Below are 40,677 nucleotides of genomic sequence, written 5' to 3' on the forward strand. Positions count from 1 at the left end.
AGATTTTTTCAATATTCAGAATTTCCAGCTTTAAAAATCTTTTTAGTTTTTTTCTCCGACTCTCAAACAGGATTGGTATTGGTAAGGCTTCAGCTAATATCTCTAACTTAGCTTGCTTTAGTATTTGCCAGGTTCCAACTACCATTAACAACAGTAGATATCTGGCTCGCCCCAGTTCATTTTCTAACACTTTCTGGTATAATTCACTTATCATTTTCGTTATTTAGGTCATATATGGTAAATATGACTTATCTTTTTTTGGAGTCTGTGTCTGTATTTTATGCTACATAAGCTTTTCAGCTTGCTTGTCCCCCTGTCAGTCTCAATTGGAAACAGTCCATACTCGCTTTGGTTGGCAAACCTCTAATCTCAGAAAATATTTGCGACTAGAAAAGTCCAAAAATAAAGCAGAACAATCACCAGAAAGTCATGCTAACGATGGAATTGATCTTGCCTGTTTTCAGTTTTTAGATTATTTGCCATTTCACGCTTCTAATGGACATAGATATGATTGGAAGGGTTCTGTCAAAGTAACGAACGCTCCCTTTGCTGTCATCAAACGTCCTCCTATTAGTCGTCGTCAACTTCACCTGATGGTTTTTTCTAAGGGTGGTAAACTACGTAAATATGGTGGCTCTACCACAAGACATGGGTTCCGTAAAGGAGATTTAGTTTCTTCTCCCAAAGGAATTGGTTATATTAGTGGAGATACCGAAAAACAGTTATCTATAAGCGATACCAGTTGGAAACGATTGGGACAGATAACTGTTAGCAAGATTCAGTTAATCCGTCGTTCTAACGGTTTAATTGTTTCTCACTAACTTGTATAAAGCCGCCCTCCGTTATCGCTAAAGGGCGGGTTTCAGACCCAGTTTTTCGATGAAATATTTATTAACAAAATCACTAATCGCCACGGCGGGAATTACCTTCTTCACTCTCCTTTCTCCTTTCAAGACCCTAGGGGCAACCTTCGATAGTTTTCAGGTATTCGGCGATAGCCTATCGGATCCGGGAAATTTATATAAACTAACGGGCAATCTTTCCCCTTACCCTTACCCACCTAGTCCCCCCTACGCGAACGGGCGCTTTTCTAACGGTCCGCTCTGGATCGAGTATTTACAGCAGGATTTCGGACTGCCAGATAGCGCGGTGCTGAATCTTGCCTACGGCGGGGCCACCAGCAGTCGCCAGAACGTGGCCGAACTCTTGTTCACGGGGGATTTTCCCGGATTACTCGACGAGATCGACTCGTTCGTCTCGAACCCGTTCCTATCAACTTTCGACGCTCGCGATCTCTTCGTCGTCTGGGCCGGGGCTAACGACTATCTTTTCGGTTTCAGTAACAACCCCGATGCCGTAGTCGGTAACATTATCGCGGCGGTTCAAACCCTGATCTCCCCTGGGGTCGGGGCGAAAACGGTGATCGTTCCGAATCTACCAGATCTCGGGAAATTACCCAGTCAGGCGGGAATACCGGGGATGACGGATCTAGCCCTAAAGCATAATCAGAAATTAGCCACGGCGCTTGAAACCCTCCAAAACGCTCCCTCGACTGCGGCCACTCTGATCCCGCTGGATATCTACTCTCTCTTCGAGAACACCTACAACGATCCGTCTCGCTACGGTTTAACCAATGTCACGGACGCTTGTTTAAATACCACTACCGGCCAAATCTGCGCGAAACCCTCCGAGTATCTTTTCTGGGACGGTTTCCATCCCACGACCGTAACCCATCAAGCGATCGCCAGTCTCGCCTCGACAACCCTCGCCAGCGTTCCCGAACCGGACGCGACAGGCGCGATCGTTATCGTCGCTTTTGTCGGTTTAGGCGTTAAAGTGGCGCAGGTAACGATGAAAAGAAAACCTAACCGGGCCAGCGATCCCGCTTTCCGGGTAAAAGCGGTTGAAGGAAGGAGTAAATCTTTACTTCGGTAGGTAGAAAAATCGTTATACCATTTTTCAAAAGTAATGGCAGAGATGGTTAATTGCCCTCACCCCCAACTCCTCTGCCAGAAAAGAAGAAAAGTGTAATATACTTGCCACGAATAAAGAAAAATGGTATGATCCTCCCGATTCCGAAAAATAGATCGTTAATGGCGACGATCAGGAAAAATCAGAGAATCGGGTAAATCCCGAAAAATTAAAGGATCTTGCGACTCGCTATGGTGGTTTTATCCGGTATTTTCAAGTTATTTACCCTCGAATATTTCTAGAGTGAGTTTATCCAAACAATTAGCCTATAGCTTCATTTTTGAATGTTCACTTTTAGCGGCTGACCGAGGGATAACTATTTCAGTAAATCTTTTAATGCTCTTAAATTTTTGCTCATTTTTGATTGTTTTTGAGAAACTTTATTAAGATTGAGCGGGTTTGAATTGTCCCATGCTATTGATTGTTCATAAAATCTCAAGCCTATATAGCAGATAGTATAAAATCTTGTAAGATATAAATCTTTGAACGCATTTTTAATTATCTGTGTGGCGATCAAATTATTATCTAATAATAGATATAAATTTTCCCAAAAATTGCAGATAACTACTAAAGAAAATTTTTTATCATCATCAAAATTACGAATTTTTTCCAAAACCTCCTTCTGATGATCTCGGCTGCAACTTATTAAAGTATTACCTATATCCAGGAAGTTATCTTTTGGTTCAGGCATTTGAGTATTGTTTATGTTGTCGATAAAAGATTCAAGATTTTTTCTATGGGTTTGTAAATCTGAGGAGTCCCAATGCCTGATATAATCTAGAGCCTTGTCTAGTTTTGAAGTTCTGAGAGATTCTAATGAGCCGTAGAAACCTCCTAAAGTGCCGAGAATAATTGGTATGATAAAAGTGGCGTAAGCGGCTAAATTATTGGAAAAAACCCGAGAAAGCAGTAAGGCTGATATAATTAAGCTTATGCTAAGAAGAATAGTCCAGCATCCTCGATTATTTATCAGCCAATCTTTCGACTGAATCCAGAATATATAAATTAGAAGAGAAAGTCCATAGCCTAGTAAATGTAGAAAAAAATACAATGGGAAACTTGAAGCTAAATATAAATCAAAATTATTAAGCAAATCGCTGAATGGATTTTTATTTTGCCCCTGAAACTCGACCATAGCTAATTTCAGAGTCTCATCAAATTTATTATCATTTAATATTGTTTGCTCGCCAGTTTTTTGATTATCATCCATCAAATAAGTGGGCTTTTCCCAGTCATAGCTATTATCATCTTTGGCAACCGCTATGCGTTCATCTTTCTTAAGGGTAATCAAAAGATAGGGAATCTCTATATCTAGTCGAGATTTTTGTCCGTCTTGGGTGGTAGAGACTAAGTAATTAGTATTAAACGAATTGTAGATGGAATTATCCTCAGCAATTCTTTCTAATCTTCTACTGATAATCTCCGCACGTTTCCGATCTAAGACACAAAATACAGGTCGATTACCCAATTTAACAGGCTTTAGATTATCGGGACAGCGATTATTGTTAGAATAAGTGGCGGACTGAAATTGTAGGACAAATAATAAGATGAGCAGTCCTAAAAGAATTGACAGATAAAGCCGCTTTTTCATAAAAATCTATTAAATCTAACGTGATAGCATCATGTTTTAAAGTTGTTTTAACCCACTATCTATAGCAATTCCCATAGTTGTGAGGCACAGAGTCTTAGGTTTTGAGGAGTCAGGATTCGGGATTCAGGAGTCAGGATTCGGGATTCAGTAGTTAAGATTTTGATGTACCTCATGAGATTGGGAAACGCTATATCTTTAATTTGGCATTCTACCCGATAATCTCAACGAATTGGGCTGTTTTCATAAAATTTAATAATTAGCTGATAGTGAATAGCCGACAATGAATCGCAGAAATATCCAGCGATCGCTAAAGTGCTTAACAAAAGAAATTGTAATCTTATCGATTTTGACCGTGCCACTATCCAAAGGAATAGATTAGATTTCTTGAAAAGACCAATGCGGGGAAATTACCGAGTAATCACCCGAACTTTTTCCTTATCCGTAAAGATCGGGAGATGTGCATATTCTTGCTATTCCTAATACATCTGAGAGCGCCCGTCCTGTCGAATTTATCTTTAAACCCTAACTATCCCCGTACAATTATCAGTATATCGATCATAAACCTTGAGATAGGTTGCACGCCATGAGCGAATACCAATATTACGAATTCCAAGCTATCGATCGCCACCTCACCCAAGAGGAAAGGGCTGCCATCTGCGAGCTATCGAGCCGCGTCAAACCGACGGCAACGAGTGCCAGTTTCACCTATAGTTACGGCAATTTTCGAGGCGATCCCAAACAGGTGCTGGCTCGGTATTTCGATATCATGTACTACATCGCCAACTGGGGAACACAGCAATTAATGTTTCGTTTTCCCACATCCCTGATCAACCGAGAAGCAATTGAACTTTACTGTATCGATAATTATATCAGCTTATCTTTTGCGGGAGATTGGGCAATTTTAGATTGGGAATTTAGTCAAGAAGAAGGTTTTAATGACTGGATAGAAGGAGAAGGGATTCTATCGGAATTGATAGGATTACGCCAAGAAATTCTCCAGCAAGACTATCGAGGATTATATTTAGCCTGGCTGAAAGCTATTGACTTATCGGAGGGATATATAGACATCGATAAGACGCAACTAGAACCTCCTCTACCCCCCGGACTGGGGCAACTTTCTGCATCTCAAAAGGCTTTTACGGAAATCTTTGAATTGGACGAACACTTATTAAATGTTGCTTGTGCATCCAGTGGTAAACTAACAACTATCTCCGAGCAAACTTGGCAACAAGCTATTACTCAATTATCCGCTTCTGAACGCCAAGATTTCCTATTAAGATTGGCTAAAGGAGAACCTAATTTATCTGCTAAATTCAAACAAAAGCTGTCTCAATTAATCCCTACTTCTCCCCCCTCTAACCAGCCTCGACGCACGGTTCAAGAACTTTTTGAGGCTGCTGCTGAGGAAGGAAAAAAGGCAGAAAAACGGCGACAACAAGAAGCGGAAGCCAAGCGAATTGAGGAACTACAAACTTTAGCTAAACGGGAGGCGCAAGTTTGGCAGCAAGTCGAGTCCCTAATTCAGAAAGCCCAGTCTAAATCCTACGATGAGGCTGTTAAATTGTTGGTCAAATTAAGAGATTTAGCCGAATATCAAAACGGGTTGCCCGTTTTCCAAGAGCGCCTGAACCAGATTTACGAACAGTACAGTAACCGGTCTGGGTTGAAGAGGAGGTTACAGGAAATAGGACTTACTGACAGTAAGTGAATCGCTCTTAAATTTTCTATTTCTTTGTGTTTTCATGCAGCACCAATTAGGGCTTGCTGAATAAATCTAAAAACATTGTTGGATAAGGCTTTTAGACTTTTTTCTCCTCAAAAAGTGCCAACCATTGGAGTGATCGGGGGTAAAATTCAGGTACTTTTTCCCTGAAAATTAGGTAACTGACTGCCTCAAAATCGGTAAAACCCCACACCCCACACCCTGCCCCTAGGAAAAGCTTTTTCAGCAAACCCTATATATTTTTCAGCTTACTAGCCCCCGCCTTTTCTTTCCACCCTTATCCCGAACTGACGTTAGCCTATACTCAACGGATTTAGTGTGATACCAAATCTGTTTTTAACAATCTGATTAACTCTCAAGTTATGGATTGTTTCTCCCTGCTCCCCGCTCCCCACTATCCTATACTTTTTAAACAGGATTTGGTATCAGACCTCTGCCTAATATTATCTCAGGACTAAAAAGTTTTCTGGTGGAGAAATCGACCTAATTGACACTCCCATCGTTAAATCTTCCTTGTCTTGTTACTGAGGTGGTGTTTTAGCGATTTCTGCTTGCTGTTTTGGCTTTTCTTTCTCCTGTACAACCTTGCTGAAATACCCTTCCACATCGCGCTGGATAATGTTTTCTACCCGTTGAGCAAAATCAGGATAGACTTCGGCGTAACTTTGGGCATGGCGATAAGAACCACTCAACTGGAGAAATTGCCAGCCCTCAATTTTCATCGCCTCGGCCGTGTTGCGATAGTGGCGATAGCGTTCGCCATAATGAAAGAACTCTTCAACGGCAGCACTGATAGCAACCACCTGACTTAAGCCAAAGGCGAGCCAACTGACTACTACTTTAACATCATTGGCGTTGATATTAAGACTGACCAAGGCTGGAACGATCACCCCCCCAATAATTGTGAGCAGTCGGAGAAAATAGTATTGGTTGCGAGTTGTCTGGGCCCGGCCTTCTAGCCACAGTAATTGATCGAGCCAGCGGGCTTTCATGAACTGCTTCTGTAAATCTGGCAAGTCAATCTGCTCGATCAAAGCACAGATTTCTTGCTTGAACTGCTCACGATAAAGTTTGGACTTTTTTGGCATAATATTTGTACTTTTAATCAGTTAGTAGAAAAAAATTTCGGCTCTGGTTTCTCAAGTTTCCCGATTTCCGATTCCCGCTCCTTGAGCTTTCCAATAATCAAACTTAGTTGTATCTAGATGCTCGACGATCCCCCCCAATTGACGTACTTGCTTGACCATATCACCAGTCCCGCCACGTCCATCACCGCCTTTGCCATCCCAGAGGACAATCAACCGCACCCGATCGATTCCGTAGATCAAACTGGAATAGAGCGCCCAACGATTGTTGCGCTCAAAGGAATTGCTTCCTTGCGGGACCGATCCGATTCGTTCCGGTTGTAGGTTGAGCGCGACCTGGGGATGATTCTTAATCCTATAGAAACGCTCTACCCAATCATCGCCGGCAAAGCTGACCGACTCTTCAATAAATTGAGCCGATTCAAAGGGCAGATAGACCTCGACTTTCATCTGGCGCTCTAAACAGGCTTCTAGAAACAGGATATCGCCCCCACAAGCGAGTCCCGCCACGATCGCCAGATCCTTGGCATCAGCTTGCAGCTTATCGAGTACTTCCTTAATTTTTTGTTGCGCCTCGGTTGCCATGGCCGAGGGAAACCGAGGCCGCGGCCGGTCTAGCTTGTCAATCATGTGGCCGGAGAAGAGAAAAACTTGCGGAGGTTTCTTCACTGTCTGGGCTGCGATCGCGGCTTCTTGATGTTCTATTCTCTGCAATTCTGCCTCGAGAACATCGAGGCCCGACTTGACGTATTCAAGGCGGAAATTCAGAGATTCTAAAAGTTTCAATTGTTCTAGGGTGGAGATTAGCGCAAATTGATTGTTCCAGAGCCGGTTCAGCGCCCTTTTATAGGCTCTGGCCGCCTGTTGCGGGTTGCTGGCGGTACAGATGGCCAGATCGCCGAGGGAGAGGAAGACCCAAACATCGTTGTTATCCTTGATAGCGGCACTTTCCAGACTAAATTTAACCGCTCCAGACAGCGCCGGCAATTGCTCTTTGATCGCTTTCTCTTCTGGATCGCCGTCCCTACCATGCCTGGCTAAATACTTGAAGACGGCAGATAGAGTCAGGGCGTTGATGCCAGAATAGTAATGATTCTGATCGAGGCGGTAGGCTTGCAGGTAAGTCTCAATCGCTTTTTGTAGTAAGTGGGCCGATTCGTCAGCTGTTTGGAGGCGCTCCGCTTCATTGCAGATGCCGACCCATCGCTCCTTCCACATTTCCTTGTAAATGCGAGCTAAGTAGGAAATGGCATCTATATTGGCCGGTTCATCCCGCAGCAATGACTCCAATTGCACCACTGCCTCATCATATCGCTTCAGTCGGCTCAGGTGAAAGGCTTCCTCGCGCCGGAATTCGGCGTTTTTCGGCTGCAGTGTCAGTCCGTTGCGATATTGCTGCAGCGCAAGTTGATAATTTCCTAGATTTCTTAAGGCTTTCCCCGCTTCAGCGATCGCCTCGCATTTTATTAGGGGGTTGCTCACTTCTTCGATCAACAGCAACACGTCACCAATGCGATCTTGGCGTTGGGCGATCACTACCCGTTTCCGCCAATTGTTGTACTCATCCCAGTAGCCAATGGCTAGGGGGGTTTGCAGGGACCGGCGATCGGGTTCTTCCAAGCCGTCGAGTAAATTGAAAATGGGGCTGTGAATGCGATGAGGGTCTGATTCCCAGGTAGCGCGAGCCATTTTAGCGATCGCCTGTTTGTCTCTTTCCAGGTATTGGCGATCGGGTCGGCCATTCTCGTCACAATGGTAGGGGAGAGTGCGGACGTTAAAAATATCGAAGGGCAGATAACCTCGGCCCGACTGGATATGAATTAGTCCCCGCTTGCGTAGGGCGTGGCGCACTCCTAACTCATAAAAAACGTTGGCATTATCAATGCTGAGGTCAGCAATTACCAGATCCGCCAGCAATAGTTCCTGAAACATATCGGTGAGGATATCGCCGCTGACGCTTTCTTCATCGGCTCGAAACGGCTCAAATCCAGCTTCGATTAAGGCTGGTTTAATTAAGTCTTGATAGATGCTATTAAAATCTATCCAGCGGTCGTCTGGCCCTTTTTTCTTACCAAAGGGCATGACGACGAAGGCATGGGGCAACCCCTGGGGGCTGGCAGCGGTATCATGCTCTTGTTTCGGTTGGGGAACTAGCTCTAGGTTGGACTCAGAAACTTGTTCGGCGTTGGCGGCAGAATTTTTCTGGTCAATAATTTCTTGACTGGGCATATTAATCTTTCTGACTCAAGCAAGATTGATCATAACTTATTTTAGTGAGATTGAATCCCTAGCCATTTTTTGTTAAAAAAGGGTTCTTCTCAACCTAGTATGTAAAAAGGTAAGAGCCTAAAAAACTAACATAGTTACCAACAGTAACAGTGCCAGATTAGTTGGCCAATAAAGTAGCTTTGGGATTAAGTTGTTTTTATAATGAATCCAATCAAGTTTGATGTTAGAAGCAAAAAGGATGGCATTAATTGCCACTAAAATGATCATTATATATAGTATGAAATAGAAATAATCTAAATAAATAATACCTGCTGTGACAATTTTTTGTCTGAGATTAATCTGATCGATAATGATAATAAAAAGAAAAGCCCCACAAGCGGAAACGATCTCTAAAGCGGTAAAATCTTGATTTTCACCGCTCTCTTTATGTTTGATGATCAGTATTTGAATACAAAAAAGCAATAATAATACAACAATAATTATCATCATATTGCTGATCAGTATATTGATAAAATTTCGTTGGAGAATAACCGTAAAATAGAGTTCGGGAAAATTGTCCTGGCCGATATAGCTATTAATGCCAAAATTGGTATTATAGTTATTGAGTTTGTACTGGAAAAAACTACTCTCTAGATTCCAACCTGGCAAAACAAAATCTTCTTCTAAACCGGGTAGAGAAGTAGGAATCATCAAATCGTAGGCATCAAAATCTGGGGTGAGGATGATATTTTTGTAGAAGTCTTTGGGCCAGATGCGAATCCAGACATCCTTAACATCAAAGGGATATTTAGAATAATCAAAATTTTCCCGGAGTTTAGCTTCAAAATACCAGACAATCACTTCAAAATTTTGGTCTTGATGACGATGAATCTCGGTTACATTGGGATCAACTGCTTCGGGAAGGATAAAACCCCGACTGACGGTTTGAGGGATGTTCTTATCATATTTTTGCCAAATATAGCCCGTGACAAACACATCATTAGCATCTTGAAATTCTAGAGACTGCACAAAAACTCCTGTGGGAATATAAAGAGGGGAGTCTTGAGGATTTTCGGATTTACGAGATTGCAAAAATTTATTTAAACCCGCTTTTTTCAGAAGCACTATATTGTTTTTCTGTTCGATTTTATGTTCAGAGATTTGCAGATACCAGATAAATCCGATTCCCGCCAGCAAGACAACAGAAGTGGAAGACGAGACAGACCAAAGACTGCGAACACTGCCTTTGTAAGCGCGAAAGATTAGGATAAATAGAAAAAAGAAAAAGCTAATTATTTGTAAGTTAATCAGCAGCAGTTTGTGATGTAAGCTCTTGGTGTTTAATAAAATTTCATCTTGAATGAAGACAGCACTTAATGTCCAACCCGTAGTAGGAATAGGTTCAAAAAATATCCAGCTAGATTGTCCCGTTAAGGGATCGTTAAAATCCATTTCAATCTTAGAGCCTTTGAGAGCTTTTTGGGCTGGAACTCGCAATTTTTCTGGTTTATACGCTTGAGAAATTATTTGAAAGATGGTTTTTTGCTCTTTAACCCAATCTTCTCTATGACTATAGATAAAAGTTCCTTTTTTAGATAGGATAAATCCGTAGCCAGTCTTACCTAGTTTGAGGGAGTTCATTAAGTTTTTTAACCCATCTAGAGAATAGTTGGCGAAGACTACCCCAGAAGGAATATTTTTTTTGGTTTTTGGATTAAGGCGATAAAAAGGAGTGCTAAATGCTGCGAGTAAAGTGTTAGTTGCCGCTCCAAAATGAGGTTCTAACCAAACTGAACCGGAGGCTAAGGACTGGATATACCAATCACCCTTTCTGGGTTGAGTATAATCGTAAAAAGATTCCAGTTGCAGTAATTGCAGTTTACCCTGTTTTCTGATGTAGTAGGGAGCATACAGACGCATCTGGGGTTTGTAAGTATAGGGAGCATAAGCTACACCTAATCCGAACCAATTGGGATTTTGTTCTATCGTGCTTTTTAATCGCTCAAGCAACTGTTGATCTTTAAGTTTACCCTGACTGATATCGTGGGCGATAGAATTGGCACTATCCTGGAGTTTACGAAGCTGGTTATCGATTTCTTTAGCGGCGCGGATAGCTTCTTGTCGAGCATTATTTTTCGCTGTTTCCCTGGTTTGATTTTTCTCCCGCCAGTAAGCATAAATGGTGAAGGTGGCCGACAAGAAACTGATAACGCAGAGAGTCAGGGACAGTCTAAAGATTCGTTTTTGCCAAGGATTGGTTTGAGTTTGCATTTTGACTTAACCTTATTTTATTTCAATAATCTTTGTCGAGAATCCGATCACAAAGACGGCGATCGCTCTCTGTCACCTCAGAGTTATGCTGTAAATAATCCTTTAACCACTTGCAAGCGTATCTTTGGATATCTTTAGGTGTTACATGGCGAGCCAAATCCCAAATAATTATTGTTTTGTTGCTGCTCCCGGAGATAAGAGTTTCACCATCTCGGCTAAAATGAATGGCGTTAACATCAGCCCCAAACCCCGGCAGCATATTCACTAAAGTACCGTCAAGTTGCCAAATTCTAATGGTATCATCAGCACTAGCCGCAGCAATTTGTTGTCCGTCGGGGCTAAATTTAACGTCCAACACTGAATTAGAATGCCCTTCGATGGTTTTAACAGAGGAAGGAAGCCATTGTCCCTTTTCATCAGTCTTCCAGAGTTTGATAGTATTGTCGCCACTTCCAGAAACGAGCATTCGACCGTCTGGGCTGAAATCAATCGCTAAAACGGGACTTTGATGTTCTTTGAGAGTCAGAATACTTAGCACAGTGCCATGGTCATCTAGCCGCCAGATTTTGATCCTATTATCGGCACTTCCAGAAGCAATAAACTTACCATCTGGGCTAATCGCCACTGTCTCGACAGCATCAATGTGTCCTCTGAGGGTATTGAGCAACTTACCATCTAGCCCCCAGATTTTGAGTGTTTTGTGATGACTTCCTGAGACAATTAACTTACCGTTGGGACTAATTGCTAGGTCGTTAACATCACCAGTGCCTCCTTTCAGGGTATTGAGTAATTCACCATCTAGCCCCCAGATTTTTACCTTTCCGTCTGGACTTCCTGAAACAATAAATTGACCATTAGGACTAATCTTGACAGTGCTAACTGAATCTTTATGTCCTGCCAGTGTACTCAATAATGTCCCGTCTGGCTTCCAGAGTTTAAGCGTTTTATCCCCACTTCCTGAGACAATTAGATCACCACTCAAATCGACAGCCGACACCACATCACTATGGCCAAAAAGGGTGGTCACTAATTTACTGTAAGGTCTCCAGAGTCTCACCTCGTTGTCGTCACTCCCCGAGGCAATTTCGAGATTTTTACCGTAGTTACGGACATCAACCGTATTAACTGCATCGCTATGTCCCCGGAGAGTCATCAATAAAGTGCCGTCAAGTTTCCAGAGTCTGACTGTTCTGTCATAACTTCCTGAAACGATTTGCTGACCATCTGGGGTAAAAGTCAGCCCGTAAACAGAGGCTTCATGGCCGCTAAAAGTGATAGTCGGCGAGGTACCGTCTAGCTTCCAGAGTTTGAGCGTGTTGTCATAACTTCCTGAAGCAATCCACTGACCGTCAGGGCTGAAAGCCACTGCCCTAACTATATCCTGATGTCCTGCCAATGTCCTCAATAGAGTCCCGTCTCGTTTCCAGAGCTTGATGGTTTTATCGTTACTACCTGAAACAATCCACTGACCGTCAGGGCTGAAAGCGACTGCTTTAACTGTATCCTGATGTCCTGCCAATGTCCTCAATAGAGTCCCGTCTCGTTTCCAGAGTTTAACGGTTGTATCGTTACCACCTGAAGCAATCCACTGACCGTCAGGGCTGAAAACCACTGAATTTACGCCATGTTTATCCCCTTGAATAGTTTTCTCTAAGGTTCCATCGCGCTGCCAGAGTTTAATCGTGTTATCCACACTGGCGGAGGCGAGCAGTTGCCCGTCGGGGCTGAAAGCCACTGCATTTACTGCCCCTTTGTGTCCACCACGCTTTTCACCAAGAGTCGCTAATAAACTCCCGTTTCTTTTCCAGAGTTTGATCCTGTTATCTGCACTGGCGGAGGCAATGATTGCACCATCGGGACTAAATTTGACTCCGAAAACACTACCATCATGTCCTGAGAAGATATTGGTTTGTTTGATGCCATAGAGAGCTATCTTGAGCATCTCTTTCAGATTATTTTTCAGCTTGGGCGGTAGATTAACGAAAGGTCTTTGCTCTAGATCTGTTCCTAGCCGCTGGGCCTTCATAGCTGCTGTCAACGCTTCCAATTGTTTGTTTAAGGCAAAGGAAGCTTGACTGGTTCGATTGACGGCGACAATCTCGCTAATGGCTGCTTGGCGATACTCTGAGGCGGCAAAAAAACCCAAGCAAGTCGCCACCGCCCCGAATAAACTGACGACGACTAACCACTGCTTTTGCCGTCTGGCATTTTTTTTCTCTTGTTCTAGGCGTTTTTCTACCTCTTGGGTTCGTTCTTGCTGAAGCTTGAGTAAATGTTGTTGTCGTTCTTTTTCTGCTGTTTCCGCCGCTTCAATGGCTGTCTGACTAGCTTGAATAAATTCCTTATGTAACTCGGTTGCTGGTGGTTGTTTATTTTGTTCCTCAATTTTCTTTAACCAAGTTTGAGCGAGGACAAATTCACTGCCTCGGAGTAGTAAGTCAGCACTTTTTTGGCTATTTTCCCATGCTTTTGCTCTCTGTAACCATTTGCTATGATTATGAACGTGATCTCTGTCTGTATGTATGGTTCTAACTAACTGAGTAAAATTGGTCAGGAAGTCGCCGCCATGCTGACTAAAATCAAGCCACTGAACACTAGCTAAGGCAGCGGGCAAATCTTTGGCTGCAACTTTTTGGTGTAAGATCGTGATAATTCGCTTATTTAATTTTTTGGCATATTCCACCTCATCAGAACAATAAGGTGAATTGATTGATTTGGGAGAAATGATAAATACAAAGTTGTCGGAAATTTCAATGCCTTGATAAATTTCTCGCCGAAAGTCTTCTCCCGAAGCGATATTTTCTTGATCGAACCAAGTGAGCTTACCGAGTGAAGTCAGAGCCTCATTTAATCTTCTTGCTAAATCTGAATCGGCACGAGAATAAGAGATAAAAACTTCTAAAGAAGATGGTTTATGTTGATTGAGACTAGCGATAATAAATTCTTCCTGTAGCGGTAGGGGAGGGGATTCTTTTCGCTGTTTAGCTACCTTCAGCCAAGCTTCAAAATGTTGAAGATTATAACCCCGCAATAGGACACTAGGGTTGTGGGTTTGCTGCTGCCATTTCAAGGCTTTGACTAACAGCACTTTATGACTTTCATAATAAGCAACATCACTGTTTAATTCCTTCAATAATTTATCGATATTACTGCGATATTTGTCCTGATCTTGATATTCAGTTAAGTCAATAAATTGTAATTTCTGTAACTGGGAGGGGATTAACTCAATATCGGTCTTTTCAATCAGCAGAGGAATAATGCGTTTGTTGGTAGCAAAAGCGTGAGCAATTTCTAGATAACAGTAATGTGATTTTAGGGCTTCTGGAGATATTAAATAAACAAAGTTATCCGCCCCTTCAATACCTTTATTAATTTGCTCCTGAAAGGCAGTTCCCGTTTTAATATCTGTCTGATTAGTCCAGACGGTAAAGCCTTCGCGCATCAGAGTCTTGCGAATTTTCTCCTTGATGGGATTATCTTTTTCTGACGATGACAGGAAAACCTGTGTCATCAAATTATTAGCATTTTTACTACTTTCGCTAATAAATTCGCAGTGTAAGTCCGTGGGCAAGCAAGGCGGCTGTTCCTCAGTAAATCTATGTTTTAACCACTTTTCTGCTGCCTGTCTCTCTTCGCCAACTAACAGATAATTAGTTTGCTTCTGATTCCTTAACCAATTTAAGGCTTTAACTAAAAAAATACTGTGCTTCTCGACATAGTGTTGCTGCTGATCAATCGCGCCGATCAAACCAGTAAAAGAGCTTTCAAAATCATCAATTTCTTCTCGGAAATAGATCCAGTTAATTTTGCTGATCGCTGGGTGCATATTCGGAAAACTAGAATGCCTTCCCTCGGCTTGATATCCTTGCCAGTCAGCTTCAGTTTCATCCAGATTTCTTTGCCGCCAAGTTTCTTGGCTAATTTGTTCAACATGAAGCAGAGGAATAATCCGCTTGTTGTACTTAATCGCTAGATTAATTTCTTTCAGGCAATATTGCGAATTAACCGAATGAGGGGCGATAATAAAAATAAAGTTATGTGTCCTCTCGATGCCATCATTAATCTGTTCTTGATAGTCCACAGCCAAGGGAATATCTTCTTCGTCGAACCAGACGTTTAAGCCTTGTGCAGTCAACCTTTGATTAAGCTTAATAGCAAAAGCTTTACTATCAGCCCGTCCATAGGATATAAAGACATCAAAGAAATCTTTCATTTTACTCCCCCTGTGAACTTTAGAGAAAAAGAAAAGTTATTTGCCTACGCAGAGTAAATGGAGTTTGGCGTTGTCAGATCAGAATAGGAAAGATGCAGTGCAATCCTTGCTATCAAAGTAATTTCAGTTCCCAGCTGATTCGGATCATCTTTCGATTTGACAACGCCGTAGGACTTGCATTAGGGGACGCACCCTACAGCGATAGCGACTGCACTTATCGACCTCGCCCTAGCTTACAGTCGGCAAAACTTAATGCTTCTGTGTCTAAAAAACTGGCGATCGCCATCTCAAGAATCGCTTCAACGGGATAATCAATTTCAGTAGCGCGAGCAATCAAAGCATCCTGAATCCAGTCTGGTAAGCGTCTTAAAATAATTTCTGCATCAGTGGACGAGATTTGCTCTGAAAGTTTCGCTTGCATGGGTTAGGACTCCATAGGAATTTGAACATTATACGGTGGCTCAGTCGCTCTCAAAATGATCGCCTCTAGTTCTAATAGTAGCGCAGGGTTTTTCCAGTAAGCTATTGTCTGCACTGCAATTCGTATAGTTATTTCAATTAAGATTGAGAATATCAATGCCAGAGTCCATAAGAGTTTAACTGGTCTAGAATCTATCAGACTTATCTGAAATGATTATAGATTGTCGGTTGTCGAACTGATCATGCCACAGAAAAAGATGCTTTACATTTTATTAACGCACCCCACCGGCGTACTGCTATGCAGTGCCTTCGGCATCGCACTGTCAGGAATTTAGAAATTTGGTATAAATAGTCTAATCATAGAGTCGGGTGCAGTGATTTGTTAGACATTTTTCTAACTAGGGACTATGACAAAGGTTTAATTGTCACTAATCCCCCAGCAAAACCCTGAATATTCAACTCATAGCCATCAAGTAAACCCATACCAACTAATGGATCTGTCTCTGACTCATTGATTTCAATAGATTTGATCTGACCATCCCAGATCACAGTTGTCTCAAATACGTTAAACATACAGAGGCTTCCATCGTCCAAGATTCCCTCTTCTTGCATATACCACGTTAATCCTAGTGTTGTAATGATAGCGGAAGGCAACGTGAGAAATCCACTGTAACCAGTGTCAATAAGTGCTTTAATCGCTTGCCTCTAGTGATTTTCGCCTAGAACTACGAATTGAATAATTGCTTCTCGGCGCGAATTGACGCTCCCCATCATCATGGCGACACACTGGGGGAAGGAAAGCCAAAACGATGGACGGCACGATGTCCAATGCGAATACCAAATATTTGTGCATCAGGAAAACGTATTAACAGTTGTTTAGCAGCTGTTAGGCTGTCGTCAGCCACTTCAAAAGCCCCTGTTTCGATGTCTATTGCTACAATCTTCCCATGATTCCCTTCCTCGATTTGGGAGCGTACCTGAGACTCATAGACTTCGTGTCCACGTCGGGCAAATTCTTCTTTGCTGTAGCGGGGTTGTCGAACTGTCATTGAACCGACCCTGTGGCAACTTTTGCCCCTCTATTTTAACCTAAACATTGGCAATCTTCCCTAACATTCCTCAACTGGGCCCACAAGAGCGGCACCGCACCTAACCTCACAGCTTCAATCAATGTGCATGGTGCGTTCTCAAAAATCCCGCATTAGGGAACGCACCCTACAAGATTGGCGATCGCTACAATCGGAACGATCGCACTTGACTCGCTGGTCGGCATAACGGCTAAGTTGAGCCGCCACGATTAGATTTGAGATTCTTGTGGTTCATCCTGTTTTGGTCGGCTCCAACGACTTGTTAGACCTTGCTTTGGTGGTAAGCTGACTACCTGCCTGCCACTTTCTGCTTGTCTTTTTTGCCAATCTACAAACATTGCATCCAAATCGTAGTTAAAGGATTTAGCGTGTTCTTCTCGAAATTTATGAATTTCATCTAAAATGTCATCTTGCCACATCGTTATAATCTCCTAAAAGTTCGTAAGGAGTACAAATTATGGGTAACTCGTATCCCAAATCAAGACTGAGCTCTGCCAACTTCCTCTGAATTTGAGCGTTGGCAATATGTTTACAGTTCCATGTTAACAAGTAATCTAGCCCGTGGACAGTCGCCGCAGCAATGTGAACCGCATCATCAGAAGCTTTGGCAGGAAGGTTGCTTCGTATAAGAAACTGGGCTGCCAAGTTGCGTACAGCTTGATTGAGTTCAACCAAAGGCATTTCATTGACAATTTCTAACCTTTTCAAAGCAATCTCTGTATCTCCCTTAGCGACTTCATCTAAAACAACCTGTGAAATATAGAGAACAAAATCATTACGGCGATTTTGCCACCAGTCCCTTGTCGTTTCGATATTCCCAGCAATAACCAAGTTTTTGGTCGATCTGGCTGTCATATAACCAATAACGCTGGTTTCAATATAGACGGTTTCCCTCACAGCACTTTCTGAATTTTATTTGTCCCTCACTCTATCGCATTTGAGCTTTATTTTGAGGGTTTGCGAGGGAATTAGTGCGTTACATTTCATTAACGCACCCTACCAGATCAGCGATCGCACCAACGCACCCTACGATCGGAACGATCGCACTTGACTCGCTGGTCGGCATAACGGCCAAGTTATACGGCTTTTTTTGTGCAATGTGATCTAAAATAAAGGCATCTTACGACTAGGTGACAACAATGTATAAAATTTCTGTTAACCCTCAAATTCATTTTGGGAAGCCCTGCATAGAAGGGACGCGCATCACTGTGCAGAGTGTTCTTGAGTTGCTAAATGAGGGACTCTCTTTCAGTATAATTATTCAGGATTATTACCCTGATTTACAAATTGAAGACATTCGTGCTTGTCTGCAATATGCTATCGCTTTAGTAGCGGCTGAAGACATTAAACTCGTGTCGGCTTAATAATGAAATTTCTTCTCGATCAAGACGTTTACGCAATCACTGCGAGATTTCTGATTGATGCCGGACATGATGTGGTTCTTGTTGCTCAGCTTGGTCTATCACAAGCTAGTGATGAAGAAATACTTAGGACATCTCAGCAAGAAAATCGTATCCTCGTCACACGAGATAGGGATTACGGGAATCTTGTTTTTGTCAGAGCAGTTGGAACTGGAGTTATTTACCTTCGGGTATTACCCACGACAGTTAATGCAGTTCATGGGGAATTAGCGCAAATCATCAAAAATTACTCCGAAGTGGAACTAGCAGGAGCATTTATAGTCGTAGAACCGGATGGTCATAGGTTTAGAAAGCCGTTGCTTTATTAAGTCAGGTGCAACGTTGTGTTATACCCGATCGCTTTGGCAATCACTTAATCTTGACGATCGATATGATGTATGGGGTTTTAGCGTCAGCCTAACGCAGGAATTTTGAACATTAGATAAGGTGCGTTACATTTCATTAACACACCATACTGGACTGTTTCAGCTAATTTGGTGCAATAGATTCTCCCGATTCCTCCTCCTCAAACACAGGATAAAGATGTTTCAGCTTGACCCTAGCATCGCTGGTCGTAAACGTCCATATTACTGTAGATGCAGTCTGATTACGTTCTTTTTGCCATGTTTCTATCTCCCTTTTCAGTTCTTCCTTGCTAGAAATCCTTCTATCTAAACATTGCCTCGATAAGACGCTTAGTTCAGTTTCGGCTACATTTAACCAGCTACCATTACGAGGTGTGTAATAAATTTCCAGTCTTCTAGCTAAACGATGAGCGACGGGTGCTGGAAATGCTTCATAAAGCGAGGCTATGTTATGAGTGTTCAGATTATCACAGACGAGCTTGACTTTTCGAGCCTTTGGATAGTCCACATCCAATAATTGACGAATTTCTTCTGCCCAATCTATTCGGGTTCGACTATCTCGGTTACTCACCCGTCTCCATCCTCGATGGGGGTCAAAAAACATGAACAAGGCTTGAACCCCTTCACGACTATAGTGATAGTCTTCTTTTTTATCTTGTCCAGGTTGCATGGGTATCGGGGGGTAAACTTCTCCAAGTAGTTGCTTTGATGCCTCATCCATCGCGATTAACGGTTCTTCTTCTGATGGCTGAGTGCCATACAGGTCAAGGACAACTTCCATCTGGGCAACAAATCGGGCTAAATCCTGTTCCGGAATACAGTATCTTTGGGTTTTCCAAGGGCGTAATTGGTTTTTTTTAGAGTACGCCACACCGTTGGACTGGAAATCTCGGTGATAATTTGTCTTTGTTTGAGTTCCGAGGTTAATAGTCGGATTGTCCACTCGGCTCGGCCAGATGGTGGCTCCGAACAGCACAGGGCAATGATTTGGGCGGCGGCGGCTCCATCAACTTTTGCCGGAGTGGGGGGAGTTTTTCTCAATTTCCGTTCTAATGCTGGTTTTTCGCCTTTTTGAAGAAATCTTTGACGAATACGTCCCACTGTGTTTCTATGGACCTCTAAAGCTTCGGCTATTTCTTCATCTGTCCATTTTCTTTTCGCCTGTTCTCCCTCGTCACACATCAGCAAAATCCGAGCATGGAGAATTTTTTTAGCCGGTGCATAGCCATTACGACTGATTTGTTCGAGGTTTTCTCTTTGTTCCTCTGTTAGATTGACTTTATCTCGCCGACCTCTTCCCATGATTGATCTCCTCTGCTTGTTCGAGCTATTGCCCTATTTTAGCTGAAACAGTCCACTACAAGAGCGGCGATCATACTCCCCGTTAACGCTCCTTGCGCCTATCTGTTTTGGCTCTGATTGCGTCCTTGTTCCCCGCTTCAGCCTCTAGATTTCCGAGTCCAGTCACTGGGGGCAGGTCGGGAGTCACTGTGTCCCTTACAGGGTAGGTCTTTCACCTACATCCTTTTTGTCAGTTATGCTGTTTTATCAGCACTCTAGTGGACTGTTTCAGCTAATTTGGTGTATTAGAAAAATGCTATAAATTCTATAATCTAAGACTTTAAGCCAAAATCTATTGCCCTATTTTAGCTGAAACAGTCCACTAGGCTATTTATTCCCCTAGAAACGAATCGCACCGTTACACTTCGTTAACGCACCCTACAAGAGCGGCGTGCTGCTACGCAGTGCCTTCGGCATCACACTGGTTCTAGAACATAAAATGTTAATATTTGAATGAAACAACCAAATAGTTATCGAGCAATGATTATGGTTAAACCACAAGCTGAATCCAGCCGTAAAGTACTTCTCTATCCTGGTGAGGATAGTTACTTTGTTGTCGAAGTTCCTAGTTTGCCAGGATGTATTAGCCAGGGAAAAACTCGTGAGGAGGCTCTAGCCAATATTGAAGAGGCAATCGCTCTGTATATCGAAGTTTTACAGGATCGGGGTGAACCTGTTCCCAATGATACGGTTGAGGTCATTCTGGTATGAGTAAATTACCTGTTATCTCAGGCGCAGAATGTGTAAAAGCACTTGAGCAAATAGGCTTTGCCGTAGAGCGTCAGCGTGGAAGTCACATGATTTTAGTACGTGAAGCTCCCAAAACAACAGTCTCGGTACCAGATCATCAAGAACTAGATCGAGGTACTTTACGCGCAATTATTCGGCAAGTCGGCTTGAGCGTTGACGAATTTGTTGAGCTTTTATAAAGCATTTTACTATGGGATTACACTCCCACAGATAATTCAGAATTTTCCGGTTCTAGAGCAACCCATAAAATTGTCGGCATAAACCTGCAAAACATCATCGGTACGTTACACTTCGTTAACGCACCCCACAAGATCGGCGATCGCACTGGAGCGGGATATTAGGGATTTTTCGCCGCTCGCTGAACTTGTTCTTCGATGACTTTCTCGACGATATCTTTGTGCTCTGGGTCAGAAAGCCCATCAAGCAGCGGTACGGCGACACGATTAAGGAAATCGGAAACGTCGGAGTCGGTCACAATCCATCCAAATTGATTGTTATCTGTTACTGCGGACAGTATCTTCTCGACTTCCTTGAGCGAGAAGTACGAATAGGCCTCCAACTTGCCAACAAGGTGGTGAGTAGAAGCAAATGAACTCGATGAAAACAAACTTTCGATCAAGGCTTCTTTGGTTTTGTCGAAAGAAAAGGCCACGCCATCGAAGTGTTCCCTTATGAATCCCGAAAGGGTTCTATACACGCGAAGGGTAGATTTCTTCTTTTCCTTCCATTCCTCTTCTAAGAACGGATGCGCGGCATCTTCGTTGATTGACGAGTAATAGTCTCCATCTTCACTAATGACGTGAAGGTCTTCTTCTTCGGGCACGGACTGAAGAAGAACCGTCCAATTTATTGCGTCGCCAATCGAGCCATTCTTTCCCGGCGGATTACCAATCGCCATTCGCATGCTGGCAACTGAAAAAATATCTGGCGTCGTCTCAATGATTGCCGATTTGGTGAATATGTCTTTGATTAGGCGGTCTGCCTGCAAATTACGCGAGGCAATGTCTGCCTCCGCCTTTTCCATAATTGATTTGGATAGCTGCTGCAACTCTGCACTCAGCCTTATGATTGCGTTGTACTCCTCATACCCCTTCATGAACGAGGGAAGCTGGGCAGAGAATTTGACTTCCTTGAATCTCTTCAACGCGTCCTTGATTTTGTTCTCACGGTTTCGCTTGAACTCCTGGCATACCTGCGCCGTCAGGTGGACACTCGCGGCACCATGCTCATGAGAGGCAAACACGTTATTGAGTGCATCCAACTCATCTTTCGAGAAGTGAAAGAAATTCAACAGAATATTGGTGTCAATAAACACATGCATGATGAACTCCTAACTTTAATCACACCGCTCTCTGCGGTCTAGCACCTTTCTCCATCCTAAACTATCGCGCTGCCATCGGTCTAATACCCCGTAAATAAAACTCAATACCGCACCGTGCGGTTTAATCCTCTCAATTTGGGCATAATTACCATAGAAGGCGGTCTAACATTGCGCTCAAGTGGATTTTACCCCATTTGCCGATGACAGAATCCGGGAAGTCATGCGCCTGTTTACTGACGGATTTGTAGTACAGTTTGCTATTAGTTTTTCCCGCATCATTGATAGCTGCCCCCCTAATAGTATGGATCGGGAAGAGATCGCCAAAATAGTTTAAAAATCGGCCGAGAATTTCTAGGATAGAAGTAAAGACCATCCTTGCCTACTTTTTCCATGATCCTAGCCGCCGAAACTGGACTAAAAACCGCTACTCTAGACGTAAAAGGCATGAAATGCGCCGGCTGTGTGAGTGCCGTAGAAAGACAACTCAGCCAAAATCAAGGGGTAAAATCGGCCCAAGTTAATCTAATCACGGAAATTGCCGTGATTGAATACCAACCGGATGCGATCGCACCAGAGCAGTTAGCCGCAAAATTAACCGCGATTGGATTCCCCACCCAACCGCGCAGCTCATCGACTCCCCTTTCTCAACAAAATCAACGGCTGCAAAACCAACAAAAAGAACGGCAACAACAATTATACCGATTAGCGATCGCTTGTTTTTTACTGGTTTTTTCCCTGATTGGTCACTTACACCACATCGGGGGACCAGAAATCCCCATCTTTCAAAGTATTGCTTTTCACTGGACTTTAGCCACCCTAGCCATTTTATTCCCCGGCCGCGATATTTTCATCGATGGTTGGCGGGGATTACGGCACGGAATGCCAAATATGAACACTCTCGTTAGTTTAGGCACAGGTAGCGCCTATATAGCCAGTTGTTTGGCTCTTATCTTCCCTAATCTCGGTCTAGAGTGCTTTTTCGATGAACCGGTCATGCTGTTAGGGTTTATTCTCCTCGGACGGACTCTAGAAGCGCATTCCCGTCATCGCGCAGCCGCAGACCTAGAAGCGCTTACCTCCCTACAACCGGCAGTGGCTCACCTGATTGGTAGTACAGATGACCGTGTGGGCGTGGCCATTCCCGTGGAACAGCTGCGCGTCGGGGAATGGGTGCGCGTCTTACCCGGAGAAAAAATTCCCGTGGATGGGGAGATTATTCAGGGAAGAACCACGGTAGATGAAGCTTTGTTAACGGGGGAATCGCTGCCGGTGGTCAAGGAAATGGGAGATCTAGTCATTGCCGGCAGTTTCAATCTCTCTGGTGCGATCGCCGTGCAAACTCGTCAGGTGGGGACCGATACCACCCTAGCTAAGATTATCGCAGCCGTGGAATCAGCCCAAACTCGCAAGGCCCCGGTGCAGAAGATAGCGGACCGGGTAGCGGGTTATTTTGCCTACGGAGTCATGATAATTGCCCTAATTGTGCTGCTCTTTTGGTATTTTTGGGGAACTAGGCTCTTTCCAGAGGTGTTAGGGTCAACCACAGGACACCACGAGATGATTCAATCCACTTCTCCCCTACTTTTGTCCCTAAAATTAGCGATTTCTGTGCTTGTGGTCGCTTGTCCCTGCGCTCTCGGTTTAGCCACACCGACGGCCCTACTGGTGGGAACCAGTTTAGCAGCCGAACGGGGCATTTTAATTAAAGGGGGCGATGTTTTGGAAACCGTCTCGCAACTGCAAACGGTGGTTTTTGACAAAACGGGAACCCTCAGCCAAGGTCATCCAGAAATTACCGATTGTTTGAGTTTTTCTGAGCTTAATTCCCTGGAAATTCAACAATTAGCCGCAGTAGTGGAGAGTGGTACTAATCATCCCCTCGCTCGGGCGATTTTAGATGCGGTTACTCCTCCTACTAACCTGACGGGGGAAGATTTTCAAACTGTCGCCGGATTGGGAGTTTCGGCAAGGGTGCAGGGGTCGAAAATTGTTCTAGGAAATCGGCAATGGTTGGCGCAGAACGGCATTAAAATTGATGAAACTATCTGGGGGATTCAAGAGCTTTTACAAGCGGGTAAAACGGTGATTTATCTGGGGATGGAAGAACAATTACTCGGAGCGATCGCTTTTCAGGACCGATTGCGTCCCGATGCTCAAACAACCGTGAATCAGTTACAAAAACTCGGTTTAGAGGTGATTTTACTCAGTGGCGATCGCCAAGAAGTGGTGACAGCGATCGCTAATAGTTTGGGTATTAGCCAATTTTATGCCGAAGTTGCTCCCACCGAAAAATCCGCCTTAATTGCCGACCTACAGACAAAAGAGGGCAAAATCGTGGCTATGGTCGGGGATGGTATCAATGACGCTCCCGCACTAGGACAGGCTAACATCGGTATTGCTCTGGCCGGTGGCACGGAAGTGGCCATGGAAACGGCTGGGATCGTTTTAATTAGCGATCGCCTAGAGGATGTGGTGCAATCTCTGCATTTAAGTCTGGCCACATGGCAAAAAATCCGACAAAATCTTTTTTGGGCTTTGGGTTATAATACCTTTGCTATTCCCATTGCTGGTGGTTTATTACTGCCCCGTTGGGGTCTAGCTTTCAGTCCGGCCCTAGCGGCAGCTTTAATGGCTTTTAGTTCGGTTATGGTAGTGAGTAATTCCTTGCTTTTACGTCGTCAATTTCCTCCGCTCTCATCGACGAAGGAAAGCGAAAATTAAAGCAATTACCAATTTTTTCTCGATAAATCCATCAAGCACCAAAAAGAGCGACTCTCTTATTCTTTGTGTGATAAGTTTCACTGATACAAGAGCGATCAATCTCTGTGTCCTCTGTGTCTTTGTGGTTCGTTACCCAAGAGAGCCAAGATGGTATTTTGTCCCTGTCTTTGTCAGTTGACGGAGACAGGAACAAATCGGGTTAAGCGGTAATTCTGGTCAGGGATTGACCTTGATAATTGTTGGTAATAATCTGGTGAATAGATTCAAAAAATCGCCGACAACGATTATTAGTTCTCAGGGGCAATTCATGATTTTTTACCAATAAATCGATCTGAAGTTCCGAGCTAGTGGGAGGATGAATAAACAATTCCACTTTCACTAACTGGGGAAAGAAAGCATCGTTAGGAACTTCCGATAAAAGCAAGACATCGGTCCGGCGCTTGATGATTTCAAATTCACCCAAACTTAATATATCATCGTATAAAAACCCGGTCTGATGAGGAGAAATCCCGACAAAATAGGAACAGCAATAGCGAGCCATGGCAGGGAAAAGATGATAAATTGGTCAAGGTTAATCGGTCAAAATCAGGCCATTGAACTACTACAAAGAGCGCTTGAAGTCAATTCGATCGCTCCCGCTTACTTATTCGCCGGCGCTAAGGGGATTGGACGCAATCTAGCAGCAAAATGTTTCTGTCAAGACTTGTTAACTAGAGATCGATCTCCGGAAACAAGGGAATTAATCCTGAAACGCTTTTTAGGGGGCAATCATCCCGATTTACTCTGGATTGAACCCACTTATCAACACCAAGGCAAACTGCTCACCGCAAAAGAAGCACAGGAAAGCAATCTCAAGCGTAAAGCTCCCCCGCAAATCCGCATCGAACAAATTCGCGAGATTACTAACTTTTTAAGTCGTCCTCCCCTGGAATCGGCCCGCTCTGTGGTGGTGATCGAGGAAGCAGACACCATGACAGAATCAGCGGCAAATGCGCTCTTAAAAACGCTTGAGGAACCGGGAAAAGCGACTTTAATCCTGATTGCTCCCAGTACCTCCTCTTTACTACCGACTCTCGTTTCTCGCTGTCAACACATCCCTTTTCAGCGTCTTTCGGAAGAAAATCTCGCTCAAGTCCTGCGCTCTAACGGACAAGCTCGCGTTCTCAATTATCCGGCAATTCTCGGTTTAGCTCAAGGTAGCCCCGGAGAAGCGATCGCCGCTTTAGAATTTCTCGACAGTCTCCCCCAAGATTTACCGCGATCTTTCAGCAAATTTCCCCTAAAACTCTCCCAAGCACTGGAATTAGCCAAAATTATTGCTCAAACTCTTGACACGGAAACCCAATTATGGTATGTGAGTTATCTTCAGTATGAGGATTGGCAACGACGACGAGAGCGATCGATTTTAGAAATCTTGGAAAAAACCCGCCGGCAGCTGTTAGCCTACGTTCAACCCCGTTTAGTCTGGGAATGCACTTTCTTGGCATTAGCCAAGCTATCCACCGCCCAAAAGTCTTAAAATTGTTATATTTATCGATCGAGTGGGGAGAAAGACCATGAAAATCAAATCCTTAGTTTTGCTGATTCTGTTAACCTTGACTACGGTTTTAGGTGCTTGTCAGGGAGGAAAAGAAGCCGAAGAACCGAAAAATGTCCCTACCACGGTGGAATCGCCACAAAAAGACGAAGATAGCGATAAAGACGGGGAAAAGCAGCAAAAAGACGGTGATAATGACCAGAATAAAGACGATGACGATGATGATGATAACTAATTGTAAAAATCAAAAATTGTTGTTAGGGTTAGGAGTCAGTAGCCAGTAGTCGGTCGTCAGGAGAATTAAGAATGAATGATAATCAATTAAATTGTCTATTTACAGATTTTAGGCAATTTAATCCTTATTTTTGCCGCTTTTGAACCCTTAACTAGGGTTTGCGGCAAAAAGTACGGGCGAAGCATTCGGTTAGAAAATCTACGGTTTCACCGATAGGCGATTGTCCGAATGCTTCGCCCCTACAGGACGCGGGCCGATGAAGACGCAAGGTTTTGAACGACGATTCTCTCAAAATCTTGCACCTGTTTCGCGAAAAAAGCCACAAAACTCTTACCTTGCCTACATTTCACATTTATTCAGCAAGCCCTAACTAGGATAAAAAAATCGGGTGAGCCTTAACCCACCCGATCGCATATAGATTGAAATCAACCTATAACTGTGGTACAAACTGTTCTTTTTCGGGAACGTAGGCGTATTCAGCCACAATTTGCCGGAATTCTTCCCCATTGATCGTTTCTTTTTCGATCAGCAGGTCCACCACTCGATCGATCACTTCGCGATGATCGCGGACAATTTGCCGAGAAATTTCATGGCAGTGTTCCACGATCGAGCGCACCTGATCATCGATGCGAGTAGCGACCTTCTCAGAATACTCGGAACGAGTCATCAAACCGCCACCGAGGAACACTTCACCCCCTTGACTTTCTAGGGACAAAGGACCCAAATCGCTCATCCCGAAACGAGTCACCATCTGACGCGCCATATCAGAGACTTGCTGTAAATCGCCACCGGCACCGGTAGTCACCTCATCATAGCCGAAGATTTCTTCCTCGGCTGCCCGACCACCTAAAGCACCAGAAATCCGGGCCATTAACTGCGCTTTCGTGGTTAAACCCTGTTCTTCGTTGGGAGTGAACCAAGTTAAACCCTGGGCCTGTCCCCGGGGAATCAGAGTCACTTTCTGGACGGGATCGTGATCTTTTAAGAGCGTACCCACGATCGCATGACCCACTTCATGGTAAGCGATTAGGCGCTTGCTCTTGCTATCGACTAAAGGAGTGCCTTCCATACCGGCGATAACGCGATCTACCGCGTCATCTATCTCTAGGAGGGTAATGGCATCTTTACGACGACGGGCGGTTAAAATTGCCGCTTCGTTGAGTAAATTGGCTAAATCTGCTCCACTGAACCCCGGAGTGCGACGGGCGATCGCTTCGATGGAAACGTCGTTGGCCAGCTTTTTATTACGGGCATGAACGTCTAAAATCTCTAAACGACCTTTAAAATCGGGCGCATCCACGGTTACTTGGCGATCAAAACGGCCCGGACGCATGAGAGCGGAATCGAGAACATCGGGGCGGTTAGTGGCGGCAATGATGATAATTCCCGTATTCCCCTCGAAACCGTCCATTTCTGTCAATAATTGATTTAGGGTTTGTTCCCGTTCATCGTTACCACCACCGATACCGGCACCCCGTTGACGACCTACCGCGTCAATTTCATCGATAAAGATTAAACAGGGAGCATTTTCCTTGGCTTTTTTGAACAAGTCGCGCACGCGAGAAGCACCGACACCGACAAACATTTCCACAAATTCCGAACCGGAAATGCTGAAGAAAGGTACACCCGCTTCACCGGCGATCGCTTTGGCTAACAGGGTTTTACCCGTACCCGGAGGACCAACTAACAGGACTCCTTTGGGGATTTTGGCACCGACGGCGGTAAATTTCTCCGGTTGTTTGAGGAAAGTGACGACTTCCTGTAATTCTTCCTTCGCTTCGTCAATTCCTGCCACATCATCAAAGGTGATGCCGGTTTTTGCTTCCATCTGGAAACGGGCTTTTGATTTACCAAAACTCATCGCTTGACCGGGGCCGCCTGGCATATTATTAGAACGGCGGAACAGGAAAAAGAGAGCGGCAATCAGCAAAAAGGGGAAAAGTAGATTACCGAGGAATCCCCACCAAGCACCGTCATTCCGCATCGGGTGAGCATCGAAACTAATTTTAGAATCGCGTAAACGGGCGATTAAATCGGGGGAATTGGCAGGTAAATCGACCCGTAGGCGTTGTACTCGGTTTTCTAGTTCTGGATCTAGGGCCTGTACGATCGCGGTTCTGCCCCCTTCGTAGAGATCGACGCTAACAACCCTACCACTGTCTAGGTATTCTAGAAAGCGTCCGTAGGTCATGCGGGTACTGGCGGTGTTATTGCCGATATTACTGGTGGCTGTGGCAAAAGTGCCTTGCCAGAGGAAAAAACCGACCACGAGGGCGGGCAATGTCCACAGTAAAATCGTTTTCCAAGATAGTTTCATGTTTGTTTAGTGGTTCTAGGATAAAGATTTTTGCTTAACTCATTTAGCTGTTTTTGTCAAGGATTTTACGTTATTTTTTCGAGATTAATCCCCGCAGCCAATTAAATCTTAACTAAATGTAACGTAATTCTCATAATTCTGACAAGAATGGTGACGAGAGATTTTGGCTCTCTTGGGTTTGGTGGGTAAAATGTATTCTAAGATACATTCCTCCTAGCGGGGGGGTGGAACGAACCACAAAGACACAAAGGACACAAAGATTGATCGCTTCTATGTAAGTTAAACTTATCACACAGAACCTAGAATATCCAGATTTTTTTGGTTCATTTGTTCTAACAAGAGTCTCATGGTTTCTGGGATCAGCTGTACTGAATTTAAACTGTCTAGAAGTATATACTATATCTATTGATACGAAAATCATCTCTAAAATCCTAGAATTGCTTCTTTTTCCCATATTTGATAATTTTGCTAGATGTAACCAATTAAAGATAGAGTTAGTATCTCAACAAAATTTTTACCCTGATTTGACCTTTATTCACGAGCCAACAGGAGCTAAGTTTGCTGTGGATAGAGATTACTATTGATGAGGAGAGTGTTTAGTGAAGTTAACGCCACTTGTACCACCGATTAAGTGTCAAGGAATTAAAACTAAATTGGTGAAAGATATTAAAAATATTGTGTCTGATCTGAGCTTTGGTCGTTGGATAGAACCCTTTTCTGGATCGGGAGTGGTGGCTTTTAATATTAATCCCAAAAAGGCTTTACTTGCAGACACAAATACTCATATTATCCAGTTTTATAATAATCTAAAAAATCAAGTTATTACCAGTAAAACTGTGAAGCTTTTTTTGCAAGAAAATGGTCAAGTTCTTAAGGAACAGGGAGAAAGTTATTATTATCAAGTACGAGAAAGATTTAATCAAGCTCCTAATTCTCTAGATTTTTTATTTCTCAATCGCTCCTGTTTTAATGGCGTGATGAGATTCAATCGGAAGGGACAGTTTAACGTTCCTTACTGTCATAAATTAGAGCGATTTTCTCAAGCATATATTACCAAAATAGTCAATCAAGTTATTGCCCTAGAAAATATTCTTATTAAAACTGATTATGATTTTCAAGTTGCTGACTTTCGAGAGACTTTATCTGATTGGCAAAAAACAGACTTGATCTATCTCGATCCTCCTTATTTAGGGAGACACGCCGATTATTTTAACTCTTGGTCTGAAGAGGATGAAGATTGTTTGGTGACTATTTTAAAGGATATTTCTTGTCGGTTTATTTTGTCCACTTGGCACAGTAATCAGTTTAGGAGCAATCCTTTAATTAAAAAAAATTGGAGTGCTGATAAGTTTTATATCTATACTAAACAGCATTTTTATCATGTGGGTTCCACAGAAAAATTACGTCATCCGATCACCGAAGCGATCATTACTAACTTTAACATTCCCTTGTTGCCAGAGCGAGGAACTGATTTGCAACAACTGTCATTATTGCCATCGACAGCAGAAAATGAGGGAGTGAGAACAGTCTAGAAGATGCCTAGTTGCTAATTCTCACTCCTTACTATTTAGGGTTTGCTGAATAAATCTAAAAACCTTATCCAACAAAGTTTTTAGACTTTTTTTCCCTCAAAAAGTGCCGACCATTGGAGTGATTGGGGGGAAAATTCAGGGACTTTTTCCCTAAAAATTAGGTAATTGACTCCCTCAAAATCGGTAAAACCCTACACCCCACACCCCACACCCCACACCCTGCCTCCACGAAAGACTTTTTGCCGCAAACCCTATTTATCCTTGGCTTTGGCGCAGATGGTCGTTAATTTGGCGTTTACGCTTTTCTTCGGGGGCAGTGCTAGTAATTTCGCCAAAATCTTGACTACTCATGGAAAGATGGGACATTATCTTTCTTTTGCGCTCTTTAGCAGTTAATTCCGGTGAAGGAGTCACTGGAGGCGGCGCTGCCACGGGTTCCGCTGCCACCGGGGGAGTTTCCACAATTGGCAGCGGTTTTTGGGGAATATAGTCAGCACCAGTGGTACTTCTGGAGAGATGATCGAGAATGCGCCGTTTGCGATCGTCAGTAGCCATAAAAATCTTTGCCAGTCTAGTGTGAACTTTTGTAACTATCACCCATTGTCAAACATCCCTATCTCCTTGAGAAGTCAAGGGAGATTTTATTTTGAGGGATTGAAGACATATATAGCGTTTTTCAGTCTGCTGAGGTACAAAAGTTATGGGTTTTAGGCAAAAGGCAAAAGGCAAAAGGCAAAAGTCAAAAGGGAAGAAAAATATGTGTACCTCACTAGCTTAGGAAACGCTATAATAACCTGCGATCGCATTTATCTGACTGTGGAACTGGGGGTCTTCTCGCCCAAGGTGATAAGATAAAAAACTAAGTCTTGGAAAATATGACAAAGGATTTATCTATCATGACACCCTCTTTAGCTAACTTTCTCTGGAGCCTTGTTTTAGGTGCGGCTATCGTCCTGATCCCTGCCACTATCGGTTTGATTTTCATCAGTCAATACGACAAGATCAAACGGACTTAATTTAATCTAACTCTAAAATGCCTAGACCGATTCCGTCTGGGCATTTTAGCTAATTTTGGAACTGGCAAGAGCGATCGCACCGACTACCCGATATCCCTGTGTGCGTAAAACCTGCACAGCTTCCTCGATCGTGGTTCCTGTGGTATAAATATCGTCAATTAAGAGAATCGGTACTGATTTCGGTAAATTTTTCCCCAGTTGAAAAGCCGCTTGCATCGTCTTTTTTCTTTCCTCGGCTGCCAGACTAAATAAGGCTGCCGTGTTCTTAATCCGAATTAATCCGCGACTAGCCAGATGATAACCGGTTAAACGACAAAAACCTTCGCCAATGACTTCTGCTTGATTAAAACCCCTTTCCCTTAACCTTTCCGGGTGGAGAGGGATAGGAATCACCGTCAAACGTTTATCGGTGAGGGGAGGACGAAGCAGCCAAGTCTCCCCCATGCAACTGCCTAGCAAAGAGCCGAGAGCGGGATGGCGATCATATTTCATTTTAGCGATCGCCTGTTTTAATTTACCTTCGTAGCGTCCCCAGATAAACAGGGGAATAGAACCACGCCAGAGAAAAAGCGGGTTATTCTGACGATAGGACTGTAATTGTCGCCCACAATCACGGCAAAGCTCTCGATCGCTCTGCCGTTGACAAAGAGGACAGGGAGACTTAAGAAATAAAGCGAGAAAAGGTTCGAGCATGGGAAGCAAAAGTTTTAGCTAGATGCTGATTTCCATCGTCAAAAACGGTCAAATAATGGGGATTACTCCGCTCGATCGAAAGACTGATTCCTTGCGCTCCTTCGGACTCTAGATCTTGGAGATAACCCCCCTGATGCTCTTGTGCTTCCTCAAAGGAGGCAAAGGGACCAAAATAGTAGATACAGTGGGGATAAAGGGAGGTAATTTTCAGCCACCAAGGCGTGTTATCGTCAGAAATTTTATTTGTCTCTAAGAAAGATAAAATCATGTTCTGCTAGTGATAGGGGACAGGGATTGCAGGAATCAAGGATAGGTTTTGAGGAACTTTGCCCCCATAATTCCCATTTGCTGGCCAAAAAGTCGAGCTTTTGGCCAAAGAGAGTCTTTTTATCGTATTAGATTAACAAGGGGATCGGTCGCAAAATCAAAAGAGATTCTAAAAATTCCCTTCGGCCAAGGGGAAGCGGATCGAGATAGGATAGTAAAAAGTTTTTTTGTAGAAAGTTAGGGAGATAAGATAACTATGAGCCAGATCACGGACACGGATAAGAGTCTTGAAGCGATGAAAAAGTTTGCTGAACAGTACGCTAAAGGCACAAATACCTATTTCTGTAGCGATCTCTCGGTGACAGCGGTAGTAATTGAGGGATTAGCGCGTCATAAGGACGAATTAGGCGCTCCTTTATGCCCCTGTCGTCACTACGAAGACAAAGAAGCGGAGGTAAAAAATACTTTCTGGAATTGTCCCTGTGTACCGATGCGGGAACGGAAAGAATGTCACTGTATGCTATTTATTACCCCCGATAACGAGTTTGCTGGGGAAGAACAGGTAATTTCTCTCGACTATATACAAGAAGTCCGCGAATCGATGAAGGGGCATTAGTATAGGGTAATGACAGCCAGCGCTTTTGGGCAAGGAATCGACGAATTTAATCGCCAGCAATTCTATGCTTGTCATGATACCCTAGAGGCTTTGTGGATGGAGTCCGCAGAGCCTGAAAAAACCTTTTATCAAGGCATTTTGCAGATTGCTGTCGCTTGTTACCATCTAGAAAATAATAACTGGCGCGGGGCGGTAATTCTTTTGGGAGAAGGGGTGAGACGTTTACAACACTATCAACCCGATTACGAGGGGATCAACGTGACGCACTTGGTGGGGGAGAGTTTAGACCTATTAAACTTTTTACAGAATCTCGATCCCCAAGCTTTACCGGCAGTGCTAGAAGCGATGAAAAGCAATCAGGAACATCCTCATCCCCACCTCGATCGATCTATCTGTTCTCTGCCGAAAATCCTCAAAAGTCATCCCGTTCTCTAAACAGCTAGATTATTTAGTCCATACAATTACGTTTAAGTAGGTGGGTGTTAAAAATTGTCAGCACCCCCCTTATCAAGGGGGGATTAAGGGAGGATCAAGGGGCGATTTATCTTCAATTTAATTGAAACCATTTACTTATAGGTGACATTTCTATGAGAGCAAGATCCACAAAAATCAGGGGATGGCTAGTTTCCCTCGTTTCTACTAGCTTAGTCATGGGATTAGGTACTTCTTCCCTAGTCAAGGCACAGCAAAATATTGTACCCGGTAATGCCATGACAGTGCGATCGGATATTCAGGAGGCGAACTCAAAAACGGGGGTAATTACTGCTAGGGGTAACGTACAAGTGTTCTATCCTGCCCGCAAAATGCAGGCCACTTCCGCCCAAGCTCAGTATTTTAGCCGCGAACGTCGTTTAGTGATGACGGGTAACGTTTATGTTTTGCAGGAAGGTAACAGTATCCGCGCTGAAACGATGACTTATCTTGTCGATGAGGGTAGATTTATCGCTACTCCCCAAACCAGTCAGCAGGTGGAGTCAATTTATTTAGTCAAAGATAACGAAACATCTCCCCAACCGGCAGCTTCCCCGACACCTGCACCCATACCTTCCCCTTCCCTCCCCGCTGCCCCAATTATTAACCCGCAGTGATAGTCAGGAGTCAGGAATCAGGAGACAGGAGACAGGAGACAAAAGGCAAAAGGCAAAAGGCAAAAGGCAAAAGGCAGTATTCTCCCCACACCCCACACCCCACACCCCACACCCCACACCCCACACCCCACACCCCACACCCCACACCCCACACCCCACACCCCACACCCCACAACGGATAAAGATGACTTTAGTATTAGAAAATATCCATAAATCCTACGGTAAAAGGCTCGTGGTTAACCGAGTGAGTATTACTGTTGCCCCGGGGGAAATTGTCGGGTTATTGGGGCCAAATGGTGCGGGGAAAACCACAACTTTTTATATCGCCACGGGATTAATTAAACCGAATCTGGGGCGCGTTTGGCTAGATCAAAAAGAAATTACCAAATTACCCCTTAATCAAAGGGCGCGTCTGGGTATTGGCTATCTAACGCAGCAGGCCAGTATTTTTCGTTATTTAACTGTATCAGAAAATATTCAGTTAGCCCTAGAACAGTCGGGAGTTCCTTTTTCCCAACGGGCAAATCGTCTCTATGATTTATTAAAAGAATTTCGCCTCGATAAGATTGTTGGCACTAAAGGTGCTTACGTTTCTGGAGGAGAAAGAAGAAGGACAGAATTAGCCCGCGCTTTAGCGGTGGGAGTCAACGGACCGAGATTTTTATTATTAGATGAACCTTTCGCGGGGGTGGATCCGATCGCTGTGTCCGAGATTCAAACGATGATCGCCGGTTTAAGGGATCGTCAGATGGGAATTTTAATTACCGATCACAATGTGCGAGAAACTTTGGCTATCACTAATCGGGCTTATATTATGCGCGAAGGGCAGATTTTAGCGGCGGGAAGTGGCGAAGAACTTTATAATAATCCTCTGGTGCGTCAGTATTATTTGGGTGATAATTTTTTCAGATAATTGTTATTAATAAAAAAATCGTTGCATTACATCATGAAAGTTGGCAATTGGCAAGGAAATTTAAGTAGAATACCCGTATTCACCATCTTAGACCGCTATATTTTTGTCGAGTTATTATTACCCTTTCTATTTGGTATGGGTTTATTCACTTCCTTGGGAGTGGCGATCGGGACTTTATTTGATTTAGTGCGACGGATTACTGAATCGGGTTTACCTTTTACTTTGGCCTTAAAAATTCTCTTATTAAAAATGCCAGAGTTTATCGTTTTAGCCTTTCCCATGTCGATACTTTTAGCAGCCTTAATGGCCTACAGTCGTTTAGCCAGTGATAGCGAATTAATTGCTTTGAAAAGTATTGGAATTAGTGTTTATCGCCTAATAATTCCCGCCATTGTGCTAAGTTTAATAGTGACGGGATTAACCTACGTTTTTAATGATTATGTGGCCCCAGCTGCCAGTTATGAAGCTAATGCTACCATGACCAAAGCCCTGCGACCAAATCGTAAGTCTTTTATTGAAGATAATATTATTTATCCTGAATACGGCAAAGTGCGGCCACCGGATGGAGGGGAAGCGCAAACGGTATTAAGAAGGTTATTTTATGCCGAAAGATTTAACGGTCAAGAAATGTTAGGTTTAACCATTCTCGATCGCACCCAGCCGGAAGTTAATCAAATTATTACCTCAGAATCAGCTTCTTGGAATATTGAAAAAAATATCTGGGATTTTTATAACGGCACAATTTATCTAATTGATCCTAAGGGTTCCTATCGTAATATTGTCCGCTTTCAACATCAACAATTAGCCCTACCGCGTACCCCTTTAGATTTAGCTTTTCGGGCGCGAGATGGTTCGGAAATGACCCTAAGACAAGCGCAGGAATACCTAAAAATACTGCAATTAAGCGGCAACCCCACCAAAATTAGAAAATTACAGGTTCAAATCGAGCAGAAAATATCTTTACCCTTTGTTTGTTTAGTTTTTGGCATGATTGGGGCAGCCTTGGGATTGCGTCCCCAAAATTCTAACAAAGCCACCAGTTTCGGTATTTGTATTGTCCTAATTTTCTCCTATTATCTCCTATCTTTTGTCACCAGTTCCTTAGGCATTGGCGGAGTTTTAACCCCCTTGATGGCCGCTTGGTTGCCCAATATTTTGGGATTAACTGCTGGGGGAATTTTGTTACTTCAATCAGCTAAGTAATCGAGGGTTAGCGGTGGGAATAAAAATTGATAATCATCAAATTTCTAGGGCTAATTTGTATAAACGACTGCGGGATAAATTAGTAACCTGTGCTAATTGTCTGCTGGCTTGCGATCGACTAACTCCCCGTTCTATAATTTGTTTTAATTCCCGTTTTAATTCCTCCTCGGATAATTGGATATTATCGGCCTGATCGTTGCCCATAACTACGATTGTAAATTCCCCTTTAGGAGTTTTATTCTCCCGATATAAATTAATCGCCTCGGCGATAGTTCCTCGCCAAATTTCTTCGTAAAGCTTGGTTAATTCCCGACCTAAAACTATCTTTCTCGTTGATCCGAAAGTTTCGCGTAAATCCTCCAAAGTCTTAATAAGTTTGTGAGGTGCTTCATAAAAAACCATCGTTCTTGTTTCGGTTTTTAAACCCTCTAAGCGCTCTTGTTTCAGCTTTTCCTTACCCGGAAGAAATCCTTCAAAACAGAATCTTTCCGTGGGTAATCCCGACACCGCTAAAGCAGTAATTACCGCCGTTACTCCGGGGATGGGAACCACTTCGATCTGAGCTTCTATACAAGCTTTAATTAACTCATAACCAGGGTCAGAAATCCCCGGCATTCCCGCATCAGTAACCAAGGCGATATCCTGACCTTGGCTGAGAATATTTAATAACTGATCGAGACGGGAAAGGCGATTATGTTCATGGTAACTAATTTGAGGGGTTGAAATATCAAAATGCTGTAATAATTTGCCGGTGTGTCTGGTATCTTCGGCAGCAATTAGAGCGACTTTTTTGAGAGTTGCCAGGGACCGGAAAGTCAGATCGTCTAAATTGCCGATCGGCGTTCCCACCACATATAATTTACCGATATTATTCATAAATTGGCTAAAAATAGGCTATTTAGTTGTATTTTAAGTGATCAGTAAACAGTAAACAGTAGGCTGATAACTGAAGACTGATCACTTTTCTCTATTCAGGGATCGCCCAAATGGGGTAAAGTAGGTCAAGGTATGCTCACCCCTGTTATTGAATTAATCTAGTCTAAGGAGAACGTCTTAGTAATGTTAACCCTAAAAATCGCCGTTTATATCGTTGTTTCCTTCTTTGTCTTACTTTTTATCTTTGGCTTCCTTTCTGGCGATCCTACCCGTAACCCCGGACGCAAAGACTTTGAGTAGAAGACAATTAACAAACTGGTTCTAGGGTAGAGGCACAGGGAACAAGTTATCGGACTTTCCCTGTCTCCCTAGGAATAATGATCGTGGTAGTATCATTGAGGTTCGCTCGTCCTCTATTTCGATCGCCGACTCGTGCAGTCATGTCTTTTTTTTTCTTAGCTGTTGAACCACCTGCCCTGATTAATACTGTAGCCGAACCGGAAACGGAGGGGCGTCAAGTTTCTGAAAATATTCCCACGTCTGTAGTTCCCCTCCCTGTCACCCCAGCACCTCTAGAGGCAAAAAAGCCTTCAGAAGAGAGCGTTTCTATTCCCCTCACCGTCACTCCACCCCCGGAAACCGTCGAGGTAAAACCCTTGGTTCCCGATCAGGGTATTCCCTTAGAACCTTTACCTAGCAGTGGGGGTGATGCGGCAGCTTTAGGAAAACCCCTTTCTGTCCAGAATTCTCCACCCCCCGCAGCCGTTGGTGTCACCATTCATCCCGAAACCGAGATAGTTTCAGGATTAAATCAAAAAGCTCTTAACCAGAAAAATGGCTCAACTCGGCTATTAGTGCGGAAAAAAGGCGAAAAAACCAGCCAAGAATACTTGATTTCCCTCAATAACAGCCTAGATCAGACCGATGCAGTTAATCCAGAAGGGGAAAGACCCCTAGAATTAGTGGCCGATGAGCAGGAATTTGACCAAAATCGGCAGATTATCACCGCTAGAGGTAATGTCACCCTGCGTTTTGCCCAAAGTGTACTAACGGCCGATCGCTTACAGATTAATCTTCCCGAAAAGTTAGCAGTAGCGGAGGGCCAGGTGATCCTAACCCGGGGAGATCAAATCCTGCGCGGCGATCGCTTTGAGTATTATTTCGTCCAGGATAGCGGTGTGGTGTTTAATGCTAATGGGGAGATTTTTCAACCCAGCACCGCTAGGGATTTAGGACAAACGCTGCCCACGGATGTGGGGGCCGGTAGTTCTTTTGGAACCCTAACCGATCGTTTGGCATTAAATCAACCCTTGCAGAGAATCACCACGGGAGAGGGTTTTCAATTTGTCGTCGGGGGACAGGATCCCAGTCGGCGCGATCGACAGAATATTAGTAGTCCGTCGGGGGGAACGATTAATCGTGTCCGTTTTCAGGCCGAACGCTTGAATTTTGATGGTAAGGTGTGGAATGCCACTAATGTGCGTTTGACGAATGACCCTTTTTCCCCTCCTGAATTGGAAGTTCGGGCCAATTCCGCCACTTTTCGCAGTACCGGCCCCTTTACCGATGAGTTGCGGATGAGTAATTCCCAGTTGGTTTTCGATCAACGGGTAGTGGCACCCACTTTTATTAATAGTCTTACGTTTGATCGCCGTCGTCGTCGTCCTTTTTTAATTGCCCCGGGCTATGATGGGGAGGATCGGGGCGGATTTTTCGTAGAAAGTCCCCTAACTTTAGTGGAGACACCGAAGACTCTTTTTGAGTTGACACCGCAATATTTAATTCAAAAAGTCCTTAATCCCGATGCTTTTCCCTCAGCTAACCCCGGAGGTGGGGAAGTTTCGCCCCTTAGTCCGAAAGCTTTTGGTTTATTGGGTAATTTTGCCACTAATTTTGGTGAGCGCTCGTTTTTGCAAGCGACAGCCTCTTTTTCTAATTTAGATTTGGAACAGATCGAAAATAGTGTTCGTTCTAAGATTCGCTTTCAACAGACGATCGGACAGTTGCAGGATCCCTATCTGCTCAATGTGGAGTACAATTATCGCGAGCGTCTCTTTAACGGTTCTTTGGGGTTTCAGACGGTTAATAGCAGTTTTGGGGCAATTTTGACCTCACCGGTGATTGTTGTCCCCAATACGGATATTAGACTCAGTTATCAAGCTTCTGTTCAGAATGTTAACGCACCCACCGATCGCAGTGATCTCTTAGCGGCCAATGCAACGGATAATGTGACCAATTTAAGCCGTTTTCAGGGTGCTGTCTCCCTCAATCGCAGTTTTTTACTCTGGTCTGCTCCTACTTTACCACCGACTCCCGACCAAGGTTTGAGATTTTCTCCTCTTCCCGTTCAACCCTATATTGCTCTTGTCACTGGTGTCACCGGTGTCACCAGTTATTACACTAATGGAGAGACGCAAAATTCCGTCACGGGAACCGTGGGATTATTAGGGCAGTTTGGGCGTTTTTCCCGCAATTTTCTCGACTATACTGGGTTTAATATCAGTTTTAGTCAGGGTTTAGTTAACGGACAATCACCCTTTTTCTTTGATCGCTTTGTTGATCAACAAACAATGTCCTATGGTATAACTCAACAGGTATATGGTCCGATTCGTGTGGGTTTCCAGAGCATTTACAGTATCGATCAAGCGAAGGAAATCAGCACAGAATATTTTCTCGAATGGAGTCGTCGCACCTATAGTTTAATTTTGCGGTATAACCCGGTGCTGCAGTTGGGAATACTCAACATCCGCGTGTCGGATTTCAACTGGACAGGCAACCCCGGCTATTTTGAGGGTAGCGATGTCCGTCCAGTGGTGGATGGAGTAACCCGTTAAGCTGAGGAGATAGGAGAAGGGAGAGGGGAGAATAAATAATCAGTTTTTAATAACCAGATTTAGCATAATAACATCAAACTGGAACAAACACAAGCCCGCACTTTTTCTACTTATATCTTCTCTTTAAATTGACAGAAAAGCTCCTAAAATTTTCATGGTGTTGATCGTTTCATAATTTAACCCTTCTACTCCCTTAATATTTGTTTGTTGGCCAATTCAGACTTGAATTGGCCATGCTTTTTACTACTCCCCTTCCTCTTAGTTGTAAAATACCTACACCTGTCAGGGAGTGTGGGGAGGCGGGAAGCGTGAGAAAACGATATAGTTTTTGTGGATTCAAGTTATGTTTTTGAACAAGTTCGTAGATTCAAAGAAGAAAATGAGACTGCTGCATAGTCAGTTGTCCTGTTAATGCAATCATCAACTCAACATTGTTCAGATCACTGTTAGTATTTAGCGAGACATAAGTCATGCCGCTGGAGGCGAAAAAGCGAACCTGCCCAGCGGCACTGAACGCTGATGAGCCGATAAAGACAAAGGCATTATCCGGGACGCTGGATGCCACGGCATCGATACCCGATATGTCGATCCGGTCACCCTGGGCTAGGGAAAAGTCTGTGATGATGTCTGCCGTGCCTTGGCTGCTACCGCTTTCGTCTATGCCTTGAAAACGAAAGGTGTCGGAACCGGCATTCCCAGTCAATGTATCTTTGCCGAGTCCGCCGCTAATAATATTGTTTCCAGCATTGCCAGAAATCGTGTTGGCCAAAGTATTTCCGGTTGCGTTAATGTTGCCGCTGCCAAGCAAAGTTAGATTTTCCACGAATGCTCCCAAGGCATAGGTGATTGAACTGCGGACATGGTCTGTCCCGGATGCTGGCAACTCAAAAACAACATCCCCCGCATCATCGACGGTGTAGGTGTCATTACCCCCGCCGCCGGCCATGGTGTCAGCACCAGCGCCACCGTCAAGGTTGTTGTTACCGTTGTTGCCTGTGAGCCGGTTATTGAGTCCATTACCCTGACCATCGATGTTGCCCGTGCTAGTCAGGATAAGATTTTCTAAATTAGCCCCCAGAATG

Annotated in this window: 40 protein-coding genes and 2 pseudogenes; 21 read left to right on the forward strand and 21 right to left on the reverse strand. The window is 43.8% G+C overall.

What is annotated here, in order from left to right:
- Nucleotides 1–190 (reverse strand): annotated as a pseudogene (locus IM485_RS02250) (IS4 family transposase); the annotation flags it as partial.
- Between the two features lie 136 nt (nt 191–326).
- On the opposite strand from IM485_RS02250, the gene IM485_RS02255 reads away from it, so the two are divergent.
- A complete protein-coding gene (locus IM485_RS02255; protein WP_238142079.1) occupies nt 327–821 on the forward strand; it encodes a hypothetical protein in 495 nt (164 codons plus the stop codon).
- Nucleotides 822–879: 58 nt separating this feature from the next.
- Nucleotides 880–1,935, forward strand: a complete 1,056-nt coding sequence (locus IM485_RS02260) for an SGNH/GDSL hydrolase family protein (protein WP_287740973.1) — start codon at nt 880–882, stop codon at nt 1,933–1,935.
- A gap of 352 nt (nt 1,936–2,287) precedes the next feature.
- Here IM485_RS02260 and IM485_RS02265 read toward each other — a convergent pair whose 3' ends face one another.
- Nucleotides 2,288–3,562 carry a DUF4760 domain-containing protein gene (locus tag IM485_RS02265; protein WP_104397845.1) on the reverse strand — a complete coding sequence of 425 codons (1,275 nt, stop codon included), beginning with the start codon at nt 3,560–3,562 and terminating at the stop codon, nt 2,288–2,290.
- Between the two features lie 583 nt (nt 3,563–4,145).
- On the opposite strand from IM485_RS02265, the gene IM485_RS02270 reads away from it, so the two are divergent.
- On the forward strand, nt 4,146–5,270 hold the full coding sequence (locus tag IM485_RS02270) for a hypothetical protein (RefSeq protein WP_104397844.1): 1,125 nt from the start codon (nt 4,146–4,148) through the stop codon (nt 5,268–5,270).
- 536 nt (nt 5,271–5,806) lie between these two features.
- Here the strand turns inward: IM485_RS02270 and IM485_RS02275 are convergent.
- The 9 genes and pseudogenes from IM485_RS02275 to IM485_RS02315 all read right to left on the reverse strand — a co-directional run bounded on the left by IM485_RS02275 (nt 5,807) and on the right by IM485_RS02315 (nt 17,467).
- The gene (locus IM485_RS02275) at nt 5,807–6,373 is read right to left on the reverse strand and encodes a DUF4231 domain-containing protein (protein WP_104397843.1); all 567 of its coding nucleotides are present in this window, start codon (nt 6,371–6,373) and stop codon (nt 5,807–5,809) included.
- Nucleotides 6,374–6,424: 51 nt separating this feature from the next.
- Nucleotides 6,425–8,599: a tetratricopeptide repeat-containing protein gene (locus IM485_RS02280; RefSeq protein WP_104397842.1), complete on the reverse strand. Its 2,175-nt coding sequence runs from the start codon at nt 8,597–8,599 to the stop codon at nt 6,425–6,427.
- 117 nt (nt 8,600–8,716) lie between these two features.
- Complete coding sequence (locus tag IM485_RS02285; RefSeq protein WP_287740980.1) at nt 8,717–10,849, reverse strand: cache domain-containing protein; 2,133 nt, start codon at nt 10,847–10,849, stop codon at nt 8,717–8,719.
- 22 nt (nt 10,850–10,871) lie between these two features.
- The gene (locus IM485_RS02290) at nt 10,872–15,062 is read right to left on the reverse strand and encodes a TIR domain-containing protein (RefSeq protein WP_287740982.1); all 4,191 of its coding nucleotides are present in this window, start codon (nt 15,060–15,062) and stop codon (nt 10,872–10,874) included.
- Between the two features lie 214 nt (nt 15,063–15,276).
- Nucleotides 15,277–15,483, reverse strand: a complete 207-nt coding sequence (locus tag IM485_RS02295; protein ID WP_287740985.1) for a hypothetical protein — start codon at nt 15,481–15,483, stop codon at nt 15,277–15,279.
- Between the two features lie 404 nt (nt 15,484–15,887).
- A pseudogene (locus IM485_RS02300) lies at nt 15,888–16,259 on the reverse strand (clan AA aspartic protease).
- Nucleotides 16,256–16,531: a hypothetical protein gene (locus IM485_RS02305; RefSeq protein WP_287740988.1), complete on the reverse strand. Its 276-nt coding sequence runs from the start codon at nt 16,529–16,531 to the stop codon at nt 16,256–16,258. Before IM485_RS02305 ends, IM485_RS02300 begins: the two are co-directional and overlap by 4 nt.
- Nucleotides 16,532–16,779: 248 nt before the next feature.
- Complete coding sequence (locus IM485_RS02310; protein ID WP_002732654.1) at nt 16,780–16,989, reverse strand: hypothetical protein; 210 nt, start codon at nt 16,987–16,989, stop codon at nt 16,780–16,782.
- Complete coding sequence (locus IM485_RS02315) at nt 16,976–17,467, reverse strand: type II toxin-antitoxin system VapC family toxin (protein WP_287740991.1); 492 nt, start codon at nt 17,465–17,467, stop codon at nt 16,976–16,978. Before IM485_RS02315 ends, IM485_RS02310 begins: the two co-directional genes overlap by 14 nt.
- 242 nt (nt 17,468–17,709) lie before the next feature.
- On the opposite strand from IM485_RS02315, the gene IM485_RS02320 reads away from it, so the two are divergent.
- A complete protein-coding gene (locus tag IM485_RS02320; RefSeq protein ID WP_002753441.1) occupies nt 17,710–17,934 on the forward strand; it encodes a DUF433 domain-containing protein in 225 nt (74 codons plus the stop codon).
- Nucleotides 17,935–17,936: 2 nt separating this feature from the next.
- Nucleotides 17,937–18,299, forward strand: coding sequence for a DUF5615 family PIN-like protein (locus IM485_RS02325; protein WP_287740994.1), 363 nt, complete (start codon nt 17,937–17,939; stop codon nt 18,297–18,299).
- A gap of 160 nt (nt 18,300–18,459) precedes the next feature.
- Here IM485_RS02325 and IM485_RS02330 read toward each other — a convergent pair.
- A protein-coding gene (locus IM485_RS02330; RefSeq protein WP_287740996.1) for an IS630-like element ISMae25 family transposase occupies nt 18,460–19,637 on the reverse strand; the annotation gives its coding sequence in 2 pieces (ribosomal slippage) (nt 18,460–19,196 and nt 19,196–19,637; 1,179 coding nt in all).
- A gap of 492 nt (nt 19,638–20,129) precedes the next feature.
- Here IM485_RS02330 and IM485_RS02335 point away from each other — a divergent pair.
- Together IM485_RS02335 and IM485_RS02340 are read left to right on the forward strand one after the other, a co-directional pair.
- Nucleotides 20,130–20,387 (forward strand): type II toxin-antitoxin system HicB family antitoxin, encoded by a 258-nt coding sequence (locus IM485_RS02335; RefSeq protein WP_002764762.1) that lies wholly within the window; start codon nt 20,130–20,132, stop codon nt 20,385–20,387.
- A complete protein-coding gene (locus IM485_RS02340; RefSeq protein WP_052276033.1) occupies nt 20,384–20,605 on the forward strand; it encodes a type II toxin-antitoxin system HicA family toxin in 222 nt (73 codons plus the stop codon). The genes IM485_RS02335 and IM485_RS02340 overlap by 4 nt, the downstream gene beginning before the upstream one ends.
- Nucleotides 20,606–20,763: 158 nt before the next feature.
- Here the strand turns inward: IM485_RS02340 and IM485_RS02345 are convergent, their stop codons facing one another.
- Nucleotides 20,764–21,747, reverse strand: coding sequence for a PIN domain-containing protein (locus IM485_RS02345; RefSeq protein WP_159254329.1), 984 nt, complete (start codon nt 21,745–21,747; stop codon nt 20,764–20,766).
- 145 nt (nt 21,748–21,892) lie between these two features.
- Nucleotides 21,893–22,120, reverse strand: coding sequence for a hypothetical protein (locus IM485_RS02350; protein ID WP_159254330.1), 228 nt, complete (start codon nt 22,118–22,120; stop codon nt 21,893–21,895).
- 17 nt (nt 22,121–22,137) lie between these two features.
- Here IM485_RS02350 and IM485_RS02355 point away from each other — a divergent pair, with 17 nt between their 5' ends.
- Complete coding sequence (locus tag IM485_RS02355; protein WP_287741027.1) at nt 22,138–24,468, forward strand: heavy metal translocating P-type ATPase; 2,331 nt, start codon at nt 22,138–22,140, stop codon at nt 24,466–24,468.
- 199 nt (nt 24,469–24,667) lie between these two features.
- On the opposite strand, the gene IM485_RS02360 is transcribed toward IM485_RS02355, so the two are convergent.
- On the reverse strand, nt 24,668–25,009 hold the full coding sequence (locus IM485_RS02360; RefSeq protein ID WP_002734498.1) for a hypothetical protein: 342 nt from the start codon (nt 25,007–25,009) through the stop codon (nt 24,668–24,670).
- 12 nt (nt 25,010–25,021) lie between these two features.
- Here IM485_RS02360 and holB point away from each other — a divergent pair, with 12 nt between their 5' ends.
- The gene (gene holB, locus IM485_RS02365; RefSeq protein WP_287741002.1) at nt 25,022–25,987 is read left to right on the forward strand and encodes a DNA polymerase III subunit delta'; all 966 of its coding nucleotides are present in this window, start codon (nt 25,022–25,024) and stop codon (nt 25,985–25,987) included.
- Nucleotides 25,988–26,024: 37 nt separating this feature from the next.
- Nucleotides 26,025–26,240 (forward strand): neurohypophysial hormones like protein, encoded by a 216-nt coding sequence (locus IM485_RS02370; protein WP_104397827.1) that lies wholly within the window; start codon nt 26,025–26,027, stop codon nt 26,238–26,240.
- 430 nt (nt 26,241–26,670) lie between these two features.
- Here the strand turns inward: IM485_RS02370 and ftsH2 are convergent, their stop codons facing one another.
- Nucleotides 26,671–28,557 (reverse strand): ATP-dependent zinc metalloprotease FtsH2, encoded by a 1,887-nt coding sequence (ftsH2, locus tag IM485_RS02375; protein ID WP_024970580.1) that lies wholly within the window; start codon nt 28,555–28,557, stop codon nt 26,671–26,673.
- A gap of 398 nt (nt 28,558–28,955) precedes the next feature.
- Between ftsH2 and IM485_RS02380 the strand changes: the two genes are divergently transcribed.
- Together IM485_RS02380 and IM485_RS02385 are read left to right on the forward strand one after the other, a co-directional pair.
- Entirely contained in the window at nt 28,956–29,141 is a 186-nt protein-coding gene (locus IM485_RS02380) for a type II restriction endonuclease (RefSeq protein ID WP_258012236.1), read from the forward strand.
- A gap of 15 nt (nt 29,142–29,156) precedes the next feature.
- The gene (locus IM485_RS02385; RefSeq protein WP_287741006.1) at nt 29,157–30,089 is read left to right on the forward strand and encodes a DNA adenine methylase; all 933 of its coding nucleotides are present in this window, start codon (nt 29,157–29,159) and stop codon (nt 30,087–30,089) included.
- 255 nt (nt 30,090–30,344) lie between these two features.
- Here IM485_RS02385 and IM485_RS02390 read toward each other — a convergent pair whose 3' ends face one another.
- Nucleotides 30,345–30,644, reverse strand: a complete 300-nt coding sequence (locus IM485_RS02390; RefSeq protein WP_104397824.1) for a hypothetical protein — start codon at nt 30,642–30,644, stop codon at nt 30,345–30,347.
- 341 nt (nt 30,645–30,985) lie between these two features.
- Here IM485_RS02390 and psbX point away from each other — a divergent pair, with 341 nt between their 5' ends.
- On the forward strand, nt 30,986–31,105 hold the full coding sequence (gene psbX, locus IM485_RS02395) for a photosystem II reaction center X protein (RefSeq protein ID WP_002759073.1): 120 nt from the start codon (nt 30,986–30,988) through the stop codon (nt 31,103–31,105).
- A 45-nt stretch (nt 31,106–31,150) separates the two neighbouring features.
- Here the strand turns inward: psbX and IM485_RS02400 are convergent, their stop codons facing one another.
- Nucleotides 31,151–31,798 carry a ComF family protein gene (locus IM485_RS02400; RefSeq protein ID WP_104397823.1) on the reverse strand — a complete coding sequence of 216 codons (648 nt, stop codon included), beginning with the start codon at nt 31,796–31,798 and terminating at the stop codon, nt 31,151–31,153.
- Nucleotides 31,767–32,066: a DUF1816 domain-containing protein gene (locus tag IM485_RS02405; protein ID WP_104397822.1), complete on the reverse strand. Its 300-nt coding sequence runs from the start codon at nt 32,064–32,066 to the stop codon at nt 31,767–31,769. Before IM485_RS02405 ends, IM485_RS02400 begins: the two co-directional genes overlap by 32 nt.
- A gap of 255 nt (nt 32,067–32,321) precedes the next feature.
- Between IM485_RS02405 and IM485_RS02410 the strand changes: the two genes are divergently transcribed.
- The 6 genes from IM485_RS02410 (at nt 32,322) to IM485_RS02435 (ending at nt 35,885) form a co-directional block, all read left to right on the forward strand.
- The gene (locus tag IM485_RS02410; protein ID WP_002803092.1) at nt 32,322–32,681 is read left to right on the forward strand and encodes a ferredoxin thioredoxin reductase catalytic beta subunit; all 360 of its coding nucleotides are present in this window, start codon (nt 32,322–32,324) and stop codon (nt 32,679–32,681) included.
- A gap of 9 nt (nt 32,682–32,690) precedes the next feature.
- A complete protein-coding gene (locus IM485_RS02415) occupies nt 32,691–33,116 on the forward strand; it encodes a DUF309 domain-containing protein (RefSeq protein WP_002767543.1) in 426 nt (141 codons plus the stop codon).
- Nucleotides 33,117–33,268: 152 nt separating this feature from the next.
- A complete protein-coding gene (locus tag IM485_RS02420) occupies nt 33,269–33,769 on the forward strand; it encodes an LptA/OstA family protein (RefSeq protein ID WP_104397820.1) in 501 nt (166 codons plus the stop codon).
- Nucleotides 33,766–33,951, forward strand: a complete 186-nt coding sequence (locus tag IM485_RS02425; protein WP_287741013.1) for a hypothetical protein — start codon at nt 33,766–33,768, stop codon at nt 33,949–33,951. Before IM485_RS02420 ends, IM485_RS02425 begins: the two co-directional genes overlap by 4 nt.
- 2 nt (nt 33,952–33,953) lie before the next feature.
- A complete protein-coding gene (gene lptB, locus IM485_RS02430) occupies nt 33,954–34,682 on the forward strand; it encodes an LPS export ABC transporter ATP-binding protein (protein WP_104397819.1) in 729 nt (242 codons plus the stop codon).
- Nucleotides 34,683–34,715: 33 nt separating this feature from the next.
- Nucleotides 34,716–35,885 (forward strand): LptF/LptG family permease, encoded by a 1,170-nt coding sequence (locus tag IM485_RS02435; RefSeq protein ID WP_287741016.1) that lies wholly within the window; start codon nt 34,716–34,718, stop codon nt 35,883–35,885.
- A 36-nt stretch (nt 35,886–35,921) separates the two neighbouring features.
- Here the strand turns inward: IM485_RS02435 and rsmI are convergent, their stop codons facing one another.
- Nucleotides 35,922–36,761, reverse strand: a complete 840-nt coding sequence (gene rsmI, locus IM485_RS02440; protein WP_287741019.1) for a 16S rRNA (cytidine(1402)-2'-O)-methyltransferase — start codon at nt 36,759–36,761, stop codon at nt 35,922–35,924.
- Nucleotides 36,762–36,944: 183 nt separating this feature from the next.
- On the opposite strand from rsmI, the gene IM485_RS02445 reads away from it, so the two are divergent.
- Nucleotides 36,945–37,061, forward strand: a complete 117-nt coding sequence (locus IM485_RS02445; RefSeq protein WP_002732356.1) for a photosystem II reaction center protein I — start codon at nt 36,945–36,947, stop codon at nt 37,059–37,061.
- 140 nt (nt 37,062–37,201) lie between these two features.
- Nucleotides 37,202–39,595 (forward strand): DUF3769 domain-containing protein, encoded by a 2,394-nt coding sequence (locus IM485_RS02450; RefSeq protein WP_287741021.1) that lies wholly within the window; start codon nt 37,202–37,204, stop codon nt 39,593–39,595.
- 367 nt (nt 39,596–39,962) lie between these two features.
- On the opposite strand, the gene IM485_RS02455 is transcribed toward IM485_RS02450, so the two are convergent.
- Nucleotides 39,963–40,677: calcium-binding protein (locus IM485_RS02455; protein WP_287741024.1), on the reverse strand; the 715-nt coding region annotated here is incomplete at its 5' end.

It is taken from the genome of Microcystis sp. M169S2 (genome assembly GCF_020245865.1).
Taxonomy (GTDB): Bacteria; Cyanobacteriota; Cyanobacteriia; order Cyanobacteriales; family Microcystaceae; genus Microcystis; species Microcystis ichthyoblabe_A.

Coding starts and splice junctions, on each gene's coding strand:
- IM485_RS02350 (WP_159254330.1), bottom strand. CDS start 22,120: ATGGTCTTTACTTCTATCCTAGAAATTCTCGGCCGATTTTTAAACTAT.
- IM485_RS02405 (WP_104397822.1), bottom strand. CDS start 32,066: ATGATTTTATCTTTCTTAGAGACAAATAAAATTTCTGACGATAACACG.
- lptB (WP_104397819.1), top strand. CDS start 33,954: ATGACTTTAGTATTAGAAAATATCCATAAATCCTACGGTAAAAGGCTC.
- IM485_RS02270 (WP_104397844.1), top strand. CDS start 4,146: ATGAGCGAATACCAATATTACGAATTCCAAGCTATCGATCGCCACCTC.
- IM485_RS02355 (WP_287741027.1), top strand. CDS start 22,138: ATGATCCTAGCCGCCGAAACTGGACTAAAAACCGCTACTCTAGACGTA.
- IM485_RS02275 (WP_104397843.1), bottom strand. CDS start 6,373: ATGCCAAAAAAGTCCAAACTTTATCGTGAGCAGTTCAAGCAAGAAATC.
- IM485_RS02305 (WP_287740988.1), bottom strand. CDS start 16,531: ATGACAGTTCGACAACCCCGCTACAGCAAAGAAGAATTTGCCCGACGT.
- IM485_RS02325 (WP_287740994.1), top strand. CDS start 17,937: ATGAAATTTCTTCTCGATCAAGACGTTTACGCAATCACTGCGAGATTT.
- IM485_RS02420 (WP_104397820.1), top strand. CDS start 33,269: ATGAGAGCAAGATCCACAAAAATCAGGGGATGGCTAGTTTCCCTCGTT.
- IM485_RS02285 (WP_287740980.1), bottom strand. CDS start 10,849: ATGCAAACTCAAACCAATCCTTGGCAAAAACGAATCTTTAGACTGTCC.
- IM485_RS02435 (WP_287741016.1), top strand. CDS start 34,716: ATGAAAGTTGGCAATTGGCAAGGAAATTTAAGTAGAATACCCGTATTC.
- IM485_RS02415 (WP_002767543.1), top strand. CDS start 32,691: ATGACAGCCAGCGCTTTTGGGCAAGGAATCGACGAATTTAATCGCCAG.
- IM485_RS02265 (WP_104397845.1), bottom strand. CDS start 3,562: ATGAAAAAGCGGCTTTATCTGTCAATTCTTTTAGGACTGCTCATCTTA.
- IM485_RS02390 (WP_104397824.1), bottom strand. CDS start 30,644: ATGGCTACTGACGATCGCAAACGGCGCATTCTCGATCATCTCTCCAGA.
- IM485_RS02360 (WP_002734498.1), bottom strand. CDS start 25,009: ATGGCTCGCTATTGCTGTTCCTATTTTGTCGGGATTTCTCCTCATCAG.
- IM485_RS02445 (WP_002732356.1), top strand. CDS start 36,945: ATGTTAACCCTAAAAATCGCCGTTTATATCGTTGTTTCCTTCTTTGTC.
- IM485_RS02320 (WP_002753441.1), top strand. CDS start 17,710: ATGTATAAAATTTCTGTTAACCCTCAAATTCATTTTGGGAAGCCCTGC.
- rsmI (WP_287741019.1), bottom strand. CDS start 36,761: ATGAATAATATCGGTAAATTATATGTGGTGGGAACGCCGATCGGCAAT.
- IM485_RS02310 (WP_002732654.1), bottom strand. CDS start 16,989: ATGTGGCAAGATGACATTTTAGATGAAATTCATAAATTTCGAGAAGAA.
- IM485_RS02410 (WP_002803092.1), top strand. CDS start 32,322: ATGAGCCAGATCACGGACACGGATAAGAGTCTTGAAGCGATGAAAAAG.
- IM485_RS02295 (WP_287740985.1), bottom strand. CDS start 15,483: ATGCAAGCGAAACTTTCAGAGCAAATCTCGTCCACTGATGCAGAAATT.
- IM485_RS02345 (WP_159254329.1), bottom strand. CDS start 21,747: ATGCATGTGTTTATTGACACCAATATTCTGTTGAATTTCTTTCACTTC.
- IM485_RS02450 (WP_287741021.1), top strand. CDS start 37,202: ATGTCTTTTTTTTTCTTAGCTGTTGAACCACCTGCCCTGATTAATACT.
- psbX (WP_002759073.1), top strand. CDS start 30,986: ATGACACCCTCTTTAGCTAACTTTCTCTGGAGCCTTGTTTTAGGTGCG.
- IM485_RS02335 (WP_002764762.1), top strand. CDS start 20,130: ATGAAACAACCAAATAGTTATCGAGCAATGATTATGGTTAAACCACAA.
- IM485_RS02370 (WP_104397827.1), top strand. CDS start 26,025: ATGAAAATCAAATCCTTAGTTTTGCTGATTCTGTTAACCTTGACTACG.
- ftsH2 (WP_024970580.1), bottom strand. CDS start 28,557: ATGAAACTATCTTGGAAAACGATTTTACTGTGGACATTGCCCGCCCTC.
- IM485_RS02260 (WP_287740973.1), top strand. CDS start 880: ATGAAATATTTATTAACAAAATCACTAATCGCCACGGCGGGAATTACC.
- IM485_RS02280 (WP_104397842.1), bottom strand. CDS start 8,599: ATGCCCAGTCAAGAAATTATTGACCAGAAAAATTCTGCCGCCAACGCC.
- IM485_RS02400 (WP_104397823.1), bottom strand. CDS start 31,798: ATGCTCGAACCTTTTCTCGCTTTATTTCTTAAGTCTCCCTGTCCTCTT.
- holB (WP_287741002.1), top strand. CDS start 25,022: ATGATAAATTGGTCAAGGTTAATCGGTCAAAATCAGGCCATTGAACTA.
- IM485_RS02340 (WP_052276033.1), top strand. CDS start 20,384: ATGAGTAAATTACCTGTTATCTCAGGCGCAGAATGTGTAAAAGCACTT.
- IM485_RS02290 (WP_287740982.1), bottom strand. CDS start 15,062: ATGAAAGATTTCTTTGATGTCTTTATATCCTATGGACGGGCTGATAGT.